We start from the raw sequence: 55,771 nt of genomic DNA on the forward strand, positions 1-55,771 counted from the left end.
GCCGTCCGGCACCGGAACGGCGCCCGGGCCGTTGAGAAAGAGGCGGTCGACGCCGCGCAGCGCGGCGGCGACCGAGTCCGGGTCGTCCAGGTCGCCCACCACATACCGGCAGTCGAGCGCCGCGCCCCGCTCCGCGTCCCGCACGAACGCGGTGACGTCCGCGCCCGCGTCCGTCAGCCGCCGCACCAGCCGCCGCCCGATGGAGCCGGTGGCTCCCATCACCAGAATCACTGCGCTCCCCTAACATGAGGCTCCCTCGGGAACACGATATCGAGGACCCCTCGACATAGGAAGGCCAGGCACCGCCGATGAGCCCGCCCACCGCCCCGGACCGCCGGGCCCGCCCCCTGCGCGCGGACGCGCGACGCAACTACGAACGGCTGCTCACCGCCGCCGAAGCCGTTTTCAGGGAACGGGGCACCGGCGCCTCCCTCGAAGAGGTCGCCCGCCGGGCCGGCACCGCGATCGGCACCCTCTACGGCCACTTCCCCACCCGCCAGGCGCTGTTGGAGGCGCTGCTGCGGGACCGCCAGCAGGCCGTCTTCGACCTCGGGGACCGCCTCCTGGCACAGCCGGGCGGCACGCCGGAGGAGGCGCGCGCCGCGCTGGTCGAGTGGATCACCGCCGTCACCGGGCACGCCGCCACCTACAGCGGCCTGGCCGGCGCCCTCCTCGGCAGCCTGGACGACGAGACCTCGGAACTGCACGCCGCGTGCGCGCGCATGTCGGCCGCCGGCGAGGCCCTGGTCCGGGAGGCCCGCGCCGCCGGGGCCGTCCGGCCGGACGTCACGGCCTCCGACGTCTTCGCCCTGATCAACTCGGCGGCCTGGCTGCGCGGCCAGGTGCCGCGCGACCAGGCCGACCGCCTGCTGACCGTGATGCTGGACGGACTGCGCCCGCGCTGAGCCCGCTCAGCCGAGGCGGGCGGCGCGGGCCATCCCGCGCAGGCGCTCGATCTGGTGGCCCGACAGCTCGATGCTGCGCCGCATGTACTGCACGACGACGGCCAGCTCCTCCTCCGAGTTGTCCTCGAACCGGGCCTCGAACGCCTCGCTCAGGAAGTCCCACAGCGACTCCAGCCGACGCTCCGCCTCCGGCAGCAGGCTGACCAGCGTCCGCCGCCGGTCACGCTGATCGCGCCGCCGCGCCAGGTACCCCGCCCGCTCCAGCCGGTCCACGAGACGGCTCGCGGCGCTGCTCGTCACGCCGGTCATCTCCGCCACCCGGCGGGTGGTGAGCGGGCCGTCCTCCATCGATATCAGCCGCAGGCACTGCACATCCGTCGGATGCAGCCCCAGATGGTCGGCCACGGCCTGGTTGAACAACGCGTACGACGCGAGATGCCGGGGGCCGTAAGCCCTGATCTCCGCCAGCCGGTCCGCACGAGACATGCGTGTGCCCCTCCCCGTTTCCCCTGCTGCCCGCGCAGACGAAGACGCCAGGCGGGGGCTCGGCGGGCTGCGCGCCACCCACACCACAAAACCACGCGCTGTGAAGCGGCCCTACTACACATGTTCACCGTGCGCCCCTCCCCTTGTCCACGCCTCCGCCGTGTCAGTGGCGGGAGGCAGACTGGGGGCATGTGCCGCAGCATCAAGACCCTCCGCCCGCCCGCGACGACCGACGTCACCGACGACGACATCCGCGCGGCGGCCCTCCAGTACGTGCGGAAGGTGTCCGGGTTCCGGGCCCCGGCCGCGCACAACCGCGCGATCTTCGACGAGACGGTGGCGGCGGTGACGGCCGCCACCCAGCATCTGCTGGACCATCTTCAGGTGCGGGGCGCCGGAGGTCAGACCCGGTCGAACGGCTCGGCGTAGCGGAAGGTCCCGCGCACCGCCGGGTCGTGCGCGGTGAGCGGGCGCACCTGGAAGTACCGGCCCCAGGCCGGGTCGGGTGCCTCGATCCCGTGACCGGCGGCGGGCCCGAAGCCGAACCTGCCGTAGTACTCGGGACTGCCCAGCAGCGCGACGAACGGCTCACCCAGCGCGTCCGCCGCCCCCAGCACGGTGTGCACCAGCGCGAGCCCCACCCCGCGCCGCTGGTGCTCCGGCCGCACGCTGAGCGGCCCGAGCCCGACGCCCGGCCGCTCCCCGACGTACCCGCGCGTGCCGACCACATGCCCGACGACCTCCCCCTCGACCACCGCCACGCACGACAGCGCGGGCAGCCACCCGTCGCACTCCCGCAGCGCCTCCAGCAGCACGGCCTCGACCGGCGGGGGGCCGGCGTCCTTGCCGAAGGCGGCGCGGGGGACGTCGTGGACAGCGGCACGGTCCCCGGGGACCTCACGTCGGATCAGCACCGGCCCAGTCTGGGCAGGACGGGCGGGCGAGACAACGGGATTTCCCCCGTGTCGCCCGTCGTTCCATCCGTCGCGGGCGGCCGTCACCCCAGGGCGCGGGGAGGGGACGCGCGCTGTGTCATCCTCGTACAGCAGGCAGCTCCGACGAAGATCAGAAGGCACAGGTGTTCGAGGACCTCATCGGCCGGGATCACGCCGCGGGGATCCTGCGCGCCGAGATCGCCCGGGCCGACGCCAGCCACGGCGGCCTGGTGCTCGTCGCCGGGGAGCCCGGCATCGGCAAGACCACGCTCGTCACCGGCGCGGCCGAGGAGGCCAGGAAACGCGGCGCCCTGGTCCTGGGCGGCTCCTGCTGGGACTCGGAGAACGCCCCGGGCTACTGGCCGTGGACACAGGTCGTCCGCGCGCTGCGCCGGTCGGCCACCGCCGGGGAGTGGTCGGCGGCCCGGGAGGCGGCGGGCGGCGGGCTGGCCCCCCTGCTCGGGGAGACCGGCCCGCAGCCGGAGACCGGGGACTTCGAGCTGTACGACGCGGTGACGACCGCGCTGGTCACCGTCTCCCACCACCGGCCGGTCGTCGTGGTCCTGGACGACCTGCACTGGGCCGACACCGCCTCGCTGCGGCTGCTGGAGTTCGCCGCCCAGCACACCTGGTTCGAGCGGCTGCTGCTGGTCGGCACCTACCGCGACGCCGAGGTCGAGCCGGCCGACCACCCGCTGCGCCCGCTGATGATGCCGCTGGTGGCGCGCGCCACCACCCTGACGCTGACCGGGCTGACGGCCGACGAGGTCGGCGCCCTGATGGCCCGCACGGTCGGCCGCGCGCCGGACCCGGACCTGCTCGCCGAGGTGCACCGCCGCACCGGCGGCAACCCGTTCTTCGTGGAGCAGACCGCCCGGCTCTGGCACAGCGGCGGCGCCGTCACCGCCATCCCGCCCGGCGTCGGCGACGCGGTACGGCGGCGGCTCGGCCTGCTGCCGGAGCGGGTGGTGTGGCTGCTGACCGGCGCGGCCGTGCTCGGCCGCGAGTTCCACCGGCAGGTGCTCGCCGCGGCGCCCGGGGCGAGCGCCGCCGAGGTGGACCGGCTGCTCGGGCACGCCGTGGCCGCCCGCCTGGTCACGCAGCGCGGCGGGGGCCGCTTCGCCTTCGCGCACGATCTGGGGCGCGAGACGCTCCACGACACGCTCGACGAGGACGAGGTGCGCCGCCGGCACGCCGCGGTGGTCCGGGCCCTGGACCGCGCCCCGGCGCTCGCGGACCGCGTCCCGCCCGCCGACCTCGCCCGTCACGCCCACCTGGCCGGGCCCGAGCTGGACCCGGCCCGCACCCTGGAGCTGCTACGGGCCGCCGTGGACGACGCGAGCGGACGGATCGCGTTCGAGGAGGCGCTCGGCCACCACCGCCGCGCCTACGAGCTGGCCGCCGCCGTCGATCCCCGCCGGCGCGTCCTGATCGGCCTGGAGTTCGCCCACGAGCTGTGGCACGCCCGCGCCCGGCAGGAGTCCCTGCGGATCTTCGACGAGGTGGTGAGCGAGGCCCGTGCCCTGGACGACCCGGGGCTGCTGGCGCGGGTGGCGCTCTCGGTGTTCCGCGCCCAGGGCCCCGGGTTCCACGGCGAACTCGGGCCGCTCAAGGCCGCGTTGATCACCGAGGCCCACCACCGGATGGGCGGCGGGACGGGACCGGCTCCCGCCGTGGGCGAACCGGCCGCCGTGGAACGGCTCGCCCGCGAACTCGCCGTCAGGTCCGCCGTGCTGGCCCGGCGCGGCCAGGACGACGACGCCCTCGCGTTCAGCCTCTGGGCCCGCCACGACGCGATCTGGGGGCCGGGCACCGCGGCCGAACGCGAGGCGCTGACCGACGAGATGCTCCTGCTGGCCCGCCGCAGGGGCGACCACGAGCTGGAGCACTTCGCGGCCTCGCTGCGCTGGGTCGCGCTGCTCGAACAGGGCGCCCCCCGCTCCCTCGACCAGCTCGGCGAGTTCATCGCGACGGTGGACCGGCTGGCGCTGCCGCGCTACCGCCTCTCCTCCATCGTCGACCAGTGCCTCATCGCCATCATCCAGGGCCGCTTCGCGCACGCCGCGGCGCTCCGGGAGGAGGTGCTCGCGATCGGGACCGGCCACGAACACGTCGAGGACTACCTCCAGTACGACCACCACCTGCGCTGGACCATGCTCCAGGCCCAGGGCCGGTTCGACGAACTCGACGCGTTCCACCGGTCGCTGACCAAGCGGGACTACCCGCACCCCGAGCTGCTGGAGGGCGTCACCGCGGCCCAGAAGGGCGACGCCGCGACCGCGCTGCGGCTGCTGGACGTCGCCGAGGACGTGGACTACCCGTCGTACGTCGAGGCGCTGTGGCTGCGGTTCCAGGCGCAGGCCGCGGCGGCGTCCCGCGATCCCGTGCTGTGCGCGCGGGCCAGGGACGCGCTCGCGCCGTTCACCGATCAGTGGGCGGTGTCGCTGTTCGGCTTCGACATCAGCGGCCCGATGGTGCTCTGGTCGGCGGTGCTCGACGCCGCCGAGGAACGCTGGGACGCGGCCGTCGCCGGGTTCACCGCCGCCGCCCGCTCGGCCGACCGGCTGCGGGCGCGCACCTGGTCCGTCGAGGCCCGTTCCCACCTCGCCCGCGCGCTGCTGGCGCGTGGCGCGCCCGGCGACGCGGACGCCGCGGCGGCCCTGTCGAACGAGGTCGCCCGCGAGGCCGACGAGCTGGGCATGCGCCACATCGCGGCCCGCGTCGCCCGGATCGGCCCCCCGGCCGGCCCCGCCGGCGCGCCCCCTCCGCGCGCCGGACGGGCCGGACCGGCCGAACGGACCGGTGACACGTTCCGCTTCGACGGGACCGTGTGGAACCTGACCTACGCCGGGCGCACCGTCCACATGCCCGACGCCAAGGGCCTGCGCGACCTGCACACGCTGCTCGGCCACCCCGGCACCGACATCCCCGCCGCCCGGCTGCTGAGCCCCGGAGGTGCCCGGCCGCTCGGCGGCGATCCGGTGCTGGACGACGAGGCCAAGGCCCGCTACCGCAAGCACCTGGAGCTGCTGGACACCGAGATCGACCGCGCCGCCGAGACCGGCGACGACGCCCGCGCCGCCGAGCTGGACCGCGAACGGGCCGCGCTGCTGGACGAGTTGCGCGCAGCCGCCGGGCTCGGCGGGCGCGACCGCCGGCTGGGTGACGAGGCGGAACGCGCCCGGAAGACGGTCACCGCCCGCATCCGCGACACCCTCCGCCGCCTGGACCGGCGCCACCCCGAACTCGCCGCCCACCTGCGGGCGACCGTCACCACCGGGACGATGTGCGCCTACCGGCCCGGCCGCGACCAGGGCAGTCACTTCCGGTTGTAGAGCCGCATGGTCAGCGTGCCGAACACGGCCACCAGCACCGCGCTCGCCACCAGCACCCAGCCGATCTCGCCCACGTCGGTGCTGCCGTCCATCATCCCGCGCGCCGCCGCCACCAGGTGCGTCACCGGGTTGACGTCCACGAACGCCTCCAGCCAGCCCGGCATCGTCGCCGGCTCGACCAGGATGTTGCTCAGGAAGGTCAGCGGGAACAGCACCATCATGCTGGTGCCCATGACGGACTTCTCCGAGCGCAGCAGCAGCCCGAACATCGTCCAGATCCACGAGAACGCGAACGAGAACACCACCAGCAGTGCGATCGCCCCGACCACGCCCACCACGCCGCCGTCCGGCCGGTAGCCCATGATCAGGCCCACGACCAGGATCACCACGGACGCCGTGGTGTAACGGAAGGCGTCGCCCAGCAGGTACCCGACCATCGCGGCGGGCCGCCACACGGGCAGGGTCCGGAAGCGGTCGAAGACACCCTTCGTGATGTCGTTGTTGACCGCGACCCCCGTGTACATCGTGGTCATGACCACGCTCATCACCATGATGCCGGGCAGCAGGTACTGGAGATACTCACCGGTCGATCCGGCGAGCGCGCCCCCGAACAGGTAGGTGAACATCAGCGTCATCATGATCGGGAAGATGGTCACGTCGAAAAGCTGCTCCGGGACGTGCTTGATCTTCAGCATCGCCCGCCAGCCGAAGGTGATCGAGGCGGACAGCGCGCTGGGCCGCGACGGGCGCTGCCCCTTCGCCAGAACGGCCTGGAGCGCGTCGGCCGCCGGTATGTAGTGCTCGTCGGCGGCCTCGTCGGCCTCCGCCTTCTTCTTCGTCGCGGTGGTCATGCCACGGCCTCCTGCTTCTTCCCGGTCTTCTTCTCGGTCAGGGTGAGGAACACCTCGTCCAGGCTCGGCTGGCCCAGCGAGAAGTCGTCGACGGTGATGCCCGCCGCGGCCAGCTCCGCGAGGGCCCGCGACGCCAGCTCGGCCGGGCCGGCGGTGCTGTCCTGCGGCAGGAGCCGCGCGGTCAGCGCCACCGGGTCCGCCTCGATCCGCACGGACGTCCGCAGCGCTCCCGCCAGCAGCCGCTGGGCCTCCGGGCGCTGCCGCCCGTCCCGCAGCCGCACATGGACCGCGCCGGAGCCCACCGACGACTTCAGCTCGCCCGGCGTGCCCTCCGCGATCACCCTGCCGTTGTCGATGACGGCTATCCGCCCGGCCAACTGGTCGGCCTCCTCCAGGTACTGCGTGGTGAGCAGCACCGTGGTGCCCTGCGCGACGACGGCCCGCACGATCTCCCACACCTGGTTGCGGCTGCGGGGGTCGAGGCCCGTGGTGGGCTCGTCCAGGAACAGCAGGTCCGGCGTGTTGAGGATGCTGGCCGCGATGTCGAGGCGCCGCCGCATGCCGCCGGAGTACGTCTTCACCTGCCGCCCGGCCGCCTCGGTCAGCCCGAATGCGTCCAGCAGCCGCGCCGCCCGCTCCCCGGCCGCCGCCTTGCGGTGCCCGAGCAGCCGCGCGAGCAGCACCAGGTTCTCCGTGCCGGTCAGGTCCTCGTCCACCGACGCGTACTGCCCGGTCAGGCTCACCCGGCCGCGCACGGCGTCGGCCTGGCGCACGACATCGAGGCCGAACACGCGGGCCTGGCCGCCGTCGGGGCGGAGCAGGGTGGCGAGCATCTTGACCGTGGTCGTCTTGCCCGCGCCGTTCGGCCCGAGCACCCCGTAGACCGTGCCGGCCGGGACCGTCAGGTCCACGCCGTCCACGGCCCGTTTCTCACCGAATGTCTTGACGAGTCCGACGGTCTCGATCGCCGGCTCGCCGCTGCGCGCGCTCATCTTCTCTCCTCCGGATCCGCTCTCCCGGGTAGACCCCGGAGGCCGCCGGAACTCATCGCCCCGCCCGGTCCTTCTTTCACCCTCTGGGCGCGAGACGGGAACCAGCGGTCGCGAGACCGGATCTGGCGAACGGCGGAAGAGCGGCGGGACCGGCGAACCGGCGGAAGAGCGGCGGGCGGCGCTACTCGTGCGGAGGCGCGCAGCGGGGGAACGCCTGGCAGGCGTAGCCGCGGCCCTTGCAGTGCCAGCAGTCGTGCGGCGCGGCCACCCCCTGGGCGCGCCCGGAGGCGGGGAGGTACAGCGTCTCGCGGAACTCGACGCGCTGCCCGGTGCACGCCTGGCACTGGCGGTGCGGCCCGGCGCACTCGTCCCTGTCGGGTGGGCCCATAGGAGCATCTATACCCCGCCCGGCGGACCCGGCATGCGGCCGGGCCCCCGGGGGTCGGTCACTCGCCGGCGGTGACCCGGATCTTCGACTGCCCGTGCGGCAGTTTCTCCCAGTCGTGCATGAACCGCGCCCGCAGGCCGTGCCGTTCGGCGAGGGCGACGAGCGTCTCGGTGCGGTAGTAGAAGTCCTCGCGCAGCACGTGGTGTTCGCGGCCCTCGGTGCGGTCGAAGGTGAAGTCGAAGAACCCGCCGGGCGCCAGCACGCGGCCGACGTGGGCCAGGCACTGGTCGATCACCTCGATCGGGGAGTGTGAGAAGACGCTGTGCGCGTGCACCACGTCGAAGTGGCCGCCGGGCAGGAAGTCGAAGGTGAGGTCGCCGGTGAGCGTCAGGTGCGGGAGCTTCGGCTGGAGGTCGTAGGTCACCAGCGTCTTCTTGGCGCTGATCAGGATGTCGGGGGAGATGTCGATGCCGTAGTAGCCGCCCGGGTCGAGGTAGTCGATGAACCGCCAGCCCGCGCGGAGGTTGCCGCAGCCGATGTCGAGCATGCGGTGTCCCGGCTCCAGACCGTGCCCCTTGAGGTAGTCGAACTGCATCTGCCCCAGCGCCAGCCAGCGTTCCCGCGTCCGGCTGCCGACCGCGACCCCCGGGTCGCGGGCCGCGTCGGAGGCCATCACCGCGCGGTAGTACGCGACATGGTCGCGGTGCCTCAGCCGCAGCCAGGTGTCGCGGCCCAGGCGCCGCAGGTACGGCTTGACGCGGGCCGGATTGCGGGCGGCGTAACGGAGCTTGTGGGCGAGGGCGGCCCTGTTCACGGACAGTTTGCGGCGGTCACTGTGCATGACCCCCAGCTTGCTCCGGATGGCCCACCCCCGGCACGCCGACGCGCGGCCACGGGCCGGTGATCGGCGTGGCGGGAGAGTTGACGCGGCCCGGTCCGGAACCGGTCACCGGTAGGTTCACGTTGGAACCCCCGGCACGGGGTACGGATACGGCAACGAGAAGCAGGGGTGACGGACGGCATGGCGATGTGGGACAAGATCAAGGACCAGGCCAAGAGTTTGCAGTCGCGGGGCGCCGGACAGCCGCCCGGTTCGAAGGCGCCGGGCGCCGGCGGCACGAAGGCGCAGCTCGTCAACACGCTCAAGACACAGCTCACGGCGGTGAAGGCGGAGCTGAAGAGCGGCGCGTTCCGGGACGCCTCCATGGCGATGTGCGCCCTGGTCGCCGCCGCCGACGGGACGGTCGACGCGACCGAGCGGCAGCGCGTGGAGACGCTGATCCTCAGCAACGACGTCCTTCAGAACTTCCCGCCGGACACACTGCGTCAGCGCTTCAACAAGCACGCCGACCAGCTCTCGTCGAACTTCCAGTTCGGCAGGTCGGAGGTCATGCAGGAGATCGCCAAGGTGCAGAAGAAGCCGATGGAGGCGCGGGCGGTGGTCCAGATGGGCGTCGTCATCGCCGCCGCCGACGGGTACTTCGCGCAGGCCGAGCAGCACGTCATCCGCGAGGTCTGCGCGATGCTGGGCGTCTCCCCCGCCGAGTTCGACCTCTGACCGGCCGTCACGGTCCGGCCTTCGCGGACCGGCCTTCACAAGGGTGAAGTCGGGTCGTACCGGGCCGGCTTGACCTGGGTTGACTCGCTTTGACGAGACCCTTGCCCCGGGCCGCATCCGGCTTTGCCCTTCATTGCCGGGTGTTTGACCCGGGGCGGGGATCGTGTGCTCATGCGCACCTTCATCCGTGCCCGCGCGGCGACGGCAGCGGCCGTCAGCGGGCTTCTCATCACCGCGGTGCCGACGGGCGTCCAGGCCGTCACCTCCGCCGGGAGCCACGGCCACAACCCGACCAAGCAGGAGATCCGGGCCCTGTTCACCACGTGGAACGAGGCACTGGAGAGCGGCGACGCCGAGCAGGTCGCCGCCCTGTACGCGCCGCAGGCGGTGCTGGAGCCGACCCTGTCCAACGTCATCCGCCACGATCACGACGGGATCCTGGACTACTTCGAGCACTTCCTGCTCCAGGACCCGTCCGGCGAGATCAACGAGTCCTACGTCGAGATCCTCGGCCATGACGCGGCGGTCGACTCCGGCAGCTACACGTTCCACCTCACCGACCCGGCGACCGGAGAGCGGTACGACTTCACCGCCCGCTACACGTTCGTCTACGAGCGGAACAAGCACACCGGGGAGTGGCTGATCGTCGATCACCACTCCTCGGCGACGCCGCCGAGCTGACGGCCCGGCGGGCTACTCGGTCGGGGCCGCCTGGGCGGCCTTCGCCCGGCGCGCCGAGTCCCGGATGCTGATGTGGAGCTCCCGCAGGCGGCTTTCGTCCACCTCACCGGGGGCTCCCATCAGCAGGTCCTGGGCGTTGCCGTTGAGCGGGAAGGCGATCGTCTCGCGGATGTTCGGCTCGTCGGCCAGCAGCATCACGATGCGGTCCACGCCCGGGGCGATCCCGCCGTGCGGCGGGGCGCCGAAGCGGAACGCCCGCAGCATGCCGCCGAATTCGCGCTCCACGTCCTCCCGGCTGTACCCGGCGATCTCGAACGCCTTGTACATGACGTCGGGTTCGTGGTTCCTGATGGCGCCCGAGGACAGCTCCACACCGTTGCAGACGATGTCGTACTGCCAGGCCAGCACGTCCAGCGGGTCCTTGCTCTCCAGCGCGGCGAGGCCGCCCTGCGGCATGGAGAACGGGTTGTGGGAGAACTCGACGGCGCCCGTCTCCTCGTTCCGCTCGTACATCGGGAAGTCGACGATCCAGCAGAAACGGAAGACGTTCTCCTCGAACTGCCCGGCGCGGCGCGCGGCTTCGACGCGGACGGCGCCCATGACGCGCGAGACCTGGTCGAAGTCGCCGGCGCCGAAGAACACGGCGGTGCCCGGTCCCGCGTCGAGCCGGCCGAGCAGCGCGGTGACATCGCTCTCGGTGAGGAACTTGGCGATCGGTCCGGTCAGCGACCGGTCCTCGCCGACCCGCACCCACGCCAGGCCCTGGGCGCCCTGCTCCACGGCGAACTCGCCGAGCTGGTCGAAGAACCGCCGCGGCTGCCCGGCCGTGTCCGGCACGGCCAGCGCCCGGACGTGCTTGCCGGCGAACGCCTTGAAGCCGGAGCCGGCGAAGATGTCGGAGACGTCGGTCAGTTCGAGCTTGGCCCGCAGATCGGGCTTGTCCGAGCCGTACTTGACCATCGCCTCGCGGAACGGGATGCGCGGGAACGGCGAGGTGACGTGGCGTCCGCCGCCGAACTCCTCGAACAGCTCGGTCATCACCTTCTCGATGACCTGGAAGACGTCCTCCTGCTCGACGAAGCTCATCTCCATGTCGAGCTGGTAGAACTCGCCGGGCGACCGGTCGGCCCGCGCGTCCTCGTCGCGGAAGCAGGGCGCGATCTGGAAGTACCGGTCGAAGCCGGCGATCATCAGCAACTGCTTGAACTGCTGCGGCGCCTGGGGCAGCGCGTAGAACTCGCCGGGGTGGAGCCGCGACGGCACCAGGAAGTCGCGCGCGCCCTCGGGGGAGGTGGCGGACAGGATCGGGGTGGCCAGCTCGGTGAAGCCCTCGGCCGTCATCTTGGCGCGGATCGCGCCGATCACAGCGGAGCGCAGCATGATGTTGCGGTGCATCCGCTCGCGGCGCAGGTCGAGGAAGCGGTACTCCAGGCGGCGTTCCTCGTTGACGCCGTCCTCGGCGTTGATGGTGAACGGCAGCGGGTCGGCGGCGCCGAGCACCTCCACGTCGGCGACCTCGACCTCGATCTCGCCGGTGGCCAGCTCGGGGTTGATGTTCTCCTCGCCGCGTCCGACGACATGTCCGTCGACGCGGATCACGGTCTCCTTGGAGAGCGAGCCGAGCCGCTCGCCGACCGCTTCGCCGCCCGGTGTGTCGGGGCGGACGACGAGCTGCACGACGCCGTGGTGGTCACGGAGATCGATGAAGAGGATGCCGCCCAGGTTCCGCCGGTTGTGCAGCCATCCCGAGAGCCGGACATCCTTGCCGATGTCCGCGGGGCGCAGCTCACCGCAGGTGTGGGACCGGTACCGATGCATCGTACTTCCAAGTCGTCGACACGGGTTCGTGGTGGTCGTGCCTCAGACTACCGTCCTGGCCCAGTCCTGCTCGTCGCGCGCCGATTTATGGACATACAGTACGAAGATATGCGCACCGAGGATGTCCTGGCCGCCACCGCGGTCGGGGTGTGGGAGTGGGACGACGTTCGCGGCGTGGCCACGACGGACGCCGTCTCCGCCGAGCTGCTCGGCCTGCCGCCCACCCGCGCCACCTTCCCCGAGGCCACGCTGCGCGCCCGTTTCCACGTGGAGGACTGGACGGCCGCCCAGCGCGCGATCGGGCTGGCCAGGACGGAGGGCCGGGTCGGGGAGGCCGAGCTGCGGGTGGTGGACCGGGAGGGCGCGGTGCTGCGGACGGTCCGGCTGCGGTTCCGCACGCCGCGCGGCGAGCCGGCGCCCGATCCGTCGCCGCCGGGCGATCTCCTCGGGACCATCAGCGAGGTGTCCCCGGCCCTTCCGCCGCCGCCGGAGTCCGACTGGGACGAGCGGCGGGCGCGCGAGGCGTTCGTGCTGGACACCGGGCGGGCGCTGTCCGAGGTGGCCACGGTCGAGGAGGCCGTGCGGGTGCTCGGCGGCCTGGCCATGCCGGGCTTCGCGCCGGACGCCGTGGTCCTGGTGGGGCGGGGGGGGGGCTGGCTCGTATACCCCACCGGCGCTGCCGGCGCAGGGGGGCGTGGAGGAGCGGGTGGTGCGGGCGGCCCGCGCTTCCTGGTGCCGCTGGACGCCCGCCACCCGGCGGCCGAGGCGCTGCGGGCGGGCCGGGCGGTCTACCTGCCGTCGCCCGGCGAGTACCGGCGGCGGTACCCGGACGTGTGGGCGGCCCCGCACGGCACCCGGCGGCGGGCGTGGGCGTACCTGCCGCTGGTCGTCGCGGGCCGGACCATCGGCGTCTGGCTGGCGGCGTTCGGCCACGAGGTGCCGTTCACCATCGTGGAGCGCTCGACGCTCTCCACCATCGCCCGGATGCTGGCCCAGGCGCTGGCCCGGATCTCGCTGGCCGACACCGAGCGGGAGCTGACGGCCGACCTCCAGCACACGATGCGCCCGCCGCCCACGCCCAGCGTGCCGGGGATGTGGGTGGCCGCGCGGTACGTGCCGACCGGCGGCGGGCTCCAGGTCGGCGGCGACTGGTACGACGTCATCCCGCTGCCCACGGGCCGGGTCGCGCTGGTGATCGGCGATGTGCAGGGGCACGACGTGCGGGCCGCCGCCGTGATGGCCCAGCTCCGGATCGCGCTGCGGGCGTACGCCTCCGAGGGGCACCACCCGGACGCGGTGCTGTCGCGGGCCTCGCGCTTCCTCGCGGCGCTCACCGCCGGCACGGCCGGGGACCCGGACGCGCCGGACGACGACGCGCGGTTCGCGACCTGCCTGTACGTGGAGGTGGACCCGCCCTCGGGCACGCTCGTGGTGGCCCGCGCGGGCCATCTGGACCCGGCGATGGTGCTCCAGGACGGCACCGTGGTGACCCGGCCGACGGTGGGCGGGCTGCCGCTGGGCCTGCTGCCGCAGAGCGACTACCCGACGACGCGGCTGGTCCTCCAGCCCGGCGAGACGCTGCTGATGTGCACGGACGGGCTGCTGGAGGCGGGCGGCCGGGACGTGGACGCGGGCTGGGGCCGGCTGCGGAAGGCCGTGGCGGGCCTGAGCGACCTGCGGCTCGACGACCTGGCGGACACCCTGGTCGAGACCGTGTACGTGCCTCCGCCCCGGCGGACCACCCCGCCGCTGGCCGACGTGAACCGCGACGACATCGCGCTGCTGCTCCTGCGCCGCCCGCCCGCCGACCGGACGCGCCCGGCGGGGGACGCGCCGGTGCGGCGGGGGGTGCTGACGATCGCGCAGTCGGAACCGGCCCGGGTCTCCGACGCGCGCCGCCAGTTGGGCGCGCTGCTGCACGACTGGACGGACCCGGAGCGGGTCCACGGGGCGATGCTGATGCTGTCCGAGGCGGTGACGAACGTGCTGACCCACACCGACGGCGACGCGCTGCTGGTCGCCGAGATCAGCGGACGGCGCGGCGAGCGGCTGCTGCGGGTGGAGGTCAGCGACCCGAGCGACGAACTGCCGCACCCCCGCGAGCCGGGCGAACTGGCGTCGTCGGGGCGGGGGTTGCTGCTGATGCGGTCGCTCGCCGACGCCTGGGGCTGGTCCCCCCGGGGCGTCGGCAAGACGACGTGGTTCGAGCTGGGCGAGGAGCCGCCGGACTCCGGCGGCTGAGGGATCGGGGTCTCAGCGGGGGGTGCGGGCCGCCGGGATGCGCCCGAGGCGGCCCGCCTGGAAGTCGTCGAACGCCTGGGCCAGTTCGGCGTGGGTGTTCATGACGAACGGGCCGTAGTGGGCCATCGGCTCCCGGATCGGGAGGCCGCCGAGCAGCAGGATCTCCAGGTTCGGGGTCGGCTCGTCCTGGACGGTGCCGGCGCGCACCGTGAGGGTGTCGCCGGCGCCGAAGACGACCGTCTGCCCCAGCTCGACGGGGTGCCCGTCGGGCCCCGCGCCGCCCCGGCCGGCCAGCACGTAGCCCAGCGCGTTGAAGTCCGGGCGCCAGGGCAGCGCGATCCGGGCGCCGGGCGCGACCGTCGCGTGGATCATGGTGATCGGGGTGTGGGTGACGCCCGGCCCGGCGTGGCCGTCGAGTTCGCCGGCGATCACCCGCAGCAGGCCGCCGCCGTCCTCGGTGGAGAGCAGACGCACCTCGCCGCCGCCGATGTCCTGGTAGCGGGGGGTGGTCATCTTGTCCCGGGCGGGGAGGTTGACCCAGAGCTGCACGCCGTGGAAGAGGCCGCCGGCCACGACCAGCTCCTCCGGCGGCGCCTCGATGTGCAGCAGCCCGGAGCCGGCGGTCATCCACTGGGTGTCGCCGTCGCGGATGACGCCCCCGCCACCGGCGGAGTCCTGGTGCACGAGGGTGCCGTCGAGCAGGTACGTGACGGTCTCGAAGCCCCGGTGGGGGTGCCACGGCGTGCCCTTCGGCTCGCCGGGCGCGTACTCCACCTCACCCATCTGGTCCATCATGACGAACGGGTCGAGGTGCCGGTAGTCGATCCCGGCGAAGGCGCGGCGGACCGGGAAGCCCTCGCCCTCGAATCCGGTCGGGGCGGTGACCACGGTGCGCACCGGCCGGGGTATGGCGGTGGGCGCCTCTACACCTCTTACGCTGCGGACGGGCGGGGGAGGGGGGGCATCGCGGGCCGGAGGGTACACACACCATAAGAGCAAATGCGGACAGAGAGTAGAGTTCCCCCCTCTCCGTTTCTTCGGCAGCGTCTGATGTGTATAATAGACAGTCTCGACGGTGATCGCGGGCATCGGGGTCTCCTCGTCGGCTGCGCACTGGATAGTTGAATAGTAAACAGCAGCCGGGGCGGTGGTTGTTCCACCGACCGCTCAGCCGTACATGCGGCGCATCGTGTAGTCGACCATCTCCTCCACGGCCTTGGCGTCCATCACGATCCGGTGCTCACCCTCCATGTCGAGGGCGAACCCGTACCCGGAGGGCAGCAGGTCCAGCACCTCGCCGCCGGTGACCGTGAAGTACCGCGACTCCTTGCCCGCGTACCGGCGCAGCTCCTTCAGGGAGGTGAAGAGCGGGATCACCGGCTGCTGGGTGTTGTGCAGGGCCAGGAAACCGGGATTCTCGCCGCGCGGACAGTAGATCTTGGCGCCGAGGAAGATGTCGTGGAACTCCTCGCTCGACATCGCGCCCGAGGTGTACGCCCGGAGCGCGTCGGTGAACGAGGGAGGCGCGGGAGGCGCCGCGGGGGCGGCCGGCTGCTGCTGTTCGGGATAGAGCTGCTGACCGCCGTAGCCCGTGGCTGCGGCAGGGGGCTGCTGGGCGCCGTAGCCCTGCTGGCCGGGATAGCCCGACTGGTCGTAGCCGTACATGTGAGCAAGCGTACTGATCCACGACCCACGGATGTCCGACAACGGCTTGCTTCTTATTACCGGTGGGTAGCATCATGGGAGGTACTTCACTACCCCGAACCTGCTACGGAGTCGTCGCCATGGGGCACTACAAGTCGAATCTCCGCGACATCGAGTTCAACCTGTTCGAGGTCCTTGGCCGCGACGCGGTATACGGAACGGGACCCTTCACCGAGACGGACACCGACACCGCCAAGACCATGCTGGCCGAGCTGGCCCGCCTGGCGGAGAACGAGCTGTCCGCCTCCTACGCGGAGGCCGACCGCACGCCGCCCGTCTTCGACCCGGAGACCAACACCGCGCCGCTTCCCGAGGCGTTCAAGAAGAGCTACCGCGCCTACATGGACGCCGAGTGGTGGCGCCTGGGCATCGGCGAGGAGCTGGGCGGTCTGACCGCGCCCCGCACCCTGCTGTGGGCCATGGGCGAGCAGGTGCTCGGCTCGAACCCCGCGATCCACATGTACGCCTGCGGCCCGGCCTTCGCCCGCGTCCTGTGGGACGAGGCCACCGAGGAGCAGAAGAAGATCGCGCACCTCATGGTGGACAAGGGCTGGGGCGCCACCATGGTCCTCACCGAGCCGGACGCCGGCTCCGACGTCGGCGCGGGCCGTACCAAGGCGGTCCGCCAGGAGGACGGCACCTGGCACATCGAGGGTGTCAAGCGCTTCATCACCTCCGGCGAGCAGGACCTCACCGAGAACATCGTCCACTTCGTGCTCGCCCGCCCCGAGGGCCACGGCCCGGGCACCAAGGGCCTGTCGCTGTTCATCGTCCCCAAGTACCACTTCGACTGGGAGACCGGTGAGCTGGGCGAGCGCAACGGCGCCTACGCCACCAACGTCGAGCACAAGATGGGCCTGAAGGCCTCCAACACCTGCGAGATGACCTTCGGCGCCAACCACCCCGCCAAGGGCTGGCTGCTCGGCGAGAAGCACGACGGCATCCGCCAGATGTTCAAGATCATCGAGTTCGCGCGGATGATGGTCGGCACGAAGGCCATCGCCACCCTCTCCACCGGCTACCTCAACGCCCTGGAGTACGCGAAGGAGCGGGTGCAGGGCGCGGACCTCACCCAGTTCGCCGACAAGACCGCCCCGCGCGTCACCATCACGCACCACCCCGACGTCCGCCGCTCGCTGATGACGCAGAAGGCGTACGCGGAGGGCATGCGGTCCCTGGCGCTCTACACGGCCGCCATCCAGGACGACATCATCGTCAAGGAGCACGCCGGCGAGGACATCTCCACCCTCGACGCGATCAACGACCTGCTGCTGCCGATCGTCAAGGGCTACGGCTCGGAGCGGTCCTACGAGCAGCTCGCCCAGTCGCTCCAGACCCTCGGCGGCTCCGGGTACCTCCAGGAGTACCCGATCGAGCAGTACATCCGGGACGCCAAGATCGATACCCTCTACGAGGGCACCACGGCGATCCAGGGCCAGGACTTCTTCTTCCGGAAGATCGTCCGCAACGAGGGCAAGGCCCTCACCGCCCTCTCCGAGGAGATCAAGAAGTTCCTCGCCGAGGCCCCCGGCGGCGAGGAGCTGGCCACCGCCCGCGACCAGCTCTCCCGCGCGGTCGGCGAGCTGGAGGCCACGGTCGGCGTCCTGCTCACCGACCTGGCGGCCACCGAGAAGGACGTCAGGTCCCTCTACAAGGTCGGCCTCAACACCACGGCCTTCCTGATGTCGGCCGGCGACATCGTCGTCGGGTACCTGCTGCTGCGCGGCGCCTCCGTGGCCGCCGCCAAGCTGGCGGACGCGACGCCGAAGGACAAGGCGTTCTACCAGGGCAAGATCGCCGCCGCCCGGCACTTCGCGGCCACCGTGCTGCCCGAGGTCGCCGTGCACCGGGTGCTCGCCGAGAACACGGACCTTTCCCTCATGGAGCTGGACGAGGCGGCGTTCTAACCCACGCCCCGCCGCCTCCGACGGCCCCCCGGGCCCCGGTCCCCGCCCATGGGACCGGGGCCCGTCGCCGTCCGGTGACGGCGCGGTGGCGGGGGCGCGTTCGTATCCTGACTGCATGACTGCACCCTTCGACCGCGCGCACACCGACGACCTCATGGGGTTCCTCACGGCCTCGCCGTCGCCCTACCACGCCGTGGCCACCGCCGCCGCGCGGCTGGAGAAGGCCGGGTTCCGGCAGGTCGAGGAGACCGCGGTCTGGGACGGCGAGGCCGGAGGGAAGTACGTGCTGCGCGGCGGGGCGCTCATCGCCTGGTACGTGCCCGAGGGCGCCACGGCCGCGACGCCGTTCCGGGTCATCGGCGCCCACACCGACTCACCGAACCTGCGGGTCAAGCCCCTCCCCGACACCGGGCGCGCGGGCTGGAAGCAGATCGCCGTCGAGATCTACGGCGGCACCCTGCTCAACACCTGGCTCGACCGCGACCTCGGGCTGGCCGGGCGGCTCGCGCTGCGGGACGGCTCCACCGCGCTCGTCAACGTGGACCGGCCGCTGCTGCGCGTGCCGCAGTTGGCCATCCACCTCGACCGCGCCGTCAACGAGGGGCTGAAGCTGGACCGGCAGCAGCACATGACGCCCCTGTGGGGCATCGGCACCCCCCGCGAGGGCGAGCTGATCGAGTTCCTCGCCGCCGAGGCCGGGCTCGCCGGGCGCGACGTCCTCGGCTGGGACCTGATGGCGCACAGCGTCGAGCCGCCCGCGTACCTGGGCCGCGACCGGGAGCTGCTGGCCGGTCCCCGGATGGACAACCTGCTGTCCGTGCACGCCGCGACCGCCGCGCTGGTCGCCGTCGCCGGGAGGGAGCCGGCGCACATCCCGGTGCTCGCCGCGTTCGACCACGAGGAGAACGGCAGCCAGTCCGACACCGGCGCCCAGGGGCCGCTGCTGGGGACCGTGCTGAAACGATCTGTCAGCGCCCGCGGCGGCGGCCACGAGGAGCGGGCACGGGCGCTGGCCGGGTCGTTCTGCCTCTCCTCCGACACCGGGCACGCCGTGCACCCCAACTACGCCGAGCGGCACGACCCCACGCACCACCCGATGGCGAACGCCGGGCCGCTGCTGAAGGTCAACGTGAACCAGCGCTACGCCACCGACGGCACCGGCCGCGCCGTCTTCGCGGCGGCCTGCGAGGCCGCCCGCGTGCCCTACCAGACCTTCGTGTCGAACAATTCCATGCCCTGCGGCCCCACCATCGGCCCGATCACCGCGGCCCGGCACGGCATCGCCACCGTCGATGTCGGCGTGGCCATTCTCTCCATGCATTCCGCACGAGAACTCTGCGGCGCGGACGACCCGTTCCTCCTCGCCAACGCCATGACCGCCTTTCTTACCGGCAGTTGAACCGGCCGTCATCCGCGAGCCGACCGTCGCGCACTTGGCGACGCCCCGTCATCGAGTCGTGAAACGCGGCCGTAATCCTGAAGGTCAGGGGCCGGGCGGCACCGCACTGCACGGCGGAATCGTCCGGCCCCGCCACCGCCCCGCAGGTGGCTGGCGGCACGGCCCGACCCATAGGATTCGTCTTCAGAAAGCATTCACCGGCCACGCCCGCCCGGCGTACCGTGTGAACACCCAAGCCCAGCGACGAACCGCCACGAGGGGTCCCGTGACTGTCCACACGAGCCTGCAACCGTCTATCGATGCATGGACCCAGTCCATCGAGGCGATATCGGAGCTCGTCTCCTCACTCGTGGACGGTGAGTGGAACCGGCCCACCGAGTGCCCCGGCTGGTCGGTCAGGGACGTCGTCTCGCACGTGATCGGCGGCGAGTGCGAGGCGCTGGGCGACCCGCGGCCGATCCACACGCTGCCGCGCGACCTCTACCACGTCACCGACGAGACCACCCGCTACCTGGAGGTCCAGGTCGACGTCCGCCGGCACCACACCGGCCCCGAGATGACCAGCGAGCTGGAGTACACGATCATCCGCCGCTCCCGGCAACTGCGCAACGAGCGCCGCAAGCCGGAGGACATCATCTCCTATCCCCTGTACGGCAAGATGGCGCTGGCCGACTTCCTCCAGATGCGCGTCTTCGACGTCTGGAGCCACGAGCAGGACCTGCGCCGCGCGCTGCGCCGCCCGGGCAACCTCACCAGCCCCGCCGCCCTCGTCGCCCGCGACGTGCTGCTCCAGCGCCTGCCGAAGACGGTCGCGGAGACGGCCGCCGCGCCGAAGAAGTCGGCGGTGGTGTTCGACGTGCACGGGCCGGTCGAGTTCCTGCGCACGGTCCGGGTGGACGAGAACGGCAACGGCACCGTGGACAGCGCCCCTTCGCTCGGGCCCGTGGTGACCTTCACGACCGACTGGGAGACGTTCACGCGGCTGGCCGGTGGCCGGGTGCGGCCCAGGAAGGTCGCCGACAAGGTGAAGATCGAGGGCGACACGGACCTCGCCGAACGCATCCTCGGCGGCTTCCCGGTCGCGCACTGACGGGCCGGGGTCCGGCTCACTCCTCCAGGGGCTCGTAGCCCGTCGAGACGGTCAGCACGATCGGGCCGTCCTCCTCCGGGTTGTACGGGCCGTAGGCGCGCGGCGACTGGTCCACGACCATGCCCTCGCCCTTGAGGACCTCGTCCTTGTAGACCAGCTCCTCGTCGTAGCTCCAGCCCGCGTCGCGTATGCACTCCTTCACGCTGTCGATGTGGATGTCGTAGAAGTCCGGCATCATCACCGCGCCCGGGTGGTTCTCCTGGTCGCCGTAGTCGACCGCGCCGACACACTCCGAGGAGTTGATCGTCCGCGTCGGGTCGCCCTCCTGGTAACGGCGCTCCGTCCGGCCGCCGTCGTCCCCGCCTTCCGGTTCGGTGGACTGCTCCGTCCCCGTGCCGCCGTCCGCCTCCGCCGTACCGCCGTCGCCGCCACCGTTGTTGAGCACCACGACGACCGCCACGGCCGCCACCACGGCTATCGCGACCACGGCCGCCAGCACCACCGCCCAGGTGCTGTTGCGCCCCGAGCCGCCGTCCGCGCCCGCGCCGACCGTCGTCGGCGCCCCGCCGTACGGGGGCGGCGTCGCCGGCCGCCCCTGCGGATAGCCGTAGCTCCCGGCCGGCGGGGTCGGCGCGTACGGCGAGGTGACCGGGGCGCCGAACTCCGGGAAGACGGCCTGCGCCACGCCCGCGCCGCTGCCGCCCGGCCGCGGCGCGCCCGGCACGATGCGCGGCGCCGCCGCGCCCGGCGCGATCGTGTCGGACAGGCCCAGGCACTCCGCGCGGAACGCGGGGGCGGACGGATGGCGCTCGTTGGGGTTCTTCCGCAGCGCCCGCGCCACCAGCGCGTCGATGGCCGGCGGGATCGCGGCGTTGAACGACGACGGCGCCGGCGGCTCCTCCTGGACGTGCGCGTAGGCCATGGCCAGCACCGAATCCGCCTCGAACGGCAGCCGCCCGGTGAGCAGTTCGAAGAGCATCACGCCCACCGAGTACAGGTCGGACCGCGCGTCCACGCCCCGCCCCAGCGCCTGCTCGGGCGACAGGTACTGCGGCGTGCCGACGACCATGCCGGTCTGCGTCATCGCCGTCACCCCGGACTGCGTGGCCCGCGCGATGCCGAAGTCCATCACCTTGACCACGCCGCGCCGGGTGAGCATGACGTTCCCGGGCTTGATGTCCCGGTGGACCAGACCGGCCTCATGGCTGATCTCCAGCGCCGCCAGCACGTCGCAGGTGACGCGCAGCGCCTTGTCGGCCGGCATCGCGCCGTGCCGGGCGATGTCCTCGTCCAGCTCCGTGCGCAGCGGCTTGCCCTCGACGTACTCCATGACGATGTACGGCACCTGGGCGTCGTCCACCCGGTCCTCGCCGGTGTCGAAGACGGAGACGATATTGGTGTGCGCGAGCCGGGCGACGGACTGCGCCTCCCGCTTGAACCGCTCGCGGAACGCGTCCTCGCGGCTCATCGCGGAGTGCATGGTCTTGACCGCGACGTGCCGGTCGAGCACGGTGTCCCTGGCCAGGTACACCGCCGCCATGCCGCCGGTGCCGAGCACGTCGAGCAACTGGTACCGGCCGCCGCCGACCGAGCGGCCCCTGAGATCGGCAGGCGGCTGCGCGTGGTCACTCATCGGCTTTTCCCCCTGGGCGGCGTCCCGGTCCGCCTCCGCGTCCGGGCGCATCGATCCGTTGTCCTTGCCTGTCCTCGCTTGTCCTTGCCGCGCATCATACGGACCGGTTCCGACGCGGGGACCGGCCGGAGCGTCCCGGCACGTCAGGCGCGCTGTCCGTCCGGCACCGGCGGCACCCCCGCCCAACTTGTCAGCGTGGCCCCGGAGCGGGTTTGATTGCCGGGGAACCCAGCGACTACGGCGAGGACTGATGGCACAGGAGCAAGGCGCCTCGGGCTCAGGCGACGAAGAGCCCGGGGCGACCGGCAGCGAGGTGCCCGGGCCGCCGACCGTGTGGAGCCGCAACCGCCTTGTGGGCGACGGGCGTTACCGGCTCACGCACCGCCTGGGCCGGGGCGGCATGGCGGAGGTCTTCGCCGCGGAGGACGTGCGGCTCGGCCGCCCCGTGGCGGTGAAGCTGCTGCGCTCCGACCTGGCCGAGGACCCGGTCTCCAAGGCCCGCTTCACGCGCGAGGCGCAGTCGGTCGCGGGGCTCAACCACCACGCGGTCGTCGCCGTGTACGACTCCGGCGAGGAGCCGGTCGGCGACAGCGTCGTGCCGTACATCGTGATGGAGCTGGTCAACGGCAAGACCATCAGGGAGCTGTTGATCGACGCCGAGGCGCCGCCCGCCGAGCAGGCGCTGATCATCGTCTCCGGCGTGCTGGAGGCCCTGGCCTACAGCCACCAGCACGGCATCGTGCACCGGGACATCAAGCCGGCCAACGTGATCATCACCGAGACCGGCACCGTGAAGGTGATGGACTTCGGCATCGCCCGCGCCCTGCACGGCGCCGCGCAGACGATGACGCAGACCGGCATGGTCATGGGCACGCCGCAGTACCTCTCGCCGGAACAGGCGCTGGGCAAGGTCATCGACACCCGCTCCGACCTGTACGCGGTCGGCTGCCTGCTGTACGAACTGCTCACGCGGCGCCCGCCGTTCGTCGGCGAGTCACCGCTCGCCGTGGTGTACCAGCACGTGCAGGACACGCCCCGGCTGCCGTCCGACGTGGCGCCGGAGGTGCCGCCGGAGCTGGACGGCCTGGTGATGCGCGCGCTCGCCAAGGACCCGGACGACCGGTTCCAGTCCGCCGAGGAGATGCGCGGTCTGGTGCAGTACGCGCTGCGGATGCTCCAGGAGCACGGCGGCCACACCCGCGGCCTGTGGAACACCGGCGCCGTCGCGGGCATGGGCACCCCGCCGATGGGCACCGCGACCTCGGCGATGGGCCGCTCCGACACCCCGACCGGGCCGTACGCGGCGCCGCTGCTGCTCGGCGACCCCAAGGGCGGCGCGGGCGACCGCGACGACCACGGCGAGGGCGACGGCCGGCGCGGCCGGACGATCCTCGTCGCGCTGCTCGCCCTGCTCGCCATCGGCGCCGGCGTGCTCGTCGCGGCCAACCTCGGCGAGGACGGCGACCCGGCCGACTCCCCCACGCAGGGGGAGACGTCGACGCCGGACAACGAGACGGAGACCGAGGGCCGGGAGACGGACCCGGAGACGCCGTCCCCGCCGGATGACACCCAGGCGCCGACGGACGACGACTGGACCGAGCCCGAGACCCAGGACCCGACCGAGCCGGAGACCACGCCGCCGACCGAGCCGGAGACGACCCCGCCGACGGACCCGGAGACCACACCCCCGGCCGACGAGGGCGGGACGGACGTCGGCACCGCCGAGGGCGGTGCGGGAGCGGGCGGCACGGATGAGGGCAGCACCGAGAACGGCGGGGCGGACCAAGGCACTGCCGAGAACGGCGGCACCAACGACGGCACTGCCGACAACGGTGGCACCGACGAAGGCACTGCCGAGAACGGCGGCACCAGCGTAGGCACTCCGGACCCCAACAGCCCCGGTGGCACCGGCTGATCCGGCGGCCGGGCCCTCCGTACGCACCCTCACCGCACTGCTGAGCCGCTACGGCGCCGGAGAGCCCGTCGCCTGCGCGCCGGTCGCCGAAGGGCTGCTCAACCGGGGGTACCGGGTGGCGACCACCCATGGCCTGTTCTTCCTCAAGCACCACCTCGGCGGCGACCCGCAGGCGGTGATACCCCTGGCCGGCCGGCACCGCGCGACGGCGGCGCTGGCCGAGTTGGGGCTGCCCGTCGCCCCGCCGCTGGCCGACCGGGACGGGCACACCGTCGTCGTGCACCGGGGCGACCACTACGCGCTGCACCCGTGGGTCGAGGGCAGGCACCGCGACGGGGGGCAGCTCAGCCGGACGCAGAGCCGCCGTCTGGGCACGCTGCTCGGGCGGGTGCACCGGGCGCTGGAGAAGGTCATAGTGCGGTGGTCGCCGCGGCGGTTACCCGAGCGGGAGGCGGCCAGGACCGCCGAAACGCAGGCGCTCATAGACCAGCTCCTGGTCCGCGTCCGCAGCCGCCCGTGCCGCAGCCGCTTCGACGCGCTGGCCGAGCAGCGGCTGCTGGAGCGCCGCACGCTGCTGTGCGACCACGCCCATCTGCGGCCCGGCCGCGCCGAGGTGCCCGCCGAGGGGTGGGTGCACGGCGACTTCCACCCGCTGAACCTGCTGTACCGGACGGAGGGGCCGGTGGAGCCGGTGGCCATCGTGGACTGGGACCGGCTCGCGGTGCGGCCCCGGGCGGAGGAGGCCGTGCGGGCGGCGGCGATCTTCTTCCTCCGGCCGGACGGCAGCCTGGAGCTGCCGAAGGTGCGGGCCTACGCCCGCGCGTACCGTTCCGCGACCGGTGCCTCGCCGGTGGAGCTGGCGGCGGCCGTGCACCGCGTGTGGTGGGAGCGGCTGAACGACTTCTGGATGCTGCGCTGGCACTACGAACGGCAGGACCGCCGCGCCGACCACCAGTTCCCGGCCGCCGCCGCGCTGGTCGGCTGGTGGACGCGCCACGCGCCCGCCGTGCGGGACAGCTTCTGCGACTGAGCGCGCGCCCCGGCTCCTAGGCGGCGCCGCGCACGGCGGCGAAGCGGGGGGTGAGGCACAGGTAGGCCGGCTCCAGGTCCCCGGGGCGGGGCCGGGCGGGCGGGAAGGCGGCGCGGCGCGACGCGTCGGGGTCGGCGAGGGTCGCGGTGCCGATGAGCTGGGCACCCCAGGGCGGGCCGTCGCCGCCGTGGTTGTTGGCCTCGTACGCCACCACCGAGCCGTCCAGGACGCGGGCGCCGGCCCGGCCGGTGGGGACGCGCAGCAGCACCAGGCCGCCGGTCACCACGTGGCAGGCGGGCACGACGCGCGGCAGGGCGTGCCACGTCACGGCGGCGTGGCCGTGCGGGACGCGGGGCAGCAGCCGCAGCGCCCGCGCGAGCAGGTCGTCGGGGTCGTGGGGGGCATCGGGCTGTCTCTTTTACCCAGGCCCGTACGTCCTCCCGGGTGACGACACCGTCCTGACCGGTCGGCCTCACCGACGCCAGATCGATCCCCAGATCCTTCGCCAGCTTCCGCACCGGAGGCTTGGCCAGCGGCTTCCCGGCCTCGGGAACGTCCTCCCGCGCGGCCGGGACCCGGGCCCCGGCCTCCGCCGCCGGGGACGCGCGGCGCGGACGGCGCTTCGCCGCCGCCGTCGAGACGCCGTAGCCGACCAGCACCGGCTGCCGGCCCTCCGGCGCCGCTTCCCCGCCGGCGGCGCCTCCGGAGGCGCCCCCGGGAGCGTCCGGGGCGCTCTCCCCGGCGGGGCCGGTGTCGATCCTGATGATCGGCGTGCCGACATCGACCGTGGTCCCCTCCTCGAAGAGGAGCTCACGGACCTCGCCGTCGTACGGAATGGGCAGCTCGACCGCGGCCTTGGCGGTCTCGACCTCGACCACCACCTGGCCGTCGGTCACCGTGTCACCCGGCCGGACCAGCCACTTCAGGATCTCCGCCTCCGTGAGCCCCTCGCCCACGTCCGGCATCTTGAACTCTCGGTAGCGCTGTGCCTCAGCGGCCATCGTCACGACTCTCCTCAGCCTTTCCTCAGTACGCCAAGGCGCGATCGACGCACTCCAGCACCCGGTCCAGCCCGGGGAGGTACTCCTCCTCCAGCCGGGCCGGCGGATACGGCGCGTGGAACCCGCCGACGCGCAGTACCGGGGCCTGAAGGTGGTAGAAGCAGCGCTCCGTGATCCGGGCCGCCACCTCCGCACCCGCCCCGAAGAAGACCGGCGCCTCGTGCGCCACCACCAGCCGGCCGGTCTTCTCCACCGACCACTGGAGCGTGTCGAAGTCGATCGGGGAGACCGACCGCAGGTCGATCACCTCCAGCGACACCCCGTCTTCCTCGGCCGCCACCGCCGCCGCCAGCGCGGTCTTCACGGTGGGACCGTACGCCACCAGCGTGAGATCCGTGCCGGGCCGGACCACCTTCGCCGCGTGCAGCGGCCCGGGGATGCCCGCCGTGTCCACCTCGCCCTTGTCCCAGTACCTGGCCTTGGGCTCGAAGAAGATCACCGGATCGTCGCACTCGATGGCCTGCTGGAGCATCCAGTACGCGTCCGCCGGATTCCCCGGCGCGACGATCTTCAGCCCCGCCACATGCGCGAACAGCGCCTCCGGCGACTCCGAATGGTGCTCCACCGCGCCGATGCCGCCGCCGAACGGGATGCGGACGACGACCGGCAGCTTGACCTTCCCCAGCGACCTGGCGTGCATCTTCGCCAACTGGGTGACGATCTGGTCGTAGGCGGGGTACACGAACCCGTCGAACTGGATCTCCGCGATCGGCCGGTAGCCGCGCAGCGCCAGCCCGATCGCCGTCCCGATGATCCCCGACTCGGCCAGCGGCGTGTCGATGACGCGGTCCTCGCCGAAGTCCTTCTGCAACCCGTCGGTGATCCGGAAGACGCCGCCCAGCTTGCCGACGTCCTCGCCCATCACCAGCACCTTCGGGTCGCTCTCCAGCGCCTTGCGCAGCGAGGAGTTGAGCGCCTTGGCCATCGCCATTCTCTCGGCAGCCATGTCTGTCAGACCCCCTCGTGCCCGTGGCCGGCCCCGTGGTCCGCGAAGCCGGCCAGATACGCCGCGTACCCGGCCCGCTCCTCGTCCACCAGCGTGTGGCCGTCGGCGTAGGTGTGCTCGAAGATCGCCATGCCATCGGGGTCGGGCATGGTCCTGATGGCCTCCCGGACCCGCCGGGCCATCGTGTCGCTCTCCCGCTCCAGATCCGCGAAGAACGCCTCGTCCGCCGCGTCCTCGCGCTCCAGGCAGCGGCGCAGCCGCAGGATCGGGTCCTTCGCCTCCCAGACCTCCAGCTCCTCGTCGCGGCGGTAGCGGGTCGGGTCGTCCGACGTCGTGTGCGCGCCCATCCGGTACGTGTACGCCTCCACCAGCATCGGCCCCTGGCCGGTGCGCACGTGCTCGGCGGCGGCGCGGGTCACGGCGAGCACGGCGAGCACGTCGTTCCCGTCGACGCGGACGCCGGGGAAGCCGTACCCGGCGGCCCGCTGGTAGAGCGGGACGCGCGACTGGCGCTCGGTGGGCTCGGAGATGGCCCACTGGTTGTTCTGGCAGAAGAAGACGACGGGCGCGTTGTACACGGCGGCGAACGTGAACGCCTCCGCCACGTCGCCCTGGCTCGACGCCCCGTCACCGAAGTAGGCCACCACCGCCGAGTCCGAGCCGTCCTTGGCGACGCCCATCGCGTACCCGGTCGCGTGCAGCGCCTGCGAGCCGATGACGATGGTGTAGAGGTGGAAGTTGTTGCTGTTCGGGTCCCAGCCACCGTGGTTGACGCCCCGGAACATGCCGAGCAGCAGCGTCGGTTCCACCCCGCGGCACCAGGCGACCCCGTGCTCGCCGGAGGTCGGGAACACGTAGTCGACGTCGCGCACCGCCCGGCCCGAGCCGATCTCGGCCGCCTCCTGGCCCCGCAGCGAGGGCCCCCGGCCCCGTTCGCCCCCGCGCTCGAGCGCGGTGGCCTCGGCGTCGAACCGCCGGGTGAGGACCATGTCCCGGTACAGGCCGCGCAGTTGCCCGGGGGTGGTCTCCAGCGCGTAGTCGGGGTGCTCGACGCGTTCTCCCTCGGGGGTGAGAAGCTGCACCATCTCGGGGCGCGGGGGCCGCTTCCGCGCGGCGGCGGTCGTCGTCTTCTTTGTCGCGGCCCGGCGCGGCTTCGCGCGCGGCGCGGTGCGTTCCACGGTCACTCGTGCTCCTCCGTCGGTCCGGCCCCCGGGGTCCCGGGCGGCCGGGGCGTTGGTCCCGTTTCCCGTGCGCGGGGCCGCGCTCAGCGCCGTTTCTCGGCCTGGAGCCTGGCGACGTAGGCGGCGGCCTGCGAGCGGCGTTCCATGCCCAGCTTGGACAGCAGACTGGACACGTAGTTCTTGATCGTCTTCTCGGCGAGGTGCAGCTCCTCGCCGATCGCCCGGTTGGTCAGCCCGTCGCCGATCAGGTCGAGGATGCGGCGCTCCTGGTCGGTGAGCCGGGCCAGCCGGTCGTCGCCCTCGCCGGGGCCGCCGCGCAGGCGGGCCAGGACGCGCTGGGTCGCGTCGGGGTCGAGCAGCGACTTGCCGGCGGCGACGTCGCGGACGGCGGACAGCAGCTCCGTCCCCCGGATCGCCTTGAGGACATACCCCGAGGCACCGGCCATGATCGCGTCGAACAGCGCCTCGTCGTCCGCGTAGGAGGTGAGCATCAGGCAGCGGATCGACTCGTCGCGGGAGCGGACCTCGCGGCAGACCTCGACGCCGCTGCCGTCGGGGAGCCGGACGTCGAGCACGGCCACGTCGGGCCGGACGGCGGGGATGCGGGACAGGGCGTCGGCGGCGGGGCCGGCCTCGCCGACCACCTCGATGTCGGGTTCCATGGCGAGCATCTCGTGCACGCCGCGGCGGACCACCTCGTGATCGTCGAGGAGGAATACGGTGATTGATCCGTTTTCGCCCACAGGGCCAGTCTCACACAGGAGCCGGGGCGGCGCTCCTTCCCGCCCTGCCCGGCTCTTCCCGCGACCCGCCCGGCCGCGTTAACGTGCAAGGGTCCCAGCGTCCTGCAAGGCTTGGACCAGTGCCGTTCCACGACCTCGACAACTACTTGGATTTCCAGGTAAATCCGCAGGTCAGGGGCGCTTTCTCGGGTTGAGATCCGACTGGATACCGTGCTCTTATGGGGCCATCGAACGGGACACGAACGGACACGACACCGCTCGGTTCCGTCCGCGCCGCACCCCACCCCGTGCGCCGTACGGGACCGGACGAGCCCGTACCAGGCCGCCCGGAGACCCCGGGGGCCGGACCGACGGAGGAGCACGAGTGACCGTGGAACGCACCGCGCCGCGCGCGAAGCCGCGCCGGGCCGCGACAAAGAAGACGACGACCGCCGCCGCGCGGAAGCGGCCCCCGCGCCCCGAGATGGTGCAGCTTCTCACCCCCGAGGGAGAACGCGTCGAGCACCCCGACTACGCGCTGGAGACCACCCCCGGGCAACTGCGCGGCCTGTACCGGGACATGGTCCTCACCCGGCGGTTCGACGCCGAGGCCACCGCGCTCCAGCGCCAGGGCGAACTGGGCCTGTGGCCCTCGCTGCTGGGCCAGGAGGCGGCCCAGATCGGCTCGGGCCGGGCGCTGCGCGACGACGACTACGTGTTCCCGACCTACCGCGAGCACGGCGTCGCCTGGTGCCGCGGCGTGGACCCGACGCTGCTGCTCGGCATGTTCCGGGGCGTCAACCACGGTGGCTGGGACCCGAACAGCAACAACTTCCACCTCTACACCATCGTCATCGGCTCGCAGGCGCTGCACGCGACCGGGTACGCGATGGGCGTCGCCAAGGACGGCTCGGACTCGGCGGTGGTGGCCTACTTCGGTGACGGGGCGTCGAGCCAGGGCGACGTGGCGGAGGCGTTCACGTTCGCCGCCGTGTACAACGCGCCCGTCGTCTTCTTCTGCCAGAACAACCAGTGGGCCATCTCCGAGCCCACCGAGCGCCAGTAGCGCGTCCCGCTCTTCCAGCGGGCCGCCGGGTACGGCTTCGCCGGGGGCGGCGGCGGCGGGAGCGAGGTGCTCGCCGTGCTCGGAGTGACCCGCGCCGCCGCCGAGCACGTGCGCACCGGCCAGGGGCCGATGCTGGTGGAGGCGTACACGTACCGGATGGGCGCGCACACGACGTCGGACGACCCGACCCGCTACCGCCGCGACGAGGAGCTGGAGGTCTGGGAGGCGAAGGACCCGATCCTGCGGCTGCGCCGCTGCCTGGAGCGCGAGGACGCGGCGGACGAGGCGTTCTTCGCGGATCTGGAGCGGGAGAGCGACACGATGGCCCGGCGGGTCCGGGAGGCCATCAGGACCATGCCCGACCCCGATGGCATGGCGATCTTCGAGCACACCTACGCCGACGGCCACACGCTGGTGGACGAGGAGCGGGCCGGGTACGCGGCGTATCTGGCCGGCTTCGCGGACCACGGGGCCGGCCACGGGCACGAGGGGGTCTGACAGACATGGCTGCCGAGAGAATGGCGATGGCCAAGGCGCTCAACTCCTCGCTGCGCAAGGCGCTGGAGAGCGACCCGAAGGTGCTGGTGATGGGCGAGGACGTCGGCAAGCTGGGCGGCGTCTTCCGGATCACCGACGGGTTGCAGAAGGACTTCGGCGAGGACCGCGTCATCGACACGCCGCTGGCCGAGTCGGGGATCATCGGGACGGCGATCGGGCTGGCGCTGCGCGGCTACCGGCCGATCGCGGAGATCCAGTTCGACGGGTTCGTGTACCCCGCCTACGACCAGATCGTCACCCAGTTGGCGAAGATGCACGCCAGGTCGCTGGGGAAGGTCAAGCTGCCGGTCGTCGTCCGCATCCCGTTCGGCGGCGGCATCGGCGCGGTGGAGCACCATTCGGAGTCGCCGGAGGCGCTGTTCGCGCATGTGGCGGGGCTGAAGATCGTCGCGCCGGGGAATCCGGCGGACGCGTACTGGATGCTCCAGCAGGCCATCGAGTGCGTCGCTCCGGTGATCTTCTTCGAGCCCAAGGCCAGGTACTGGGACACGGGCGAGGTGGACCCGGCGGCCCTCCCCCGGCCGGTGCCTCCGGCGAGGGTGGTCCGGCCCGGCACGGATCTCACGCTGGTGGCGTACGGTCCCACCGTGAAGACCGCGCTGGCGGCGGCGGTGGCGGCCGAGGAAGACGGGGTGTCGCTGGAGGTGATCGACCTGCGGTCGGTCTCCCCGATCGACTTCGACACGCTCCAGTGGTCGGTGGAGAAGACCGGCCGGCTGGTGGTGGCGCACGAGGCGCCGGTCTTCTTCGGGGCGGGTGCGGAGGTGGCGGCCCGGATCACGGAGCGCTGCTTCTACCACCTTCAGGCCCCGGTACTGCGCGTCGGCGGGTTCCACGCGCCGTATCCGCCGGCCCGGCTGGAGGAGGAGTACCTCCCCGGGCTGGACCGGGTGCTGGAGTGCGTCGATCGCGCCTTGGCGTACTGAGGAAAGGCTGAGGAGAGTCGTGACGATGGCCGCTGAGGCACAGCGCTACCGAGAGTTCAAGATGCCGGACGTGGGCGAGGGGCTCACGGAGGCGGAGATCCTGAAGTGGCTGGTCCGGCCGGGTGACACGGTGACCGACGGCCAGGTGGTGGTCGAGGTCGCGACCGCCCACGCCCCGGCCGAGCTGCCCACTCCGTACGACGGCGAGGTCCGGTAGCTCCTCTTCGAGGAGGGGGCCACGGTCGATGTCGGCACGCCGATCATCAGGATCGACACCGGCCCCGCCGGGGAGAGCGCCCCGGACGCTCCCGGGGGCGCCTCCGGAGTCGCCGCCGGCGGGGAAGCGGCGCCGGAGGGCCGGCAGCCGGTGCTGGTCGGCTACGGCGTCTCGACGGCGGCGGCGAAGCGCCGTCCGCGCCGCGCGTCCCCGGCGGCGGAGGCCGGGGCCCGGGTCCCGGCCGCGCGGGAGGACGTTCCCGAGGCCGGGAAGCCGCTGGCCAAGCCTCCGGTGCGGAAGCTGGCGAAGGATCTGGGGATCGATCTGGCGTCGGTGAGGCCGACCGGTCAGGACGGTGTCGTCACCCGGGAGGACGTACGGGCCGCCGCCGACCGGCCCACCCCCCAGGCCATTTGCTGCTGCATGCATTATACATCACAGACTGTGAGTCCCACTATCCTCTTCTTCGGCGGCGGCAGATGTGGACAATGGACAGGTTCTCCCCCGTCACGGCGGCCCCCGAGGCCGCCGAGGTCCCGGAGGCCGCCGTGACGGCGGAGCACGGGGAGCGGCGGGTGCCGGTCAAGGGGGTGCGGAAGGCGACCGCGCTGGCGATGGTGGACAGCGCGTTCACCGCGCCGCACGTCACGGAGTTCGTGACGGTGGACGTCACCCGCACGGTGAAGCTGGTCGAACGGCTCAGGCAGGACCCCGACATGGCCGGGCTGCGGGTGAACCCGCTGCTGCTGGTGGCCAGGGCGCTGCTGATCGCGATCCGCCGCAACCCGGAGATCAACGCCTCCTGGGACGAGGAGCGCCAGGAGATCGTCTACAAGGACCGCGTCAACCTCGGTATCGCGGCGGCCACGCCCCGGGGCCTGATGGTGCCGAACATCAAGGACGCGGCGGCGTTGACCCTGGCCGGGCTGTCGCGGGCGCTGACCGAGCTGGTCACCACGGCCAGGGAGGGCAGGACGCCACCGGCGGCCATGCGCGGCGGCACGGTGACGATCACCAACATCGGGGTCTTCGGCATCGACACCGGCACCCCGATCCTCAACCCCGGCGAGTCCGCCATCCTCGCGTTCGGCGCGATCCGGCAGCAGCCATGGGTGCACAAGGGCAAGGTCGTACCGCGCCACGTCACCACCCTGGCCCTGTCGTTCGACCACCGGCTGGTCGACGGCGAACTGGGCTCGAAGGTGCTGCGCGACGTCGCGGACGTCCTCGAACGCCCCCGACGCCTCGTCACCTGGGGCTGAACGGCCCGCGCGGACCCGCGCGGCGGCCCCCGGAGCGCCGATCGCTCCGGGGGCCGTCCCGTCGCGGACGGATCCGCTACAGGTAGGGCCCCGAGCGGGCGCCGCCGCGCGTGTCGCCCTGCTCCCCGCCCTCCTCGCCCAGCGCGCCCGGCGGCAGCGCCCTGCGCATCTGTTCGAGCTGCGCGCGGGCCGCCATCTGCTGGGCGAAGAGCGCCGTCTGAATTCCGTGGAACAGCCCTTCGAGCCAGCCGACGAGCTGCGCCTGGGCGATCCGCAGCTCCGCCTCGGTCGGCACGCTGTCGTGGGTGAACGGCAGCGACAGCCGTCCCAGCTCCTCGACCAGCTCCGGCGCCAGGCCCTCCTCCAGCTCCTTCACGGAGCTGGCGTGGATCTCCTTCAGCCGGGCCCGGCTGGCCTCGTCCAGCGGCGCGGCCTTGACCTCCTCCAGGAGCTGCTTGATCATGCTGCCGATCCGCATGACTTTCGCCGGCTGTTCCACCATCTCGGTCAGCGGGGTCTCCCGCGACTGTCCCTCGTCGCCCTCGCCACCGCCCCGGGCCATGGCGCCGCTGAGCGCCATCCCGTCCGGTCCCACGACCAGGATCTGCGAGTTCTCGTGCGGTGGTTCGTTCCTCGGCTGAGTCATACCCCCATCATGCAACGCGCCTCACCCCGCTCGCCGCGCGAGGTGGACACGGGAGCGGGTCAGGAGCGCCGCGAGCCCGCAGGCGAGCAGCGGCACCACCACGATGAGCTGCGCGAACGTCGCCCAGGGCAGCTCGATGAACAGCTCGGGTTTCGCCCCGGTCATCCATCCCCCGGCCCACCCCCGCTCCCACTGGTCCACCTCGAACCGGTGCTGGGCCAGCCGCAGGCCGATCGCCGGGATCAGTCCGGAGACCGCGCCGAGCAGGACGCCCATGGCGGCGATCAACCCGCACTGAAGTCCGGAGAGGGTACGGCGGACGCGGGGTGACGCGCCGACCGACGCCAGCGTGGCCAGGTCGGCCTCGGAGTCGGCCTGGGCCAGGCCGGTGGCGATCCCGGCGGCGCCGAGGGTGATGACCAGCGCGGCGAGGGTGAGGATCAGCAGGGTCGTGTCGGACCCGCCGTCGTAGCCGTCCTCGATGTAGCTCCACGGCGCGACGCCGAGTGCCGTGAGGGAGCCCTCGAACGCGCTCTTCTCGCCCCGGGAGGGCACCTCGGTGGTCGAGTAGAGGGTGCCGGTCTCCGTCACGGTCAGCCCGGCGGCCTCGGCGGTCTCGGGCGTGATCAGGCCCGGCACGCCGTAGCTCTCGCCGTCCACCCGGTGCGCGGTGAAGGCGGCCGTGATGTCGGGCGCGGACGCCTCGTTCCCGTCGGGGGCGTCGTGGCGCCACACCTCCAGCGTCACCTCCCCGGACGGTGACACGTACCGGTCGCCGAAGACGACGGCCTCGCCCCGGTCCAGGGCCTCCGCGGCGCGGCGGACCTCGCCGTCCGCGACGCCGAGGACGCTCAGCAGTTCGGGGCCGCCCACGTACAGCGTGGTGCTCCCGATCCCGAGGGACTCCTCGTCCGCGCAGCGGGGATCCTGGTCCAGCGCGCGGCGCTCCTCGACCGGCAGGTTCTCCGCGCCGGTCTCCGACAGCGGGCAGAGCTGTCCGGGGGCCACGGCCAGACTCACGGTGCCGCAGTCCGCGCCGGCGAGCACGTCGTCCGCGTCGCACACCGCGTCCACGGACCTCACCTCGCCGTAGTCGGCGCGCTCGGCGACGGGCAGCTCCCGTTCGGCCACCTCGCGGGCCCCGTCCAGCGACTCCCGCTCCTCGACGGAGTAGGCGATGAGCCGCACCGTGCCCTCGGGAAGGATCGCGGTGTACTCGGCGCGGTTCTGGGCGTCGTCGCTGACGAGGATGGTGGACACCGCGACGGTGCCCGCGACGGCGGCCAGCACGGCCGCGACGGCGGGCGCGGTGCGGCCCCGGTTGCGGGCGGCGTCGCGCAGCGCGAGGCGGCCCGCCAGGGGCAGCCGGCGGCCCAGCCGGCCGCAGGCGCCGACCAGGGCCGGGGTGAGGGCGACGAGGCCCAGTTCGGCCGTGACCGCGCCGAGCGCGACCAGATCGGTCCGGTCGGAGACCAAGCCGCCGAAGAGGGCCACACCGGCCCCCGCGACCAGCATGATCGAGCCGATCACGGGCAGCGCGCGGCTCCCGCGGCGGACCCCGCGGCGTCCGCCGAGCGACTCCAGCACGCTGCCGCGGGCGGCGTTGTACGCCGGGATGGCGGCGGCGAGCAGGCCGACGACGACGGCCAGCACGGCGATCCCGGCCAGCTCCGCCGGGCGGAAGTCCCAGGCGCCGAACCGTTTCCCGGTCCGCTCCTCGATCAGCGGGTGGGCGGCCAGGGTGAGGGCGATGCCGCCCAGGACGCCGATGACGGCGGCGACGGCGCCGAGCACCACGCCGCCGGAGAGCATGATGGCCCGCAGGTGGCGGCGGTCGCCGCCATTGGCCCCGACCAGGCCGAGCTGCCGTCGCGAGCGGCGGGCGCCGACCGCGAAGGCGGGGCCGGCCAGCAGGCAGATCTCCAGGACCACCAGCGAGACGGCGGTGACGGTCGCCGCGACGAAGGTGGTGTCCACGCCGGGCCGGTACCAGTCGGGGGAGCCGCCGTCGGCCCACAGCGGCACGTCCGCGTCGGCGGGCGGGTCGGCGAGCACGTCGCGGGAGACGGCGCTGAGACCGTGCTCGTTGGCGGCCACGACCGTCGGCCAGGGGACGCCGCCCCCGGGCACCACGGCGAGAACGGTGGGCAGCGGGTCCCAGACGGCGGTCTGGTCGGACAGCGGCAGCACGCTGGCGGGCGGCGCCACGAGCTGGGAACCGTCGAGGTCGTCCGGCAGCTCGTAGACGCCGGTGATCCGGAACGCGCCCTCGCGGCCCGTGAAACGCAGCTCGGAGCCGATGTCCAGACCGCTGTCGGCGAGGAACCCCTCGGTCACCGCGACCTGCCCGGCTCCCTCCGGGAAGCCGCCGCGCAGCAGGGTCATCATGCCCTCGGTCACCGGGTGGGCCGCGTCCAGCTCCCTGATCTCGGTGTTCAGCAGTCCGGAGCCGGTGTCGACGACCCCCTCGACCGTGAAGTCCGTCAGCAGCTCGGTCCCGTCGGGCAGCAGACCGGCCAGGGTGTCCTCGACCTCGTCCATCGGGCGTTCGGCGGTGGTGGCCCAGTCGTCGTCGGTGAGGAACTGCATGTCCATGCCGTCGGGCGACTGGAACAGCGGACCGCCGGGGGTCTCCACGGAGAACCGCGCGTCGGCCTGCCCGATGTCGCGGGTGAGCTGCTCCGCCCCGGACAGGTCCCCGCTGCGCACGGCCAGGTCGGCGGCGGTCACGCCGAGGATCGGCAGCGCGATCATCGCGACGACCAGGGCACTGCGGCCCTTGGCACGCCGCGCGTCGCGCCGCGCTATGCGCAGCGCGAGCCGCCAGGAGGAGAACCGGCTCACCGGGTGCCCCCGCCGGCCAGCAGCGTCTCGGCCGACCCGGCGGCGGTCTGGTCCACGATGGTGCCGTCGCGCAGGAAGACGACCCGGTCGGCCCAGGCGGCGTAGCGGGACTCGTGGGTGACCAGGACGACGGCGGCGCCCTCGTCGCAGCGCCTGCGGAGCAGGGCGAGAACAGCCTCGCCGGTCTCGGAGTCCAACGCCCCGGTGGGCTCGTCGGCCAGGACGAGGCGGCGCTCGCCGACCAGGGCGCGGGCGATGGCGACGCGCTGCTGCTGCCCGCCGGACATCTCGTCGGGGAAACGGTCGGCGAGTTCGGACAGCCCGATCTCGTCGAGCGCGGCGAGCGCCTCGCGGCGCGCGGTGCGGGCGGCGACGCCGTCCAGTTCGCGGGGGAGCGCGATGTTCTCGGCGGCGGTCAGGGCGGGGATCAGGTTGTAGTCCTGGAAGACGTAACCGACGCTGGTGCGCCTGATCTTGGCCAGCCGGGCGCGGCTGAGCGCGCCGAGGTCGTGCCCCTCGACCAGGACCTGGCCCCCGGTCGCGGTGTCCAGCCCGCCCGCCAGGGTCAGCAGCGTGGACTTGCCGGATCCGGACGGGCCCATGACGGCGACGAACTCCCCCGCGTGGACGGAGAGATCGACGCCCTTCAGGGCGTGCACGGCGGTGGGTCCCGAGCCGTGGACGCGGGTGAGCGCGGCGAGCCGCAGGACGGGTGTGGCGGTCATGACGAGGTCCCCCCTCGGGCCTTCGGCCGGTCGTCGGCCGGCGCCTGGGCGTCGGCCGGTGGGCGCGGGGCCGGTTCCACCGGGCGCGGGCGGGCGGCGAGCCGCAGCAGGCGGGACTCGCAGTGGTCCAGCCAGCGGCTTTCGGCCTCCGCGAAGAAGATGAGCTGTTCCAGCACCAGCAGCCAGGCGATGTCGTCGCCGCTCTCGGGCTCCGCGGCCAGGGCGCGCGCCTTCAGCCGGGTGTAGTCCTGCATGGCGGCGAGCGTGTGGCGGCGCTGCGCCTGGATGATGCGGGCGACGTCGACGCCGGGGGTGCCCACGGCCATCGCCAGCTTGATGGCGAGTTCGTCCCGGGACGGCTGGGTGCGGTCCACGGGCTGGCTGAACCAGTCACCGAGTTCCCGGCGGCCCTCGTCCGTGATGGCGTAGAGCTGCTGCTTGGCGTCGCCGCCGCCCTCGGGGACGATCAGGCCGTCCCGTTCGAGGCGGCCCAGTGTCGTGTAGACCTGGCCGATGTTGAGCGGCCAGGTGGCGCCGGTGCGGGTCTCGAACTCGGTACGGAGCTGCGAGCCGTAGCGCGGCCCCTGTTCCAGGAGGGCCAGCAGCCCGTATCTGATTGACATACCGAGTATGTATACCGAGTATGCGCCCGGCCGTGCAAGGGCTACGGAAGAAGGGGTTCCTCGGGGGCGGGCGGCTTCAAGGCGGGGTTCAGACCTGGCGCAGGCGCAGGCCGAGTGCTCCTATCCCCAGCCCCAGGCAGGCCAGTCCGGCGCCGAGCGGCAGGACCGGCAGCACCTCGCCGCCCTGCGGCCGGGCCGCGAACCGGCCCGGCTCCGGCACCGCCGGCGGCTCCCGCAGGGGTTCGAGGCGCGCGGCCGACCGCGCGGCGGGGACCGCCTGCGCGGGCGAGGCTGTTTTTTATACACATCTGAAGCCGCCGGAGGAGAGGATAGTGGGGTCCTTTGTTGGCGGCCAGTCCCTTACTCGAAACTGTCACTTCGCCTTTACTGGTCCATGATAGTGCGTGGTCCTTTTACTCAACAGACATCCATCTGTCACTTTACGTCCAGCACCTTACCGACCGCGCGGCGGGGACCGCCTGCGCGGGCGAGGAGGACGGGGAGGGGGCGGGGGACGGCTGATGGCCGAGGGCCGTCGAGGGCAGCAGGATCGCCAGCGCGGAAGCCGCCAGCACCACCGCGATTCCCGCCCACAGCCTCACAGTTCCCGACCCTTCGCGCCATGTCGTCCGGATATCGTCCTGATATCGCCCAGTCCGGCGATGTGTCCAGCGTCACACACCCGAACGGATCCGGCATCCTCAGCGGGTCAGGACGATCTTCCCCACGTGGCCGCTCGCCTCCATCACGCGGTGCGCCTCGCCCGCCTCGGCCAGCGGCAGCGCGCGGTCCACCACGGGCCGCACCCGCCCGTCCGCCAGCAGCGGCCAGACGTGCTCGCGCACGGCGGCGACGATCTCCGCCTTCCCGGCCGACGGCCTGGCCCGCAGGGAGGTGGCGGTGACGGACGCCCGCTTGGCCAGCAGCGCGCCGAGGTTCAGCTCGGCCTTGACGCCGCCCTGGAGGCCGATGACGACGAGCCGCCCGCCGGGTGCCAGCGCCCGCACGTTCCGCTCCAGGTACTTGGCGCCGACGATGTCGAGGATGACGTCGGCGCCGCCGGACAGCTCCGCGGCGAAGTCCTGCTCGCGGTAGTTGATCAGGATGTCGGCGCCCAGCTCGCGGCAGCGCTCCAGCTTCGCCGCGCTGCCCGCCGTGACCGCCACCCGCGCCCCCGCCGCCTTGCCGAGCTGAACGGCCAGCGTGCCGATGCCGCTGGCCCCGCCGTGCACGAGCAGCGTCTCGCCCGCGCGCAGCCCGGCCGTCATGAAGACGTTCGACCAGACCGTGCAGGCGACTTCGGGCAGCGCGCCCGCCGTCACCAGATCGACGCCCGCCGGCACCGGCAGGAGCTGCCCGGCCGGCACGGCGACCCGTTCCGCGTAGCCGCCGCCCGACAGCAGCGCGCACACCTCGTCACCCACCCGCCAGCCGGTGACGCCGGGGCCGAGGGCCGCCACCGTGCCCGAGCACTCCAGGCCCGGATAGGGCGAGGCACCGGGCGGCGGGTCGTAGAAACCCTGCCGCTGGAGCACGTCGGCCCGGTTCACCCCGCAGGCCGCCACCTCGACCAGCACCTCGCCCCCGGCGGGCACCGGATCGGGCACCTCCGCCCACACCAGCGCCTCGGGACCGCCCGGCTCGGGAATCGTGATCGCACGCATGGCACCAGACGCTACCGCCCGCCGCCCGCCCGGGTCGTTCAGAGGTAGATCTGCCGGTGGCAGTCCGTGCAGAACGTCTTGCCCTCGTGCTTCTCCAGCTCGCGGTGCTCGCACAGCCGCCGCAGCCGCAGGTCCGCCCGGCGCTGCTCCTCGCGCACGGTGTGCATCAACTCGGCGATGCACTGGCCGCATCCGTACATCTCGCCGTCCAGGTACGGGGTGCGGATCGGTCCGATCCACAGCACGCTGACGTCCTCCCGGCGGCAGTAGAGCCAGCACCGGCCGGTCTTCCACTCGTTCCCGCTCTCGCTCCCCGGGGGCACCGGCCAGTCGCTCGCACCGGAGAACTCCACGCCCCGCAACGCCACATGAACCATCACGCCGCCACCGCCCCGCGGGGGTGACAGCTCGTACTGGAAACCGGTTCAGGGGGTTCACTGCTCGTCATGTGACTCTCCTTCAGCGATGGGTACTTACCTTGCGTACTCCAACCATCACCCTCCGGGGTGCCCGGAACACAGGGTTTTGGGGTTTCCCACGAATCCGGAAAGTCAGGGAAGCGAACAGGTGAACGTCTTCAGCGGTAGTGAATCGAGCGACGGCTATGCCTATTTCGGCTGCGAGGTCCGCGAGGCCCGGCTGCACGCGAAGCTGACCCAGAAGGAACTGGCGGACGAGACGCACTACCAGCCGCCGTACATCAGCAAGGTGGAGAACGGCCTGCTGCTCGGCAGCGTCCAATTCGCCGCCGCGTGCGACCGCGTGTTCAACACCTCGGGATTTTTCGCGCGCATGCGCGAACGCATCAGCCGGAGGGAACATCCGTCCTGGTTCGAGCCGTACGTCCACCTGGAGGCGGAGGCGGAGCGGCTGCTCGACTACAGCGCGAACCTCGTCCTCGGATTGCTGCAAACCGCGGACTATGCCTATGCCATTTACCGGACGTCCCACCCCACGGCCTCGGAGGAGTGGGTCAACCGCAAGGTCGAGGCACGGCTGCGGCGGCACGAGATCCTCACCCGCGAGGCTCCCCCACTCCTCTGGGTGATCCTGGACGAGAGTTGTCTGCGTCGTCATATCGGGGGACGGGACGTCATGCGCGCCCAACTCGGCCATCTCCTGGGCGAGGCGGAGTCCCCGCACATCACTTTCCAGGTCCTTCCCTTCTCCACGGGGGCACCACCGGCGGCGGAAAGTTTCACGCTGATGACGTTCGCGGACGAACCGTCCCTGCTGTGGGAAGAATCATGGACCGGTGGGCATGTGGTCGACTCGACCCCGTCGGTGCAAGCGGCGAGCGCCATCTACGATCGGTTGAGGGCCGACGCGCTGTCGCCCGACGATTCACTGGCATTCATCAAAAAGGTGATGGTGGAGGAGTACTCCTGATGAAAAGCACGTTCGACCTCTCCGGTGCGCGGTGGACGAAGTCCACGTACAGCAGCGGCACCGGCGGGCAATGCGTCGAGTGGGCACAGAACCTGGCCGCCGCGACCGGGGTGGTCCCGGTGCGGGACTCCAAGGCTCCCCAGGGTCCGGTTCTCGCCTTCACCACGAACGGCTGGAGCGGCTTCGTGTCCGCCGTCATGTCCGGGGACCTGCACGCCCACTGACCCCGGCGGCACGCCGAAGCCCCGCTGCCCCCGACAACGTTTCGGGACAGCGGGGCTTCTCCGTTCCGCGGTGTCGCGGCGTCAGGAGGCGGCGTCAGGAGGAGTAGAACAGGCCGGAGAGACCGCCCTTGCGGCGGTGGCCGTAGTGGCCGCCGTGGTGACCACCGTGCTGCGGGGCACCCCAGGCCGGGCCGGGCTGCTGGTAGTGCGGCTGCTGCGGGGGCGGCGGGGGCGGGGCCGCCTGCGGAGCCCAGTTGGCCTCGAGCTGGGTGATGTGCTCCAGCTCGCCGTAGTCGAGGAAGATCCCGCGGCAGTTGGCGCACTGCTCGATCTGGACCCCGCTCCGGTTGTACGTGTGCATGGCCCCACGGCACTTCGGACACTGCATGTTCGGCTCCATGGTCGACTCGCTGGCGGTCCTCACCCTACGGCAGCGCGGCTATCCGGACACAGGAGTCGACGAGAGCTTCCCCGGCCTCCTCAAGGGCCGTGCCGTCCACGCTGGCCCGCGCCAGGGCCCGCGCCGCCAACTGGGCGGTGAGCGCGCGGGCCGGGACGTCGAGACCGGGCCAGGGGTCCTGGCCCGTCGTCCCGGCCGCCGCCTGGTAAGAGCCCAGCAGCCGGTTCCACTCCTCCGGCCCGATCAGCGCCGCCGCGTACCAGGCGGCGGGCCGGGCCAGGTCCCACGCCGGGTCGCCGAGGCCGGCGTCGTCCACGTCGATGAGGCGCCACGGCCCGCCCGGCACCGGGTGGCGGACGAGCTGCCCGAGGTGGAAGTCGCCGTGGCACAGCACCGCGCCCGGCCCCGGCGGGCCGGGGAGTTCGACGCGCGCCCAGGCCCGTTCGACGGCCTGCCGGGCGGCGGCGAACCGGCGCCCGTCCACCGTCCGCCGCATCCGGGCCACCGCCCGCACGGCCCGCAGGGGCCCCCTGGCCGCCGGCAGCGGCCCGAGCGCGCGCAGCGCCGCCACCGGAACGGCGTGCAGCCGGGCCAGCAGCGCGCCCGCCGCGTCCCACGGGATGTCGCCGTCCACCGGCGCGCCGTACGGCCACCGGGTCACCGCCCGCCCGCCGGGCGCCCGCTCGACGACGGCGGGCGGCAGCGGCGGCAGCAGGGTGCCCGCTACGGCCGGATGGGCGGCGACCGCCAGCCGCAGCGCCAGCGCCGCCGGGTCGGTGTCCGGGGCGTGGGTCTTGGCGACCGTGCCGCCGACGCGGATCACCGTGCTCTCGGGCCGGTCCGCGAGGACCTCTTCCGCCATCGCCTTCCGTCCCCTCAGCGGCGCGGGATGCGCCAGGAGCCGGGGCCGCCCTCGCGCCGGTCCTTCTCGGCGGCGGCCGTCCGTTCGGCCGCCGCCCTGTCCTCGGGGCGGACCCGGTGGATGACGACGAGCCGGTCGGTCAGCTCCAGCTTCGCGACGTCCGGGTCGTCGAAGGGCAGCAGCCGGTGACCCCGTATCACCGACACCACCAGATCGTCGCACTCCCGGGGGGAACGGCCCGCCTCGGCCTTGGTGACCGGCCGCTCGCGCAGGCTCAGGCCCCTGCTGTGCTGGATCAGGTCCTCCATCACCGCGCCCGAGCTGGGGCTGATCATCGACAGGCCAAGCAGCCGGCCGACCGCGCTGGCGCTGGTGATCACCGAGTCGGCGCCGGACTGCCGCAGCAGCGGCACGTTCTCCTCCTCGCGCACCGAGGCGACGATCCGCACCGACTTGCTCAACTGCCGCACGGTCAGCGCCACCAGCACCGCCGTGTCGTCGCGCTGGGTCGAGATGACGACCTGCCGGGCCCGGTCGGTCCTGGCGCGGATGAGCACGCTGCTGCGGGTGGCGTCGCCCACGACGCCCGCGTAGCCGTCCGCGTTGGCCTGCTCGACGACGCGGCTGCTGGGGTCCACGATGACGATCCGGTCCTGGCCGAGGCCGCCGCTCATCAGGGTCTCGGCCGCCGACCTGCCCTTGGTCCCGAAGCCGACGATGACGGTGTGGTCGCGCACGTTCCTCCTCCAGTGGGCCTGACGCCACTGATCGCGGGTCCGTTCGGTCAGGACCTCCAGGGTGGTGCCGACCAGGATGATCAGGAACAGCACCCGGAGCGGGGTGATCAGGAAGGTCGTGATCAGTCGCGCGCCGTGGCTGGCCGGGACGATGTCGCCGTAGCCGGTGGTGGAGAGCGACACGGTCACGTAGTACAGGACGTCCCAGAAGTTGACGTGGCCGTCGTGGTTGTCGTGGTAGCCGCCCCGGTCGGCGTAGACGATGACGACGGCCAGCGCCATCACGGCGCCCGCCATGCACAGCCGCCGGATCACCTGGACCAGCGGGCCCGCCAGATAACGGGGCAGGTGGACGCCGGACGTCTGGTCGTCCGGTTCGCCGCGCGGGGGCTGGGAGCCGGGGAATCTCATGCGCGGGGGAGGTCGAGCAGGCGGACGCGGTCACCGGCCTCCGCGCCGCCGGGCGGGACGACCGCGAGGGCGGAGGCGGCGGCGATGCCGCGCAGCATGGCCGGGCCGGCGTAGCTCAGCGGCCTGGCGTGGCCCGGCTCGGGCGTGTCGACCGGCACCAGCCGGGTGTCCCTGGGGTGGCCGCGCACCGCGTCGGTGAGGGCGGCGCGCCGCTCGGCGGGCATCGGCCGGTCCGCCAGCGCGCACAGCAGCGGCGCGGCCAGCGTCAGCAGTCCGGAGACGGCGGCCAGCGGGTTGCCGGGGAGGCCCACCAGCGGCCTGCCGCCGGGGAGTTCGGCCAGCAGCATGGGGTGTCCCGGGCGGACGGCGACGCCGCTGACGAGGAGCTGGGCGTCGAGGCGGCGCAGCACCGCGCGCAGGTGGTCCACGGGCCCGGCGGCGGTGGAGCCGGTGGTGACGACGAGGTCGGCGCGGCTGGTGGCGACCGCCTCGCGCAGGGCGTCGGCGTCGTCGCCGAGGCGGCGGGTGACCAGGACCTGGGCGCCGAGGGCGACGAGCCAGGGGCCGGTCATCGGGCCGAGCGCGTCGCGGATGCGGCCGTCGTGCGGCAGGCCGCGGAAGAGCAGTTCGTCGCCGAGGATCAGCACCTCGACGCGCGGCCGGGGGCGGACCGGGAGCTGGTCGTACCCGGCGGCGGGGGGCAGGCCGAGGGTCACCGGGGTCAGGGGGGGGCGGGCGGCGAGCAGCTCGGTGCCGGTGCGGCACTCCTGGCCGCGCGGCCGGATGTCGGCGCCGGGCTGCGGGGTGGTGCCGCGCAGCCGGTCCCCGGCGGTGGTGCCGTGCTCGGAGCGGAGCGCGGCGGTGGTGCCCTCCGGGATGCGGGCGCCGGTGGCGATCGGCACCGCCTCGCCGTCGGTCAGGGCGCGGACGGCGGGGGCGCCGGCCAGGGCGCCGGTGGCGTCGGTCAGCCGCCAGGGCCCGGGGCCGGCGACGGCCCAGCCGTCCATGGCGGAGGTGTCGAACGCGGGCAGGTCGGTGAGCGCGGTCAGGGGCGCGGCGAGCGTGTGGCCGAGCGCGAGGTCGATCGGCAGGCGGCGCGGCGGCAGCGGGCGGACGCAGCGGTGCGCGGTGGCGCGGGCGCTGTCCCAGGCGGGGCTGACGAGCGCGCAGCCGCTGGCTCTTATACACATCCCCGAGCCCACGAGACAGGCAGAAATCTCGGATGCCGGCTTCTGCTTGGAAAAAAAAAAAGCGGAACTGAGGAAAGCAGCGGATGCAGGATAAGTTCGCTGTCCCCTTACCGGGAAGCGCGACGTGTGTATAAAATACAGGGCCGTTGGCGAGCGCGAGGGCGTCGTCGAACTCGTCGATCACGGCTGCGGCCTCCGCTGCTCCGGCTGGGGGTCCGGCCGCCGGTCCTGTTCCCGCGCCTGGTCCTGTTCTTGTTCCTGTCGCCAGGTCTCGCTGAGCGCGGAGATCCTGCGGGCCGCGTCGGCGGGGGTGATGCCGTGGAGGGCGGCGGCGTAGCCCATGAGGAAGGTCGTCAGCGGAGCGGCCGGGCGGGCCACGCCGTGGGCGGCGTCGCGGGCGGCGGCGAGCAGCGCGGTGGTGTCCATGTCGGGGTCGATGCCGAGTTCGGCCTTGACCGCGGCGATCCATTCGTCCAGCACGGACCCATCGTCCCTGATCCTGGCGCGGGCCGTGGCGATGTCCGTCCAGGTGTCGCAGTCGAGGCTGCCGGGGGTCGCCACGCGCCGCAGCGTGAGGTTGGCGAGGGTCAGCCGCAGCGGCAGCCCGGCGAGGGTGCCGTACTCGGCGCGCAGCAGCGCGAGTTCGCGGCGGAGCGGCTCGGCGCGGTAGACGGCGGTGAGCGGTTGGTCGCGGCCGGAGCCGTCGGTCAGCAGGGCGCCGCCGGCGTCGGGCGGGAGGTCGAGGAGCGCGCGGAGGGTCTCCGGGGCGAGGAACGGCAGGTCGGCGGCGAGGACGGTGACCAGGGGCCGGGTGGTGTGGCCCAGCCCGGCGTCGAGGGCCGCCAGCGGGCCGCCGCCCGGCGGGTCCTCGCGCGCCCACACGACGGGCAGGGCGGTGGGGCGGCGTGGGCCGACGACGACGCGGCGCTCCGCGCCGGCCCCGGCGCAGGCGGCGAGCACCCGGTCCAGCAGGGTGCGGGCGCCGATCCGGACACCGGGCTTGTCCGCGCCGCCGAGCCGCCGCGCGGCGCCGCCGGCCAGGATCAGGGCGTCGTGCGGGGCGGCCTGCGCGGACTGTCGGGGTGCCATACCGGCACCGTACCCGCCGTCGCGCGCCGCGCGGACGCCGTGGTCGCGGCGCGTTCCCGCCGACGGTGCGCCGGGGGCCGGGCGCCTGGTCAAGGTCCCACCGGGCAGGTGCCGTTGGCCCGGGCCCTGGCGTCCTCGTCGAGGTGGAAGTTCGGGCTCAGCTCCGCTGCGTCGTAGTAGCGGTGGAAGACCGGGGTGACGCCGCCGGAGAGCGGGGGCACGATCCAGCTCCAGTCGGCGGGCACGGTCCGGCCCTGCGCCTCCTCGCGCGCCAGGTGGGTGAGGAAGCGGCGGGACTCGGTGTGGTGGTCGGTGATCCTGACGCCGGCCGCCTGGAAGGAGTGCAGCACGGCGACGTTCGTCTCGACCAGCGCGCGGTCCCGCCACAGGGTGGACTCCGAGCGGGTGTCGAGGCCGAGGAGGCGGGCGACGACGGGCAGCAGGTCGTAGCGGTCGGGGTCCACGAGGTTGCGGGCGCCGATCTCGGTGCCCATGTACCAGCCGTTGAACGGGGCGAGCGGGTAGTCCACGCCGCCGATCCGCAGCCGCATGTGGGAGACGGCGGGCACCGCGTACCAGCGCAGGCCCAGTTCGGCGAAGCGGGGGAAGTCCGGGTGGCTCAGCGGCACTTCGAGGACCAGCTCGCGGGGGATCTCGTAGAGCTGCGGCTTGTCGCCATGGGTCTGGATGACCAGCGGCAGGATGTCGAACCAGCCGCCCGGCGCCCGCCAGCCCAGGCGGCGCACGGTGTCGGTGAAGCCGGTCTGGGCCCGGTCGCCGATGGGGGTGCCGTCCGCGGCGCGGTAGCCGGCGTAGCGGATGAGCTGGCTGTTCCACACCAGGGGCGCGGAACGGAACGGGGTGGCGGGCGCGAAGACCGAGATCACCGGGCGGATCCGCCCGTGGTTGGTCGCCAGCCGCAGGTGGTCGCAGAGACCGGCGTGGATGTCGTCGGGGGTCACCGCGTTGCGGCGGTCGATGACGCGCAGGCTCTGCCAGTACAACCGGCCTATGCAGCGGCTGGAGTTGCGCCAGGCGACGCGGGCCCCGAAGTCGAGTTCGGCGCGGGTGTGGCGGTAGGTGCCGTACCTGTCCAGGTGGTCGGCGACCTGGCGCAGGCGCGTCAGCAAGGGCACGGGCTGGTCGGGGTGTTCGGCGTGGAAGAGCCGGATGAACTCCTCGGCCTCCGACCGGTCCGGCATCCGCCACTGGTCGTACCGCATGAGCTCCCCGGTGTCGCGGCGTCCGCTTGCGTCACCCCGTCACGCGGCAGCGTAGTTGATGGCCACCGGCCGGAAATCACCGCCCCGGGACGGGTCATCGGCCGCTCGGCTGGGTGCCGGCCCGCCAGAAACGCCAGTTGGCGTCCAGCACGTCGGCGTTGCGCTGCTCCCACTCGGTGGCCGCGCGGACCGCGTCGGCCGGACAGGCCCAGGGCCGGCCGCGGCCGGCCAGCGGGCGGAGCCTGAGCCGCGCACCGGTCCGGCCGGTGATCCGGCCGATCCTGCCACTCCTCATGTCGACCACGCATGCGTCGTCAGCCCAGGCCATCACGGCTCCCTCGCGTTCCGTTCCGCGTTGTGCCGGGGACCACTGTGGGGGCTTTCCGTGTCGGCCGGTGACGTCTTTCCGCCGCCTTGCGCAACGGAAAACTCCTTCGGGGGACGCCCACGGGGTGAGAAAGGTCCACGCGTTCGACCCCGCGACCGTGAGCGGACATGGGAGGCTGCGACCCTGGGAGCGCGGAGGAACGGCCCGCGCGACCACCACCGTGACCGCGACCGAAAGCGAGGACGCCCGCCCCCATGAGCCCGATAAACCTGGAGAAGGTCACCGCCACCGCCCCCGATCTGGTGGACCTGTACAAGTCGGCGGGCGTCAGCCTCGGCAAGCGGCGGCTGCTGGGCGTGCGCGCCGCCGTGTATCTCGTCCTGGACCGGTCCGGCTCGATGAAGTCCTTCTACCAGGACGGCACCGTGCAGCACCTGGCCGAGCAAGTGCTGAGCCTGGCCGCGCACTTCGACGACGACGGCGTGGTGCCGACCGTCTTCTTCTCCACCGACGTCCACACCCGCGCCGATCTCGTGCTGGGCGCGCACCGGGGGCGGGTCGCCGAGATCCACGAGGGCCTGGGGCACATGGGGAGGACGTTCTACGCCAAGGCGATGCGGGCCGTCCTCGACCACTACCAGGCGTCCGGCACGAAGGACCCGGCGTTCGTCGTCTTCCAGACGGACGGCGCCCCCAAGGACAAGGGCGCCACGGCGGCGCTGCTCGCGGAGGTCTCTACGCTGCCGCTGTTCTGGCAGTTCGTCGGCTTCGGCGACGACCCGTTCACCTTCCTGCGCAGGCTGGACGAGTTGTCCGGCCGCGCCGTGGACAACGCCGGGTTCTTCGCGGCCGGTGCCGACCCGCGCGCCGTGCCGGCCGAGGAGTTGTACGACGCGCTGATGAACGAGTTCCCGCAGTGGCTGGCCTCGGCGCGCGCCGCCGGCGTGCTGCCCGCCTGACGGCCGGGAGGCGGCGGTGACGCACACGGTCGCGGTGGTCGCCCTGGAGGGCGTCATCCCCTTCGATCTGGCCACGCCCGTCGAGTCGTTCGGCCGGGCGGCCATGCTGCCGGGAGGCGTTCCGGCCTACCGGGTGGTCGTCTGCGGCACGGTCGCCGAGGTGGACGCGGGCCTGTTCACGCTCCGGGTCCCGCACGGCCTGGAGGCGCTGGCCACGGCCGACACCGTCGTGCTGCCCGGCGTCGCCGACCCGCTCGCGCCCGTGCCGGAGGAGTTGACCGTCGCGCTGCGGGCGGCGGCGGACCGGGGCGCGCGGATCGCGACGATCTGCGTCGGCACGTTCGTCCTCGCCGCGACGGGGCTGCTGGACGGGCTGCGCGCCACCACCCACTGGCTGGGGACGGCGGAACTGGCCCGCCGCTACCCGCGGATCACGGTGGACCCGGACGTTCTGTACGTGGACAACGGGCAGTTCCTCACCTCGGCCGGCGCGGCGGCCGGGCTGGACCTGTGCCTGCACATGATCCGCCGCGACCACGGCTCGGCGGTCGCCGCCGACGCGGCCCGTTTCTCCGTGATGCCGCTCGAACGGGACGGCGGGCAGGCGCAGTTCATCGCCCACCCGGAGCCCGACCCGGACGGTGCCTCGCTGGAGCCGGTGCTGCGGTGGATGCGGGAGAACGCCCACCGCGAGCTGCGGCTGGACGACATCGCCCGCCGCGCCAAACTGTCGCCGCGCACCCTCAACCGGCGCTTCCGCGAGCAGACCGGGACCACGCCGTTGCAGTGGCTGTACCGGGCGCGTGTCCGGCGGGCGCAGTATCTGCTGGAGACGACGGGCGACTCGGTCGAACGGATCGCGCGCCAGGTGGGGTTCGGCTCGCCGACGGCGTTCCGCGACAAGTTCAAGTCCCTGGTGGGCACCAGCCCCCTGGGCTACCGGCGGACGTTCCGGGCGTCGTCGTCCTGAACGGCGGGCCGGGTCCGCAGCGCCCACAGTCCGCCGACGCCGGGCACGAACACGCGCGGGCGCGCGGCCCTGGGCATGTCCTCGCCGGTGAACGCGGCGGCGATGGCGACGAGATACGCCGACCCGTGCACCGGTCCGGCGACCGAGGCGACCGTCGCGTGGTGGACGGTGAGCAGGTTCCCCAGCAGGACGGCCAGTGACACGGCCTCGACGACGGCGGCGGCGCGCAGCAGCGGCGACATGGTGTCACGCTCCCGTCGAGGAGCCGGGGCGGACGATCATCAGGACGACGACGATCGTCCACAGCAGGTTGAACACGCCGGTGGTCATGCCGAGCCGGGCGGTGTTCGCGGGTCCTCCGGCGAGGGCGGTGCGCTGGGCGGGCAGCACGGCGGCGAACAGGACGGCGGCGGCGACGGCCGTCAGCGCCATGGCCACCAGCAGCCACGCGTCGGTGAGGACGTCCATGCTGAGCGCGGTCGCCAGCCCGAAGACGGGCACGGTGACGCCGAACACCGCGTAGACCCGGCAGACGCGGTGCAGCACGGCGGCGACCGCGGGATTCCCGCCGTCGCGGACGGAGGCGGGGAACATGCTGGCCGCGACGGTCACCGGTCCGACGGCGACGATCGCGGCGAGGACGTGGATGCTGAGCAGGAACTTGGACACGGTGGTGACCGTAATCCCGCAGGTCAGACCCTGGAAGTGGCAAGAATGCCGGAGTTCGACGGATTCCCGCCAGGCCCCGGGGTGACGGAGCCGGGCGGCGTCCTCACCGGGGCGGCGCGGTGAGGCCGTCGAGGACGCGGTCCAGGCCCCAGCGGAACTGGTCGGTGGTGACGTACCGGGCCATGACGTCCGCGCCGGCGGCGGTGCGCGGGTAGGTGTCGGCGGGGACCGCGTCGAAGGCCGCCCGGCGGGCCGCGACGCGGTCGGTGTCTGTCACTTATACACATTTCCCGGCCCCTGAGACAAGCAGAAAGGTTGTATACCGGCTTCTGGTTGAAAAAAAAAGAAGGTAGCAAGCGTTATCCGGAATTATTGGGCGTACAGCGCGCGTCTGCGGTGTGCTGGCGAGTTGGTCGCTCGATTGTTCAAGTTCGGGGCGGACACCCGGGATGGGTTGGCAACCCCTTTGGTGGGGAGCGTGAGAGGTGTATAGGAGGCAGGGGGCGGGTCGGGTCGAGTTCGGCGGCCTCCAGCGCGACCGAGCCGAGGACGTGGACGATCAGCACGTACGAGGCGCGGGCGGCGTCGCGTTCGCCGAGGCCGCCCTCGGCGAGGAGTCCGAGCAGCGCCTCGCCGAGGGCGAGGGCGCGGGGTCCGTCCATGGGCGCGCCGAGCAGCACGGCGGTGGCGCCGGGGTGGGCCAGCAGGCGGGACCGCAGCCGCAGGGCGAGGTCGTGCAGCCGCTGCCGCCAGGGCACGGCCGGGTCGGTCAGGGCATCGAGGTCGTACTCGCCGAGGAGGCGGTCGGCCATGGCCCGCAGGACGGCGGCCTTGTCGGGGAAATACGTGTAGAGCGCGTTGGGCGCGCACCCGGTCTCGGCGGCGATGGCCCGCATCGAGACGGCGTCGGCGCCGCCCCGGTCGAGCAGCCGCAGGGCCGCCTCCACGATCGCGTCCTCGGTCAGGGTGCGCCGCGGACCGGGCCGTCCGCGCTGGGCCTTCGTCATCGGGGACCTCCTCTTGACTCGATCACTGTACGCCGTCCAGAATCTCTGTACGCCGTACAGTCTGTACGGCGTACAGAGATATTCCGTACCGTCGCGTACGGACAGGAGGAGGGGCCTGTCATGCCCACGAGGTCCGCGCACACCGTCACCGGCGCGCTGCTCATCGGCGGCGCCTTGATCGTCAACGCCGCGTTCGTCCTGCTGGGCGGGGCGTTCGACTACCCGGACGTGCTCCAGCGGCCGGGCGCGGAGGTGCTCACCCGCTTCCACGCCGACGCGCCGCTGATCGCCGCCCTGTTCACCCTGCTCGCGCTCGGCGCCGCGACGCTCGCGCCCATCGCCCTGCGCACGGCGCGGCTGGCCGGCGGGGGGCGTACGGCGCGGGCCGCCGCGGTCACCGGCGTGGCCGCCGCCGCGGTGCAGGTGGCCGGGCTGCTGCGCTGGCCGCTGCTCGTCCCGCCGCTGGCCGCCCGCGCGGCCGACCCCACCCGCCCGGCCGCCGAACGGGCGGACGCGGTGGACCGGTTCGAGACGTTCCACACCGTGCTGGGACAGCTCGTCGGGGAGACCCTCGGCTATCTGCTCACGGCCGCCTGGACCGTCCTGATCGTGACCGCGCTGCGCCGCGCCTCGCTCATCGGCCGCCCGGTCGCCGTACTGGCCCTGGTCTCCGTGCCGTTGATCCTGGCCGGACTGCTGGTGCCGCTGGGCGCGCCCGGCGCCGACCTGGCCAACTTCGCCGGGTACGTGCTCTGGAGCCTGTGGCTGATCGCGCTGGGCGCCGGGTTCCTGCGCCGCCGGACCCGGTGAGGAGGCTCACGGCCCGGCGGCGCCGTGCGGCAGGGGCTGCTCGGCCCAGACCGTCTTCCCGGCGTGCCCGTAGCGGGAGCCCCAGCGTTCGGCGAGCTGCGCGACGAGGAACAGGCCGCGCCCGCCCTCGTCACCGACCCGGGCGCGGCGCATCCTCGGCTGCGTGTTGCTGCGGTCCGACACCTCGGTCACCAGCACGTGGTCACGGATCAGCCGCACCCGGTACGGGCCCTCGGCGTGCCGGATCGCGTTGGTGACCAGCTCGCTGACGATGAGCTCGGTGGTGAACGACAACGCCTCCAGGCCCCACGCCACCACCCGTCCCGTGACCGCCCGGCGGACCTCCGCCAGCGACGCCGGGTCGCTGGCGACGTCCCAGTCGGCGACGGTGTCGGGGCCGAGACCCCGCCCCCGCGCCAGCAGCAGCGTCACGTCGTCACGGCGCGGCGGGTCGGTGGCGCCGGCCAGCAGCTCCCGGACGACCGTGTCGAGCGGCGCGCCGGGCCCCAGGGCGGCGAGGTGCCGCGTCACGCGCCGGGTGCCGGCCTCGGTGTCGGGGCCGTGCAGCGCGGTCAGGCCGTTGGTGTGGAGCGCCAGCACGGTGCCGGGTTCCAGACGGGTCTCGGTGACCTCGAACGGCATGCCGCCGACGCCGAGCAGCGGCCCGGGGTCGAGGGGGACCAGCTCGGTCGCGCCGTCCGGGCGGAGCAGGACCGGCGCCGGGTGCCCGGCGGAGGCCATCGCGCACTCGTGGGTGACCGGGTCGTACACGGCGTACAGCAGCGTGCCGCCGACGCTGTCGCGGTCCCGGGGCGCGGCCTCGGCGGCCAGCCGCTGCACCAGATCGTCCAGGTGCGTGAGCAGCTCCCCCGGGTCCAGCTCCAGATCGGCCAGCGTCTGCACGGCGGTCCGCAGCCGCCCCATCGTCGCCGTGGCGTGCAGCCCGTGCCCGATCACGTCCCCCACCACCAGCGCCACCCGCAGCGACGGCAGCGGGATCACGTCGAACCAGTCCCCGCCGATCCCGGCCCCGCCCCCGGCCGGCACGTACCCGCCGACCGTCTCGGCGCCCGGCGTGTCCCGGGTGGCGCGCGGCAGCAGCCGCTGCTGGAGCGCGGTCGCGGCCCGGTGCTCCCGCCGGTACCTGCGGGCGTTGTCCACGGCGATCGCCGCCCGGGAGACGATCTCCCGCAGCAGCTCCACGTCCTCGTCGGTGAACGTCTCCGGCTGCCGCCCGGTGCGCCACAGCAGCACCATGCCGAGGAGCAGCCCGCGCGCGAAGAGCGGGCCGACCGCCACCGAGTGCCCGTCCTCCGGGACGTACGCCCGCACGAGTTCGGGATCGCCCAGCCAGTGGATGGCGGCCTCCCGGTCGGACACCATGATCGTCCCGCCGTGCTGGACCTCCCGGGTCTCCGGGCTGTCGGGCAGCGGCGGCATCGCCGCCCCCAGGGGCAGCAGCGTCGCGGGCCACGGGCCGGACGAGGAGCCGACCGCGCCCCGCCGCTGGTGCTGGTCGCCGCCGCCGGTGATGGCGGGCGGGTCGTCCCCCCGCAGCACGGCCTCGGCCAGGGAGACGCTCACCAGATCGGCCATCGAGGGCAGCAGGACGTCCACGAGGTCCTCGGCGGTGCCGACGACGTCGAGGGAACGGCCGATGCGGATCGCGGCCTGGTACCGGGCCTCGTAGTGCCGGCGGCGGCGCCGTTTCCCCATCGGGTCCATGTAGAGGACGACGACGCCCGCCGCGCGGCCGGTGGCGTCGTCCAGGCAGAGCGCCGCGTGCGGGGCGCGGACCCGTTCCTCCCAGCCGACGGCCCGGTCGCCGGTGTCCAGGACCCGCCGCAGGGCCGTCTTCTCGACCTCGGTGTCCGGCGGCGACATCAGGTCGCACAGGCCGCGCCCGACGGCCGCGGACAGGCCGCGGGGCGGGGCGTCGGCGTTGGCGCGGACGACCCGCAGGTCCCCGTTGAGGATGGCGGCCCCGACCCGGTGCGGGCCGAGGAGGGCGCGCACCAGGGTCGCGGCCCGGTCGCCCTCCCGGCCGGGGGTCAGGCTGCGCTCCGCGACGGCCAGCAGCAGGAACTCGGGCCCCTCGCCGCCGCCGACCAGGCGCATCGTGCGCAGCGCCACCGCCACCTCGCGCCCGGAGCGGTGCCGCAGCAGCGCCGGGCCCGGCGGGGGAACGCCCGCGCCACCCGGCCCGTCCTGACCCGGGGCACCCGCGAACAGGTCGGCCGCGGGACGGCCGCAGACCTCGGCCGCCGTCCGCCCGGTGACGGTGACCGCGTCCCTGGACCACCACCGGACCACCCCGTGCCCGTCGAGCACGGCGGTGACCATGTCGTCCAGCATCGAGGGTTCCGCCGGGGGCACGTCCGTCACATTCCCGCTCCCTCGCCCTCGACGCCGCGCAACGCGATCCCACGGCCATCATGAGCGCGCCGCATCGGCCCGGCCCGCGTTCGGCGGCCGAACGGTGGACGCGGGTCAGCGCGGCGTCCCGGCCCGCCAGTGGTAGAGGGTCATGGCGACGCTGGTGGCCAGGTTGTAGCTGGAGACGCCGGGCCGCATCGGCAGCGAGACCAGCTCCGTCGCCCGCGCCCGGGTCGCGTCGGACAGTCCCGCCCGTTCCGAGCCGAAGGCCAGGACCGCGCCCGGGACCGGGCGGACCGAGGCGATGTCCCGTCCGGCCGGGTCGAGGGCGTACAACGGCCCGTCCGGCGGGGACGCCGCGTCGCGGCGGCTGACCGGCAGCGCGTAGTGCAGGCCCGCGGCGGCGCGCAGGACCGCGGGGTGCCAGGGGTCGGCGGTGCCGGTGGTGACGACGCCCGCCGCCGCCATGCCCGCCGCCAGCCGGATCACCGCGCCCATGTTCCCGAGGTGGCGCGGGTCGTCCAGCAGCACCACGGGCGCGGTGCGCCCGGGGGCGGCGGCCGGGGGGCGCGGGTCGGGAACGGCGAGGGCGGCGACGCCCGTCGGGTGCGGGCGGGGGACCAGCCGGCGCAGGCCCTCCGCGCCGGTCTCGGTCAGCAGCGCGTCCAGCGGCCCGGCCAGGTCGGGGGCCAGCCGGCGGGCCCGGCCCAGCGCGGCGGCCTTGTCGGCCGCCACCGCCAGCGGGACCCGCGCGCCGAAGCGCAGCGCGTGCTTCAGCGCGTGGAAACCGTCCAGCAGCACGGTGTCCTGGGCGAGTTCGCGCCAGCGGTCGTCGGTCACTTCGCCCAGGCCGGGGCGCGGTCCTGCCGCTCCGGCTCCCGGGCGGCCCCGGCCCCTCCCGGTTCGGGCGGCGTGCGCCGCAGGCGGCGGCGCACCGGCTCGGTGACGCGCCGGGCGCGGCTGCCGAGCCACAGCAGGAACGCGGGGGGCAGGAAGACGCTGTCCATCGAGATCATCGCCAGCGAGAAGAACGGCAGCCCGAGGAGGACCGCGATCCCGATGTGCTCCCCGATCATCAGCACCAGCAGGATGTTCTTCGCGCGCCGGTTCAGCAGCGTGAACGGGAACATCACCTGCATGAAGACCGTGGCGTAGGTGAGGGCCATGATGATCGGCCCGCTGTCGACCAGGATCTTCGTGACCTCGGGCCACACGTTGAAGTAGTCGAGCTGCATCGGGTAGTAGACCGCCGTGCCGTCCTGCCAGCGCGAGCCCTGGATCTTGTACCAGCCGGCCGTGGAGTAGATGACGCAGACCTCGGCCATGATCACCAACAGGGCCGCGTTGTGGACCACGTTGGCGACGATGTCGGAGACGAGGCGCGGCTCGCCCGGCGCATGGCGGCGGATCAGCCACCAGAAGCCGTGCACCAGCCACATGCCGGTGAAGAACGCGGTCCATATGCCGCTATCCAGTTCGCCGCTGATCAGCGTCGCCGTCAGCAGCACGCCCATCACGGCCCACAGCGCGATGCCCACCGGGTCGGCGCCGGGACGCCCGTTCTCGCGGATCTCCCGCTCCTCGCGGCGCGCGCGGCGCGCGTCCAGCGACCAGACCTGGCCGCAGCGGGTGAGGACCAGGTACATCGCCATCAGGTGGATGACGTTGTCGCCGCCGTCGCCGAGGAAGATGCTGCGGTTCTGGAGCGACAGCACGCCCACCATGAACAGCAGGGACATCGCCCGCGTCCGCCACCCCAGCAGCAGGCCGACGCAGGAGAGGATCACCAGGTGGTAGACCAGCTCGAACCAGAGCGTC

52 protein-coding genes and 3 pseudogenes (2 of these 55 cut by a window edge) are annotated in these 55,771 nt (G+C 73.2%); 19 read left to right on the forward strand and 36 right to left on the reverse strand.

What is annotated here, in order from left to right:
* On the reverse strand, positions 1-231 hold the 5' portion of the coding sequence (locus tag BN2279_RS15220) for an NAD(P)H-binding protein (protein WP_234347877.1). 624 nt of this gene lie to the left of the window's left edge; 231 of the gene's 855 nt are visible here — the first part of the coding sequence; it begins with the start codon at positions 229-231; its stop codon lies beyond the left edge, outside the window.
* 77 nt (positions 232-308) lie between these two features.
* On the opposite strand from BN2279_RS15220, the gene BN2279_RS15225 reads away from it, so the two are divergent.
* Positions 309-905 (forward strand): TetR/AcrR family transcriptional regulator, encoded by a 597-nt coding sequence (locus tag BN2279_RS15225; protein WP_059009893.1) that lies wholly within the window; start codon positions 309-311, stop codon positions 903-905.
* Positions 906-911: 6 nt separating this feature from the next.
* Here BN2279_RS15225 and BN2279_RS15230 read toward each other — a convergent pair whose 3' ends face one another.
* The gene (locus BN2279_RS15230; protein WP_059009894.1) at positions 912-1,391 is read right to left on the reverse strand and encodes a MarR family winged helix-turn-helix transcriptional regulator; all 480 of its coding nucleotides are present in this window, start codon (positions 1,389-1,391) and stop codon (positions 912-914) included.
* Between the two features lie 189 nt (positions 1,392-1,580).
* On the opposite strand from BN2279_RS15230, the gene BN2279_RS15235 reads away from it, so the two are divergent.
* Positions 1,581-1,820, forward strand: a complete 240-nt coding sequence (locus BN2279_RS15235; RefSeq protein ID WP_059009897.1) for a DUF2277 domain-containing protein — start codon at positions 1,581-1,583, stop codon at positions 1,818-1,820.
* Here BN2279_RS15235 and BN2279_RS15240 read toward each other — a convergent pair.
* Entirely contained in the window at positions 1,793-2,305 is a 513-nt protein-coding gene (locus BN2279_RS15240) for a GNAT family N-acetyltransferase (RefSeq protein ID WP_059009899.1), read from the reverse strand. The two genes, BN2279_RS15235 and BN2279_RS15240, sit on opposite strands and share 28 nt — an antisense overlap.
* Before the next feature lie 164 nt (positions 2,306-2,469).
* Here BN2279_RS15240 and BN2279_RS15245 point away from each other — a divergent pair, with 164 nt between their 5' ends.
* The gene (locus BN2279_RS15245; protein WP_059009900.1) at positions 2,470-5,661 is read left to right on the forward strand and encodes an ATP-binding protein; all 3,192 of its coding nucleotides are present in this window, start codon (positions 2,470-2,472) and stop codon (positions 5,659-5,661) included.
* Here BN2279_RS15245 and BN2279_RS15250 read toward each other — a convergent pair.
* The 4 genes from BN2279_RS15250 to BN2279_RS15265 all read right to left on the reverse strand — a co-directional run bounded on the left by BN2279_RS15250 (position 5,646) and on the right by BN2279_RS15265 (position 8,733).
* Complete coding sequence (locus tag BN2279_RS15250) at positions 5,646-6,512, reverse strand: ABC transporter permease (protein WP_059009902.1); 867 nt, start codon at positions 6,510-6,512, stop codon at positions 5,646-5,648. The two genes, BN2279_RS15245 and BN2279_RS15250, sit on opposite strands and share 16 nt — an antisense overlap.
* The gene (locus BN2279_RS15255; protein ID WP_059009904.1) at positions 6,509-7,504 is read right to left on the reverse strand and encodes an ATP-binding cassette domain-containing protein; all 996 of its coding nucleotides are present in this window, start codon (positions 7,502-7,504) and stop codon (positions 6,509-6,511) included. Before BN2279_RS15255 ends, BN2279_RS15250 begins: the two co-directional genes overlap by 4 nt.
* A gap of 181 nt (positions 7,505-7,685) precedes the next feature.
* A complete protein-coding gene (locus BN2279_RS15260; protein ID WP_059009907.1) occupies positions 7,686-7,892 on the reverse strand; it encodes a hypothetical protein in 207 nt (68 codons plus the stop codon).
* A gap of 58 nt (positions 7,893-7,950) precedes the next feature.
* Positions 7,951-8,733, reverse strand: coding sequence for a class I SAM-dependent methyltransferase (locus tag BN2279_RS15265; protein ID WP_059009909.1), 783 nt, complete (start codon positions 8,731-8,733; stop codon positions 7,951-7,953).
* Positions 8,734-8,913: 180 nt separating this feature from the next.
* Here BN2279_RS15265 and BN2279_RS15270 point away from each other — a divergent pair, with 180 nt between their 5' ends.
* Both BN2279_RS15270 and BN2279_RS15275 read left to right on the forward strand, forming a co-directional pair.
* Positions 8,914-9,450: a tellurite resistance TerB family protein gene (locus BN2279_RS15270; protein WP_059010862.1), complete on the forward strand. Its 537-nt coding sequence runs from the start codon at positions 8,914-8,916 to the stop codon at positions 9,448-9,450.
* A gap of 171 nt (positions 9,451-9,621) precedes the next feature.
* Positions 9,622-10,131: an SgcJ/EcaC family oxidoreductase gene (locus BN2279_RS15275; RefSeq protein ID WP_059009911.1), complete on the forward strand. Its 510-nt coding sequence runs from the start codon at positions 9,622-9,624 to the stop codon at positions 10,129-10,131.
* Positions 10,132-10,143: 12 nt separating this feature from the next.
* On the opposite strand, the gene aspS is transcribed toward BN2279_RS15275, so the two are convergent.
* Positions 10,144-11,949, reverse strand: coding sequence for an aspartate--tRNA ligase (gene aspS / locus BN2279_RS15280; protein ID WP_059009913.1), 1,806 nt, complete (start codon positions 11,947-11,949; stop codon positions 10,144-10,146).
* Between the two features lie 108 nt (positions 11,950-12,057).
* Between aspS and BN2279_RS15285 the strand changes: the two genes are divergently transcribed.
* The gene (locus BN2279_RS15285; protein ID WP_059009914.1) at positions 12,058-14,190 is read left to right on the forward strand and encodes an ATP-binding SpoIIE family protein phosphatase; all 2,133 of its coding nucleotides are present in this window, start codon (positions 12,058-12,060) and stop codon (positions 14,188-14,190) included.
* Between the two features lie 12 nt (positions 14,191-14,202).
* Here BN2279_RS15285 and BN2279_RS15290 read toward each other — a convergent pair whose 3' ends face one another.
* Entirely contained in the window at positions 14,203-15,279 is a 1,077-nt protein-coding gene (locus BN2279_RS15290; protein ID WP_079032184.1) for a pirin family protein, read from the reverse strand.
* Between the two features lie 78 nt (positions 15,280-15,357).
* Entirely contained in the window at positions 15,358-15,855 is a 498-nt protein-coding gene (locus BN2279_RS15295; protein WP_059009918.1) for an SseB family protein, read from the reverse strand.
* Between the two features lie 119 nt (positions 15,856-15,974).
* Between BN2279_RS15295 and BN2279_RS15300 the strand changes: the two genes are divergently transcribed.
* The 3 genes from BN2279_RS15300 (at position 15,975) to BN2279_RS15310 (ending at position 20,290) form a co-directional block, all read left to right on the forward strand.
* Positions 15,975-17,801 (forward strand): acyl-CoA dehydrogenase, encoded by a 1,827-nt coding sequence (locus BN2279_RS15300; protein WP_059009920.1) that lies wholly within the window; start codon positions 15,975-15,977, stop codon positions 17,799-17,801.
* 115 nt (positions 17,802-17,916) lie between these two features.
* Positions 17,917-19,200 carry a M18 family aminopeptidase gene (locus tag BN2279_RS15305; protein WP_059009922.1) on the forward strand — a complete coding sequence of 428 codons (1,284 nt, stop codon included), beginning with the start codon at positions 17,917-17,919 and terminating at the stop codon, positions 19,198-19,200.
* A gap of 265 nt (positions 19,201-19,465) precedes the next feature.
* Positions 19,466-20,290, forward strand: a complete 825-nt coding sequence (locus tag BN2279_RS15310; protein WP_059009925.1) for a maleylpyruvate isomerase family mycothiol-dependent enzyme — start codon at positions 19,466-19,468, stop codon at positions 20,288-20,290.
* Positions 20,291-20,306: 16 nt separating this feature from the next.
* Here BN2279_RS15310 and BN2279_RS15315 read toward each other — a convergent pair whose 3' ends face one another.
* Positions 20,307-21,923 (reverse strand): protein kinase domain-containing protein, encoded by a 1,617-nt coding sequence (locus BN2279_RS15315; RefSeq protein ID WP_059010864.1) that lies wholly within the window; start codon positions 21,921-21,923, stop codon positions 20,307-20,309.
* Positions 21,924-22,173: 250 nt separating this feature from the next.
* Between BN2279_RS15315 and BN2279_RS15320 the strand changes: the two genes are divergently transcribed.
* Together BN2279_RS15320 and BN2279_RS15325 are read left to right on the forward strand one after the other, a co-directional pair.
* Positions 22,174-23,838 carry a protein kinase domain-containing protein gene (locus BN2279_RS15320; RefSeq protein ID WP_079032185.1) on the forward strand — a complete coding sequence of 555 codons (1,665 nt, stop codon included), beginning with the start codon at positions 22,174-22,176 and terminating at the stop codon, positions 23,836-23,838.
* The gene (locus BN2279_RS15325) at positions 23,825-24,868 is read left to right on the forward strand and encodes a phosphotransferase (RefSeq protein WP_059009927.1); all 1,044 of its coding nucleotides are present in this window, start codon (positions 23,825-23,827) and stop codon (positions 24,866-24,868) included. The genes BN2279_RS15320 and BN2279_RS15325 overlap by 14 nt, the downstream gene beginning before the upstream one ends.
* A gap of 16 nt (positions 24,869-24,884) precedes the next feature.
* Here the strand turns inward: BN2279_RS15325 and BN2279_RS30655 are convergent, their stop codons facing one another.
* From BN2279_RS30655 to BN2279_RS15350, 5 genes and pseudogenes are all read right to left on the reverse strand, one after another.
* Complete coding sequence (locus tag BN2279_RS30655) at positions 24,885-25,196, reverse strand: pyridoxamine 5'-phosphate oxidase family protein (RefSeq protein ID WP_059009929.1); 312 nt, start codon at positions 25,194-25,196, stop codon at positions 24,885-24,887.
* Positions 25,126-25,869, reverse strand: a pseudogene (locus BN2279_RS27775) (biotin/lipoyl-containing protein); the annotation flags it as partial. The gene BN2279_RS30655 and the pseudogene BN2279_RS27775, both read right to left, overlap by 71 nt.
* Positions 25,870-25,894: 25 nt before the next feature.
* Positions 25,895-26,875, reverse strand: a complete 981-nt coding sequence (locus BN2279_RS15340; RefSeq protein WP_059009932.1) for an alpha-ketoacid dehydrogenase subunit beta — start codon at positions 26,873-26,875, stop codon at positions 25,895-25,897.
* Positions 26,876-26,880: 5 nt separating this feature from the next.
* Complete coding sequence (gene pdhA / locus BN2279_RS15345) at positions 26,881-28,059, reverse strand: pyruvate dehydrogenase (acetyl-transferring) E1 component subunit alpha (protein ID WP_059009935.1); 1,179 nt, start codon at positions 28,057-28,059, stop codon at positions 26,881-26,883.
* An 80-nt stretch (positions 28,060-28,139) separates the two neighbouring features.
* Positions 28,140-28,799 (reverse strand): response regulator, encoded by a 660-nt coding sequence (locus BN2279_RS15350; protein WP_059009937.1) that lies wholly within the window; start codon positions 28,797-28,799, stop codon positions 28,140-28,142.
* A gap of 364 nt (positions 28,800-29,163) precedes the next feature.
* On the opposite strand from BN2279_RS15350, the pseudogene pdhA (BN2279_RS15355) reads away from it, so the two are divergent.
* The 3 genes and pseudogenes from pdhA (BN2279_RS15355) to BN2279_RS15365 all read left to right on the forward strand — a co-directional run bounded on the left by pdhA (BN2279_RS15355) (position 29,164) and on the right by BN2279_RS15365 (position 32,807).
* Positions 29,164-30,342: pseudogene (gene pdhA, locus BN2279_RS15355) on the forward strand (pyruvate dehydrogenase (acetyl-transferring) E1 component subunit alpha).
* A gap of 5 nt (positions 30,343-30,347) precedes the next feature.
* Entirely contained in the window at positions 30,348-31,328 is a 981-nt protein-coding gene (locus tag BN2279_RS15360; protein ID WP_059009938.1) for an alpha-ketoacid dehydrogenase subunit beta, read from the forward strand.
* 25 nt (positions 31,329-31,353) lie between these two features.
* A pseudogene (locus BN2279_RS15365) lies at positions 31,354-32,807 on the forward strand (dihydrolipoamide acetyltransferase family protein).
* 76 nt (positions 32,808-32,883) lie between these two features.
* Here BN2279_RS15365 and BN2279_RS15370 read toward each other — a convergent pair.
* The 7 genes from BN2279_RS15370 to BN2279_RS15395 form a co-directional block, all read right to left on the reverse strand.
* Positions 32,884-33,453 (reverse strand): bacterial proteasome activator family protein, encoded by a 570-nt coding sequence (locus tag BN2279_RS15370; protein ID WP_059009940.1) that lies wholly within the window; start codon positions 33,451-33,453, stop codon positions 32,884-32,886.
* Between the two features lie 21 nt (positions 33,454-33,474).
* Positions 33,475-36,297 carry an ABC transporter permease gene (locus BN2279_RS15375; RefSeq protein ID WP_059009941.1) on the reverse strand — a complete coding sequence of 941 codons (2,823 nt, stop codon included), beginning with the start codon at positions 36,295-36,297 and terminating at the stop codon, positions 33,475-33,477.
* On the reverse strand, positions 36,294-37,022 hold the full coding sequence (locus BN2279_RS15380) for an ABC transporter ATP-binding protein (RefSeq protein WP_059009943.1): 729 nt from the start codon (positions 37,020-37,022) through the stop codon (positions 36,294-36,296). The genes BN2279_RS15375 and BN2279_RS15380 overlap by 4 nt, the downstream gene beginning before the upstream one ends.
* Entirely contained in the window at positions 37,019-37,645 is a 627-nt protein-coding gene (locus BN2279_RS15385) for a PadR family transcriptional regulator (RefSeq protein WP_059009945.1), read from the reverse strand. Before BN2279_RS15385 ends, BN2279_RS15380 begins: the two co-directional genes overlap by 4 nt.
* A gap of 88 nt (positions 37,646-37,733) precedes the next feature.
* Positions 37,734-37,865: a hypothetical protein gene (locus BN2279_RS31065; protein ID WP_267887131.1), complete on the reverse strand. Its 132-nt coding sequence runs from the start codon at positions 37,863-37,865 to the stop codon at positions 37,734-37,736.
* Between the two features lie 481 nt (positions 37,866-38,346).
* Complete coding sequence (locus tag BN2279_RS15390; RefSeq protein ID WP_059009947.1) at positions 38,347-39,309, reverse strand: NAD(P)H-quinone oxidoreductase; 963 nt, start codon at positions 39,307-39,309, stop codon at positions 38,347-38,349.
* A 38-nt stretch (positions 39,310-39,347) separates the two neighbouring features.
* The gene (locus BN2279_RS15395; protein WP_079032186.1) at positions 39,348-39,686 is read right to left on the reverse strand and encodes a hypothetical protein; all 339 of its coding nucleotides are present in this window, start codon (positions 39,684-39,686) and stop codon (positions 39,348-39,350) included.
* 190 nt (positions 39,687-39,876) lie between these two features.
* Between BN2279_RS15395 and BN2279_RS15400 the strand changes: the two genes are divergently transcribed.
* Positions 39,877-40,698, forward strand: a complete 822-nt coding sequence (locus tag BN2279_RS15400) for a helix-turn-helix domain-containing protein (RefSeq protein WP_059009951.1) — start codon at positions 39,877-39,879, stop codon at positions 40,696-40,698.
* A complete protein-coding gene (locus BN2279_RS15405; RefSeq protein ID WP_059009953.1) occupies positions 40,698-40,922 on the forward strand; it encodes a DUF397 domain-containing protein in 225 nt (74 codons plus the stop codon). Before BN2279_RS15400 ends, BN2279_RS15405 begins: the two co-directional genes overlap by 1 nt.
* A 94-nt stretch (positions 40,923-41,016) precedes the next feature.
* Here BN2279_RS15405 and BN2279_RS15410 read toward each other — a convergent pair whose 3' ends face one another.
* The 6 genes from BN2279_RS15410 to BN2279_RS15440 form a co-directional block, all read right to left on the reverse strand.
* The gene (locus BN2279_RS15410) at positions 41,017-41,310 is read right to left on the reverse strand and encodes a TFIIB-type zinc ribbon-containing protein (RefSeq protein ID WP_059010869.1); all 294 of its coding nucleotides are present in this window, start codon (positions 41,308-41,310) and stop codon (positions 41,017-41,019) included.
* A gap of 37 nt (positions 41,311-41,347) precedes the next feature.
* Positions 41,348-42,184: a phosphotransferase family protein gene (locus tag BN2279_RS15415; protein ID WP_059009956.1), complete on the reverse strand. Its 837-nt coding sequence runs from the start codon at positions 42,182-42,184 to the stop codon at positions 41,348-41,350.
* 14 nt (positions 42,185-42,198) lie between these two features.
* A complete protein-coding gene (locus BN2279_RS15420) occupies positions 42,199-43,332 on the reverse strand; it encodes a potassium channel family protein (RefSeq protein WP_059009958.1) in 1,134 nt (377 codons plus the stop codon).
* A 1,370-nt stretch (positions 43,333-44,702) separates the two neighbouring features.
* Positions 44,703-45,611, reverse strand: a complete 909-nt coding sequence (locus tag BN2279_RS15430) for an NTP transferase domain-containing protein (RefSeq protein WP_059009961.1) — start codon at positions 45,609-45,611, stop codon at positions 44,703-44,705.
* Positions 45,612-45,700: 89 nt separating this feature from the next.
* On the reverse strand, positions 45,701-46,834 hold the full coding sequence (locus tag BN2279_RS15435; protein ID WP_234347879.1) for a nitric oxide synthase oxygenase: 1,134 nt from the start codon (positions 46,832-46,834) through the stop codon (positions 45,701-45,703).
* Between the two features lie 94 nt (positions 46,835-46,928).
* Complete coding sequence (locus BN2279_RS15440; protein WP_059009963.1) at positions 46,929-47,162, reverse strand: hypothetical protein; 234 nt, start codon at positions 47,160-47,162, stop codon at positions 46,929-46,931.
* A 254-nt stretch (positions 47,163-47,416) separates the two neighbouring features.
* Between BN2279_RS15440 and BN2279_RS15445 the strand changes: the two genes are divergently transcribed.
* On the forward strand, positions 47,417-48,121 hold the full coding sequence (locus BN2279_RS15445) for a VWA domain-containing protein (protein ID WP_059009965.1): 705 nt from the start codon (positions 47,417-47,419) through the stop codon (positions 48,119-48,121).
* 16 nt (positions 48,122-48,137) lie between these two features.
* On the forward strand, positions 48,138-49,091 hold the full coding sequence (locus BN2279_RS15450; protein WP_059009967.1) for a GlxA family transcriptional regulator: 954 nt from the start codon (positions 48,138-48,140) through the stop codon (positions 49,089-49,091).
* On the opposite strand, the gene BN2279_RS15455 is transcribed toward BN2279_RS15450, so the two are convergent.
* From BN2279_RS15455 to BN2279_RS15465, 4 genes are all read right to left on the reverse strand, one after another.
* Positions 49,058-49,333 (reverse strand): DUF3817 domain-containing protein, encoded by a 276-nt coding sequence (locus BN2279_RS15455; RefSeq protein ID WP_059009969.1) that lies wholly within the window; start codon positions 49,331-49,333, stop codon positions 49,058-49,060. The genes BN2279_RS15450 and BN2279_RS15455 overlap by 34 nt on opposite strands.
* 4 nt (positions 49,334-49,337) lie before the next feature.
* Positions 49,338-49,760: a hypothetical protein gene (locus BN2279_RS15460; protein ID WP_059009971.1), complete on the reverse strand. Its 423-nt coding sequence runs from the start codon at positions 49,758-49,760 to the stop codon at positions 49,338-49,340.
* A gap of 103 nt (positions 49,761-49,863) precedes the next feature.
* Positions 49,864-50,037 carry a hypothetical protein gene (locus BN2279_RS29375; protein ID WP_159037227.1) on the reverse strand — a complete coding sequence of 58 codons (174 nt, stop codon included), beginning with the start codon at positions 50,035-50,037 and terminating at the stop codon, positions 49,864-49,866.
* A gap of 148 nt (positions 50,038-50,185) precedes the next feature.
* Positions 50,186-50,767 (reverse strand): TetR/AcrR family transcriptional regulator, encoded by a 582-nt coding sequence (locus BN2279_RS15465; protein ID WP_059009974.1) that lies wholly within the window; start codon positions 50,765-50,767, stop codon positions 50,186-50,188.
* 120 nt (positions 50,768-50,887) lie between these two features.
* Here BN2279_RS15465 and BN2279_RS15470 point away from each other — a divergent pair, with 120 nt between their 5' ends.
* A complete protein-coding gene (locus BN2279_RS15470) occupies positions 50,888-51,577 on the forward strand; it encodes a DUF4386 family protein (protein ID WP_059009976.1) in 690 nt (229 codons plus the stop codon).
* A 6-nt stretch (positions 51,578-51,583) separates the two neighbouring features.
* Here the strand turns inward: BN2279_RS15470 and BN2279_RS15475 are convergent, their stop codons facing one another.
* The 3 genes from BN2279_RS15475 to BN2279_RS15485 form a co-directional block, all read right to left on the reverse strand.
* The gene (locus tag BN2279_RS15475; RefSeq protein ID WP_324612838.1) at positions 51,584-53,962 is read right to left on the reverse strand and encodes an ATP-binding SpoIIE family protein phosphatase; all 2,379 of its coding nucleotides are present in this window, start codon (positions 53,960-53,962) and stop codon (positions 51,584-51,586) included.
* A 105-nt stretch (positions 53,963-54,067) separates the two neighbouring features.
* Positions 54,068-54,793, reverse strand: a complete 726-nt coding sequence (locus BN2279_RS15480) for a TrmH family RNA methyltransferase (protein WP_059009978.1) — start codon at positions 54,791-54,793, stop codon at positions 54,068-54,070.
* Positions 54,790-55,771: the 3' portion of an HTTM domain-containing protein gene (locus BN2279_RS15485; protein WP_059009980.1), read on the reverse strand. The gene runs 326 nt beyond the window's last position; the window shows 982 of its 1,308 coding nt (coding positions 327-1,308); its start codon lies off the right edge, out of view — the gene reads right to left on this strand; it ends in the stop codon at positions 54,790-54,792. The genes BN2279_RS15480 and BN2279_RS15485 overlap by 4 nt, the downstream gene beginning before the upstream one ends.

It is taken from the genome of Streptomyces specialis (assembly GCF_001493375.1).
Taxonomy (GTDB): Bacteria; Actinomycetota; Actinomycetes; order Streptomycetales; family Streptomycetaceae; genus Streptomyces; species Streptomyces specialis.

Excerpts from the sequence above, each read along its gene's own strand:
- BN2279_RS15320 (WP_079032185.1), top strand. The coding sequence starts at position 22,174 with ATGGCACAGGAGCAAGGCGCCTCGGGCTCAGGCGACGAAGAGCCCGGG.
- BN2279_RS15395 (WP_079032186.1), bottom strand. The coding sequence starts at position 39,686 with ATGGTTCATGTGGCGTTGCGGGGCGTGGAGTTCTCCGGTGCGAGCGAC.
- BN2279_RS15455 (WP_059009969.1), bottom strand. The coding sequence starts at position 49,333 with ATGTCGCCGCTGCTGCGCGCCGCCGCCGTCGTCGAGGCCGTGTCACTG.
- BN2279_RS15415 (WP_059009956.1), bottom strand. The coding sequence starts at position 42,184 with ATGGCGGAAGAGGTCCTCGCGGACCGGCCCGAGAGCACGGTGATCCGC.
- BN2279_RS15315 (WP_059010864.1), bottom strand. The coding sequence starts at position 21,923 with ATGAGTGACCACGCGCAGCCGCCTGCCGATCTCAGGGGCCGCTCGGTC.
- BN2279_RS15465 (WP_059009974.1), bottom strand. The coding sequence starts at position 50,767 with ATGACGAAGGCCCAGCGCGGACGGCCCGGTCCGCGGCGCACCCTGACC.
- BN2279_RS15340 (WP_059009932.1), bottom strand. The coding sequence starts at position 26,875 with ATGGCTGCCGAGAGAATGGCGATGGCCAAGGCGCTCAACTCCTCGCTG.
- BN2279_RS15370 (WP_059009940.1), bottom strand. The coding sequence starts at position 33,453 with ATGACTCAGCCGAGGAACGAACCACCGCACGAGAACTCGCAGATCCTG.
- BN2279_RS15305 (WP_059009922.1), top strand. The coding sequence starts at position 17,917 with ATGACTGCACCCTTCGACCGCGCGCACACCGACGACCTCATGGGGTTC.
- BN2279_RS15295 (WP_059009918.1), bottom strand. The coding sequence starts at position 15,855 with ATGTACGGCTACGACCAGTCGGGCTATCCCGGCCAGCAGGGCTACGGC.
- BN2279_RS15435 (WP_234347879.1), bottom strand. The coding sequence starts at position 46,834 with ATGCGGTACGACCAGTGGCGGATGCCGGACCGGTCGGAGGCCGAGGAG.
- BN2279_RS15385 (WP_059009945.1), bottom strand. The coding sequence starts at position 37,645 with ATGTCAATCAGATACGGGCTGCTGGCCCTCCTGGAACAGGGGCCGCGC.
- BN2279_RS15270 (WP_059010862.1), top strand. The coding sequence starts at position 8,914 with ATGGCGATGTGGGACAAGATCAAGGACCAGGCCAAGAGTTTGCAGTCG.
- BN2279_RS15405 (WP_059009953.1), top strand. The coding sequence starts at position 40,698 with ATGAAAAGCACGTTCGACCTCTCCGGTGCGCGGTGGACGAAGTCCACG.
- BN2279_RS15285 (WP_059009914.1), top strand. The coding sequence starts at position 12,058 with ATGCGCACCGAGGATGTCCTGGCCGCCACCGCGGTCGGGGTGTGGGAG.
- BN2279_RS15440 (WP_059009963.1), bottom strand. The coding sequence starts at position 47,162 with ATGGCCTGGGCTGACGACGCATGCGTGGTCGACATGAGGAGTGGCAGG.
- BN2279_RS15420 (WP_059009958.1), bottom strand. The coding sequence starts at position 43,332 with ATGAGATTCCCCGGCTCCCAGCCCCCGCGCGGCGAACCGGACGACCAG.
- aspS (WP_059009913.1), bottom strand. The coding sequence starts at position 11,949 with ATGCATCGGTACCGGTCCCACACCTGCGGTGAGCTGCGCCCCGCGGAC.
- BN2279_RS15225 (WP_059009893.1), top strand. The coding sequence starts at position 309 with ATGAGCCCGCCCACCGCCCCGGACCGCCGGGCCCGCCCCCTGCGCGCG.
- BN2279_RS15255 (WP_059009904.1), bottom strand. The coding sequence starts at position 7,504 with ATGAGCGCGCGCAGCGGCGAGCCGGCGATCGAGACCGTCGGACTCGTC.
- BN2279_RS15410 (WP_059010869.1), bottom strand. The coding sequence starts at position 41,310 with ATGCAGTGTCCGAAGTGCCGTGGGGCCATGCACACGTACAACCGGAGC.
- BN2279_RS15230 (WP_059009894.1), bottom strand. The coding sequence starts at position 1,391 with ATGTCTCGTGCGGACCGGCTGGCGGAGATCAGGGCTTACGGCCCCCGG.
- BN2279_RS15260 (WP_059009907.1), bottom strand. The coding sequence starts at position 7,892 with ATGGGCCCACCCGACAGGGACGAGTGCGCCGGGCCGCACCGCCAGTGC.
- BN2279_RS15470 (WP_059009976.1), top strand. The coding sequence starts at position 50,888 with ATGCCCACGAGGTCCGCGCACACCGTCACCGGCGCGCTGCTCATCGGC.
- BN2279_RS15275 (WP_059009911.1), top strand. The coding sequence starts at position 9,622 with ATGCGCACCTTCATCCGTGCCCGCGCGGCGACGGCAGCGGCCGTCAGC.
- BN2279_RS15290 (WP_079032184.1), bottom strand. The coding sequence starts at position 15,279 with ATGCCCGCGATCACCGTCGAGACTGTCTATTATACACATCAGACGCTG.
- BN2279_RS15430 (WP_059009961.1), bottom strand. The coding sequence starts at position 45,611 with ATGGCACCCCGACAGTCCGCGCAGGCCGCCCCGCACGACGCCCTGATC.
- BN2279_RS15300 (WP_059009920.1), top strand. The coding sequence starts at position 15,975 with ATGGGGCACTACAAGTCGAATCTCCGCGACATCGAGTTCAACCTGTTC.
- BN2279_RS15380 (WP_059009943.1), bottom strand. The coding sequence starts at position 37,022 with ATGACCGCCACACCCGTCCTGCGGCTCGCCGCGCTCACCCGCGTCCAC.
- BN2279_RS15250 (WP_059009902.1), bottom strand. The coding sequence starts at position 6,512 with ATGACCACCGCGACGAAGAAGAAGGCGGAGGCCGACGAGGCCGCCGAC.
- BN2279_RS15390 (WP_059009947.1), bottom strand. The coding sequence starts at position 39,309 with ATGCGTGCGATCACGATTCCCGAGCCGGGCGGTCCCGAGGCGCTGGTG.
- BN2279_RS15235 (WP_059009897.1), top strand. The coding sequence starts at position 1,581 with ATGTGCCGCAGCATCAAGACCCTCCGCCCGCCCGCGACGACCGACGTC.
- BN2279_RS15360 (WP_059009938.1), top strand. The coding sequence starts at position 30,348 with ATGGCTGCCGAGAGAATGGCGATGGCCAAGGCGCTCAACTCCTCGCTG.
- BN2279_RS15265 (WP_059009909.1), bottom strand. The coding sequence starts at position 8,733 with ATGCACAGTGACCGCCGCAAACTGTCCGTGAACAGGGCCGCCCTCGCC.
- BN2279_RS15445 (WP_059009965.1), top strand. The coding sequence starts at position 47,417 with ATGAGCCCGATAAACCTGGAGAAGGTCACCGCCACCGCCCCCGATCTG.